This is a genomic window from Camelimonas sp. FR25, from assembly GCF_059740505.1.
In genome coordinates, this window is record NZ_JCAWFG010000095.1 from 1 (window position 1) to 57671 (window position 57671).

A 57671-nucleotide genomic window follows, 5' to 3' on the forward strand; every position below is an offset into this window, starting at 1 on the left:
GGTCATACGTTTGTCGTGGTCGCCGCGCTTCTGTGGAAGGAACATTTGTAACCATCGGCAAGTCGTTCGTCTTGCAGGCAAAAAAATCGCAATTTGACGTGGATGCGTCGCCGCTTGGCTTCAGCTTTTCGGCCCTCGCGCTCCCCCGTCCTCCTCAGCGCGCCGGTTTTATCGTCCAGTCGCTGACCAGTCTGGCAGGCTTGCACGCCAGCTCGCGCTCAATTTCCGCCAGGGGCCGCCAATGAACGGCGGGCGAAGGCGGTGAACTGATCCGCCAGCCGGTCACCGCCGCCATCCTGCCAGAGCTGCGTCAGGCGTGGGATGGTCAGGGGTGGGCTGATGATCCACGCCGCCGCTGTGCGCGGATCGTCGACGCAGATGCTGCCGTCATGCCGGCCCAGTTCGATCAGACGGATGACGCGACGGCTGAAGGCGCGCTGACGCTTGCGTACCGCCGCCATGACTTCGGGTTGCAGCGAATTCAGCTCGGTGAGCACGGCGCAGGCCCCGACCTCGGAGGTGATGCCCCGGATATAGGCGTGCATGAAGCAGGCGACCTTTTCCAGGCCGCTGGCCTCGTACGCTTCTGCTGCTTCCAGCGCCGTCTCCGCCAGCTCAAAGCCGATGTTGACGCAACACTCGAGCAGATGGTTTTTGTCGCGAAAATAATAATAGAACACCGTCTTGGAGATGCCGAGCCGAACCGCGATCTCATCAAGCGACACATTGCGGAAGCCGCGCTCATTGAAGGCCGCGCCTGCCTCGCGCAGCATCAGCCGGCGTTTCAGCGCCTGCTGTTCCTCTGAGGTCTCAAACTCGCCGTTCCAGCGTTTACGGGCCACTGCAGTCACCATTTGTCTCCCGGACATCGCCAGCTCACCGCGCCAAGGGCCAGGGCGGAAGCCCCGGCGCGGCCGCTGTCGTTATAGGGCGCCGCAGCGTCGGAGGCGCATCGCCTGTGCGCCTCGTTCCGCTCGGGCCGAACAGAGCGGGTTTGACACGGCCCACTATCGGCGGACGCCACGGGAGGCATGGGACAAGCTCATGCCCATGCGCGCCAGTCACTCCATGACGGCGACGACCTGCCCTTCCTCGACATTGTCTTCCGAAGCAACGAGGATGCGTTGCAGCACGCCGGCCTTGGGCGCCCCCACGGCGATTTCCATTTTCATCGCCTCCAGAATGATGATGGGGTCATCCTCCTGCAACTGGTCGCCAGGATTGGCGACGATCTGGAACACGCGTCCGGAAATTTCGCTTTTGACGTCAATGGCCATGTTGGTTTCCTCTCGTGGGGCTGCGGCTTGACCGCCGGTCGTTGTTGGTGTGGCGATGGGTCGGCTCGTGCGCTGGCGAAAGACCGGGTCTCCGGCGCAGCCCGCCTTGCGCATCGCATGGCTGTAATCAGGTGCGACGGCGATCTCAGAGACTCGTCGGCCAGGTGGCCAGACGATGCTGGCTGACGCCGCCAGTGGGACGGCGGGCGTAGACATCGAGCATGCCAGCGATCCAGTCGCGGGTTTCCGCTGGGCGGATCACCGCCTGGGCGGCGAAGATCCCCGCGAGTTCATAGGGCGAATTGCTTGCCACCATGTCGTTCATCAGCTCGGCATAGCCCGCGTCATCCGCCGCCGGGCGGCGGTTGTGCACGACGCTGACCGCGACCGCCGGATCGACAAACCCGACCTCTCCTGTGGTCATCACCGCCAGCGCGTCGGCGCCGGCGCCGCCCAGATTGAGATAGGCCTGGCCATAGCTCTTGCGCACCACCACGGCGACCTTCGGCACCGAAGCCAGATGCAACGCCCTGAGATTGTTCATGATCTTGCCGGCCACCACCTCATGCTCGGCCTGCAGCCCCACCAGAAAGCCGGGCGTGTCGGCCAGCAGCACGATGGGGATATTGAAGCTGTCGCAGAGCACGATGAACTCCGTCATCTTGTCACACGACTTGCCGTCGATCGCGCCGCCCTTGCGCATGGGATTGCTGGCGATGACGCCGACGCTGCGGCCGTTGATCCGCGCCAGCGCCGTCTCAAGGGTGCGACCGTAGCGGGCGCGCCACGGCGTCACCGAGCCGACATCGGCGATCAACTCCACCAGCTTGCGGCCGTCATAGACCTTGTTGCGGGCCTCCGGGATCAGCGCCGTGATCCGCGCGCCGTCATGGGCCTCAACCGGAGCGGAGGACAGCGGCGGCGGCTCATTGGCATGCGACGGCAGATAGGACAGAAAGCGCCGCAGCGCGAGGATGCAATCTGCGTCGGTGTCGCCGACATGGTCGGCGAAGCCGGTAATCTCGGCGTGCACATCGGCGCCGCCGAGTTCTTCCGCCGTCACCTCCTGGCTCAGCGCCACCGAGACAACCTTGGGGCTGGAGACCGAGAACGTGGCGCCGCGCCGAACCGATGTGAAATCCGACTGCACGGCGTACCATGTGCCCATGCCGTAACACGGGCCAAGCACCGCGCTGACCCAGGGCGTGTCGCGATCGCGATTGTTGCTGTTGAGCAAACCGATGCGACCCATGCCCGCCGCGCCCTGAATATCAGGCATGCGCGCGCCAGCGGATTCGATCAGAAAGGCGCAGGGCGCGCCCGCTTTCGAAGCGCTTTGCTTGAGGAAACCCAGCTTGCGGATATTATTCTGCGCCGATGAGGCGCCCAGCACCGTCAGATCGAACGAGGCCACGGCCACCACCCGACCATCGACCTTGCCGAAGCCGGTGACGATGCCATCGGCGGGGGTGCGTCCCGCATCCTCATCGCGCACCGATCGGGTGAACTCACCGATTTCCTGAAAGCTGCCTTCGTCACACAAAAGGGCGATGCGTTCACGGGCGTTGAGGATGCCATCCTTGCGCCGGGCCTGCAGTTTGGCTTCGCCGCCCATGGCGTGCACATGCGCCCGTCGCTGGTCGAATTCGGCGTCGAGGCTGGAGGTGGTGGTGGTCATGGCGTTTCCTTGCAAGCGGGCCAGCGCCGCGCCACGGGGCGCTGGCGCCGGGATCAGCGCCTGAGCGCGCTTCGCGATCACACGGGCGCGTTTGATCGAGCAGACGTCGCTCCCTGCGGGGAGAAGGGGAGCCTGTGCCGATCCTCAGAGTTCGGACATGCGCTAGCGCGCGGCGGTCAGGCGTTCTTTCTTGAGCACGATGCCAGCCTTTTCGCGGTCCCAGACGTCGCTGGTCACGCCCTCAGCGCGCAGCAGGTGCTTCTGTACCTTTTCCGTTGGGGTCCGGGGCAAATCACCAATGATGCGGAAGAAGCGCGGCACCATGAAATGGGCCAGCCGCGGCGTCAGGAAGGCCACCAGCTCCGGCAGATCAATCGTCTGTCCCGGCGAAGGCGCCAGCACCGCCAGCACTTCGTCCTCGCCGAACTCGCTGGGCACGGCGACCACCGCCACATCGCGCACGGCGGGATGTGCGACAATCTCCTTCTCAACCTCGAACGACGAAATGTTCTCGCCGCGGCGGCGGATGGCGTCCTTCATGCGGTCGACGAAGAAGAAATTGCCATCCTGATCACGGCGGAAGGCGTCGCCGGTATGGAACCAGCCATTGCGCCACGCCCTGGCCGTCGCTTCCGGGTTGCGATGATAGCCATGGTTGAGCGCCCACGGCATGTCGGAGCGGATGATCAGCTCGCCAATTTCGCCATGGGGGACCTCGCAATCATTGTCATCGACGACGCGCAACTCCACCCCGGCGCGCGGCCTGCCGCAGGTGCCCTTGACCGGCGGATCGACCACAAACAGCGGTGAGGAGGTTTCGGTCATGTTGAAGCTGGTCATCACCGATACGCCGAACCGCTCGGAGAACTCCTGGTACTGGTCCGACAGCGGCACCATCACCACTTTCTTCAGCCCATGGTCGCGGTCGCGCGCTGACGGCGGCTCCTTCAGCAGGAATGGCGTCATGGCGCCGAGCAGGATGGTGTGGGTGACTTCAAAGCGCCGCACCACGTCCCAGAACTCCTGGGTGCGGAAGGATTCGACCAGCGCCAGCGAACCGCCGCGCATCAGCGACGCCCAGATCGGTCCGGTTCCCCCCATGTGGAACATCGGCAGCGTCACCAGGATGCGGTCTTCCGGCAGCATGGAATTGTTCGGGATGAAGGTGGAATACACCTGCAGCGCCGAGGAGAGCACGCCCTTGGACGGGCCCGTGGTGCCAGAGGTGTAAATCACCGACAAAGTGTCCCACGGCATGATCTCGCGCTCCGGCGCAGCCAGAGCATCGCCATCGCCGTTGAGGCGCGACTGGTCATGCAGGGTCAGGCCGTCGATAACGATGGCGACGGCATCCGAAGTCACCACCACGTCGCGCAGCGCCGCCGTGTCGACGTCGGCGAGACGATCAACCAGCGCCGGATCAGCGATCATCAGCGTGGCGCTGGAATTCTCGATGACATGGGCCAGCAGCCCGCCGCGATAGCCGGTGTTGATCGGCACATAGACCGCGCCAAGATAATTGAGCGCCAGCATCACCCGCATGCAGGCGGCGCCATTGGGCAGCCACGACAGCACGAAATCGCCCTGGCGAACGCCAAGGCCCTGCAGGCCTGCAGCGCAATCGCGCACTTCCTGACTCAGACGGGCAAAGCTCCACGTCGCGCCATCCGCATAGACCACGAAGGGCGCCTCAGGGCTGGCGGCGGCATGCTTGTCGATCAGATCCCGTATCACGCAGGCGTCGCGCGACGGCATGCGCGGATCAAGCCGGGTGCTCATAGGCGTCTCCCAGGAGTTATTTTTGCATTGGCAGGGAGCGCGCGTTCACGCGCGTCAGCCTGCTGTGTCAGCCCCGGATGCGGGGGCTGAACCTGCGAGGCGTGGCGACGGCCGCGTGCCCGGCAGGTCATTGAGGCCCACGCCGAAGCGCCCCGAGCCAGCTCAGGCGGCGCGCCGGCGGCGTCTGTCAGCCGTCGACCGACACGGTTTCGAAGCGCGGACGGCCGAGCAGATTGGGCACGAAGCCCTTCACCGTCTGCTGCATCGCGGTGACATTCGGATCGAAGGCCAGCGGGATATAGACCGCCTGCTCGGCGGCGATACGCTGCACTTTTGCCAGCGCCGCCTTGCGCGCCGCCTGGTCAGCGCCGACGCGCGATTCCGCCAGAGCCGCCTCCATGCCGGGAATCTCCTGGCGGCCGCCATTATAGGGCGAGGACTTGCCGAAGATGATGTAGGGCACCATGGACGGGTCGGGCCGCGAGGTGATGGCGGCGATGAAGCTTTGCACGGCGCGCTGGAAGAAGAAGGCTGTCGAGGCCTCCGCCACGGTTGCGGTGCGCAGTTTGGTGTTGATGCCGGCCTTGCGCCACATCTCCATCAGCACCTCCTGGCGCTTGACGGCGGCCTGGTCGGCGTAGCCGATGGCGGTGAATTCGACCGTCGGATTGCCAGCCTGCTTGATCAGATATTTGGCCTTGTCCGGATCATAGGCGAGGATCTTCGCCGCCTCAGCGTCATATGGCCAATAAGATTTGGGATAGATAGTTGTCGCTGGCTCGCCGAGCCCGGCCAGCGTCGCCTTGTTGAACATCTCCCGGTCGATGGCGAGATTCATCGCCTGACGCACCGCGAGATTGTCGAAGGGCGGTTTGGAGAAATCCATATAGGCCATGTGCAGATAGAGCGACGGCGTGACGTCGACCTGCAGCTTGCCGCCCCGCTCGAGCGACGCCTTCTGGATCGGCGGCACGCTGACCACCATGTCATTCTGGCCAGCGACCACCGACCGGACGCCAGTGGCGACCTCGGTGATGACTTTTAGCTCCAGCTGGCCGGTCTTCGGCAGCGCCTTGTCCCAATAATTGGGGAAGCGCTCATAACCGACGACGACATTGTTCTCCCATTTGACGAATTTCCACGGCCCGGCGCCGACCGGATTGCGATCAATGGCGCCGCCGCCGGCCTTGATGGCGGTGGGCGAGGCCATCATGCCAGCGCGATCGGTGAGCACCAGCGGCAGCGACCGGTCCGGGCTCTTCAGCTTCAGCGTGATGGTGGTCGGCCCTTTGGTCTCGACGCTCTCCACGGAGCCGAGATCCACCTTGATGTTGGACTTCTCATCGGCGCGATAGCGGTCGAGGTTGAACTTCACCGCCTCGGCGTCCAGCGGCGTGCCATCGTGGAACGTGAGGCCAGGACGCAGTTCGAGCACCAGGGTCTTGTCGTCTGGATAAGACCAGGATTTGGCCAGGCCCGGCCGTGGCTCCAGCGTCTTTGGCTCCCACTGGATCAGCGTGTCATAGAGTGGGAACAGGAACTGGTGATCGCCGCCGCTGCGGCCGGTCGCCGGATCGAGCGTCGACGGATTGACGTTGATGGCGGCGCGCAGCACGCCATCCTTGCTCCCCTGTGCCTGCGCCGGATCAATGTTCCGGAACGTCAGCGCGAAAGCCGCCGCCGCGGCGGCGGCGCCAAGGACATCGCGACGGCGCAGGCCGTCGGCGTTAGCGGGTCTTTGCCGGTCACCTTTAACGCTCATCCTCGTCCTCCCCTGCGGCCTGGGCCGCGATCAAGCTGTTATGGTTTTTGACTGGTCACGAAGCGGCCGCTCATACCAGGATGCGAAGATGCTGACGCATCCGCATCCTGAAATCCTCAGGCGCCGCACGGGCTTAGCCAGAACCCGATGTGTCATTCTCATCGGGTTCTGGCATCAGATCGGCTGCACCCCGTGAAATTTCGGCGGCGCCGCCCTGGCGCTACGGCGCGGCGCGGTGCGGGCCAGCGCCTCAATCAGCAGCGGCCTGGTGTCACGCGAGTCGATGACGTCATCGACGCCGAAGCCCTCGGCAGCGGCCAGCGGACTGACCCGGGCGCGGAAACGGGCGATCAGCTCCGCCCGACGCTGCGCCGGGTCAGGCGCGCTGGCAATGTCCTTGTGGAACGCCACATCCACCGCGCCCTCGATCGACATGGCGCAGATCTCTGCGGTGGGCCAGGCGACGGTAAGATCGGCGCCGAAGCTGCGGCCGCCATTCATGGCGATAAAGCCGAGGCCGTAGCCCTTGCGCAGAACCACCGACAGGCGCGGCACGGTCGCGCGCCCGAGCTCATAGATGATGCGGGCGCTGCGGGCGGCGAGGCTCGAACGCTCGGCGGGCGTGCCGACGTGGAATCCGGGAATGTCGACGAAGAACACCAGCGGCAGGCCGAAGGCGTCGCAGATCGAGATAAAGCGCGCCATCTTCTCGCAGGCGGCGCTGTCGAGCGTGCCGGCAAAATGCAGCGGCTGGTTGGCGATGACGCCGACGGGCCGGCCATTGAGGCGGGCCAGGGTGGTGATGACGTTACGGGCGTAGGCAGGTTTCAGCTCAAAGCCGCTGCCCCGGTCAATGATGGCGTCCACGACCTTGCGCACGTCATAGGCGCGGCGCGAATTGGCCGGAACCATCTCCAGCAGCGCGGGTTCGCGCCGGTCAACGGGGTCATCACAGTCGACGATCGGCGCCGCCGCTTGGGCGTTGGACGGGAAATAGCTGAGATAACGCCGGATCGCCGCCAGCGCTTCCAGTTCGGTGTCAACGGCAAGGTCGGCGAGGCCGTTGCGATCGGCCTGGGCGGCGGCCCCGCCCAGCGCTTCCTTGTCGATATCCTCGCCCGTGGCCGCCTTGACCAGCGCCGGACCGGCGATGCCCATGGTCGACTGGCCACGCACCATCACCACAAAATCGGCGAGCGCGGCGAAGTTCGATGGCCCGGCGAAGCCCGGCCCCAGCATCGCCGCGCAGATCGGCGCCCAGCCAGACAGCTCCACCAATTTGCTGAATGGCGTCGAGACGCTGGCGAAATGCCGGCTGTCCAGCCCCTCCTGAATGCGGTGGCCGCCGCCATCCATCAGCGACACATAAGGCGCGCCATGATCGATGGCATACTGGATCGCCCGCGCGCCCTTCAGCCCGCCAGCCTTGCCGCTGCTGCCGCCCATAACGGTGAAATCCGAGGCGGAGACGACGACCGGGCGGCCCTCGATACGGCCGGTGCCCACAATGATCCCATCGCCCGGCGCATCCAGCGTTTCGCCATGTTCGGGCTTTGGCCGCACCAAAGCGCCCGCCTCGATAAAGCTGTCCGGATCGGTCAATGCGCTGATGCGCTCGCGGGCTGAGCGTTTGCCCAGCCGGTGCTGGCGCGCAATGGCGTCTGGCCTGCCAGCGTCGCTGGCGGCGAAACGCGCCGCTTCAATCCGCGCCAGAATGTCGGCCACCGAGGTCACGACGCCAGGACCTGCCGCAGCCGCTTGCGTGAGGCCCGCCGTCGCGCCAGACGCCGCAGCGTCAGCCGACGCCTGAGGCGCGCGCCCATTGTGTCGTGCAGCAAGCTTTTGTGCGGTGTCCGCCACGCGCCCTCTCCTGCCCCGGATACTGGCGTCAGGCCACCGCGCCGCAGACGGCGCACTGGCGCTGACCCAGTATCCACATCACACGCCTGCCGCCGCAGCGGACGCAGCATGGCGACCACTCGTGGCAAACAGCCATGGGTTGACGCAGACGGCGCCATCGGCGCGCGCCCGCGGGTTAATCGGCGTTTCCATCCCAATTCGAGCGACATTTGCGCCGCTTCGCCACGCCAGTGCCAATAAACTGACGCTGGCGTAAGTTTTATGACCCGACTGTAACAGCGGCTTTTTGCCTGTCAACGCGGCCAAGGCCTAATCGGCAAACTTTATCGCTTGCTGGCAAGCAAGTTTCTATGGACGCCGGTTGCGGCTCTGCTAGGCTGCACAAAACTCCGGCCCCGCCGCAGCTCAAGGCGCGTCGGCGCCAGCAAAAAATCTAGGGAGAAATGTCCGTGGATGCAGTCCCGTCGGATTCGCGCGCCCTGTTGGCGATGGTCGCCGCCGCCCATGAGGCGCTTGGCGACGTCGCCCGTGCGAGCCAGCTCGAACGCCACCGCAAACGGGCGCAGATGACCGCGCGTGAACGCATCGCTTATCTGTGCGAGCCTGGGTCGTTTCAGGAAATTGGCGCGCTAATCCGCCCCCGCAGCGGCCCGGACAAGGACGCCCCGGCTGACGGGGTGGTCGCGGGCACGGGCCGCATCGACGGGCGCTGGTGCGCCATCCTCTCACAGGATTTCAGCGTGTTTGGCGGCTCGATCAGCGAGCTCGGCAGCGCCAAGACCAGCCGCCTCGCCCATCTGGCCTCGACGCGCGGCATCCCGCTGGTGATGCTGCTGGATGGCGGCGGCCATCGCATTCAGGGCGGCCAGAATTCCCGCCACTTCGCCAAGGCTGGCCCGTTCTTTCATGATCTGGCGCGGATGTCGGGCTGGATTCCGATGGTCGCGGGCATGATGGGCGCGGGCTTCGCTGGCCCGACCAATTATGCCGGCATGGCTGATTTCGTCGTGATGGTGCGCGGCCAGTCGACCATGGGGCTGGCCGGCCCGGCGCTGGTCAAGGCCGGCACCGGTGAGGACGCCTCCATCCAGGAGCTTGGCGGGGCGGAGGCCCAGGTCGACCGCAATGGCCTCGCTCATCTCGGCGTCGACAGCGAAGCTGAGGCGCTCGACGCTATCCGGCGTTATCTCAGTTTTCTGCCGCAAAATGCCCGCGCCCCGGCGGCCATCCTGCCCTGCGATGACCCGGTTGAGCGCATGGCCGATGAGCTGCTCGATATCGTCCCCGCCAACACCCGGCGCGCCTATGACGTGCGCAAGGTCATCAATCTGGTCGCAGATCGCGACAGCTTCTTCGAGATCAAGCCGACGTTCGCCCGCAACATCGTCATCGGCTTCGCCCGGCTCGCTGGCCGCCCGGTCGGCTTCATCGCCAACCAGCCGCAGAAGCTGGGCGGCATGCTCACCTCTGACGCCTGCGACAAGGCGGCCCATTTCATCGCCGTCTGCGACGCCTTCGGCTTGCCGCTGATCTATCTCATCGATGTGCCCGGCTTCTCCATTGGCTCCGCCGCCGAGCGCACGGCCCTGGGCCGGCACAGCGCCAAGCTGATCTATGAGCTTGGCCACGCCACGGTGCCGCGCATCTCCGTGGTGCTGCGCAAGGGCTATGGCCTTGGCTATTTCGCCATGTGCGGCGGTCGCAGCTTCGACTCTGACGCCAGCCTCGCCTGGCCCACCGCCGAGATCTGCGCCATGTCGATCGAGGGATCGGTCGATGTCGCCTATCGCAAGGATTATGAGAGCCATCCCGAGCCGCACAAGCGCCGCCAGGAGCTGATCGACGCCATGCGCGCCGACATCAGCGTGCTCGAGGCGGCTGGCGGCTTTGGCGTCGATGACGTGATCGACCCGCGCCGCACCCGGGCCGAGCTGATCACCGTGCTCGATCAGGCGCCGTCGCGCAGAGACAATCAATTGCCGCCGAAGTTCAGATCCGTCGCGCCGATCTAAGCGCGTGCACCTGCATGCGCCGCGCCGACCCCAGGTCGGGGCGGCGTCCCACCGGCTGGTGCCGTGACATTGCCCCCTCAATGATCGGGCACCGCCGCCGAGGCCGCCATGTCCCGGCCTGGCCATTGGCCTTGCCGCATGGGGGCCCGATCCGATGGAGCGGGGTGCGCGAGAGGCGCATCCCGCTCTGGCGCAACTCGCCGCGTTACGTCCACAGCCCCTGGAGATGGCCATGAGCGCAATCACAGCTGTTCAGCCAGCCGACCCACGCATTCCTGCCGCTGACCGCTGCATCCTGCGCGACGCCGTTGAGAAATTCGCCCGCCAGCAGCCGCACAAGGTGTTCGCCCGCTTCGCCGATGGCGGCGAATGGAGCTGGGCGCAGATGCGCGCCGAGGCGATCCGCGCCGCCAATGGCCTGCGCGCCGCCGGCGTCCGCCAGGGCGATCATGTCGTCTCCTGGCTGCCCAATGGCCGCGACGCCATGCGGGTGTGGTTTGGCCTCAACTATCTCGGCGCGGTCTATGTGCCCATCAATCTGGCCTATCGCGGCAATCTGCTCGCCCATGTCATCGCCAATTCCGACGCCAGCCTGATTGTCTGCCACGCTGATCTGCTCGGCCGCCTCGCTGACATCGACCGGGCGCGGCTGACCACCGCCGTGGTCATCGGCGGCGCGACGGATGGCGCGCCGCACGCCCACGGCCTTGATCTGCTGCCGGCATCAACCCTGACCGACGGCGCCGACGATCTGCCGGCGCTGGAGCGGCCAATCATGCCCTGGGACACCCAGTCGATCATCTACACATCCGGCACCACGGGGCCGTCAAAGGGCGTGCTGTCGAGCTATCTGCATCTGGCGTCGATGGCCGATGAGCCATGGCCGTATTTTGGCCCCGACGACCGCGGCCTGTGCAATCTGCCGCTGTTCCACGCTGGCGGCACCGCCTGCGTCTATCGCTCGGTGCTGCGTGGTGCCTCGATCGTCATCGTCGACAGCTTCAATACGGCGGCGTTCTGGGATGAAATCCACCAGCACGGCGTGACGTCAGTGACGCTGCTCGGCGTGATGGCGACCTTCATCGTCAAGCTGCCGCCCTCCCCTGATGACCGCAACCATCCCTTGCGCACGGTCACCATGGTGCCGCTGTGCGAGGACGCGGTGGCGTTTTCCGAGCGCTTCGGCGTCGACGTCTACACCACCTTCAACATGACCGAGACGTCGTGCCCGCTGGTCTCGGAGCGCAACCCGACGGCGCTGTCGAGCTGTGGCCGCCCCCGCCCCGGCGTCGATGTGCGCATTGTTGACGGCAATGATTGTGAGGTCGCCACCGGCGAGGTTGGCGAGCTGATCCTGCGCACCGATCGTCCCTGGGCGATGAACCACGGCTACTACAAAAATCCGGAAGCCACCGTCGCCGCGTGGCGGAACGGCTGGTTCCACACTGGCGACGCCTTCCGCAAGGATGAGAACGGCGATTATTTTTTCGTCGACCGGCTCAAGGACACCATCAGGCGGCGGGGCGAGAATATCTCGTCTTATGAAGTGGAGACCGAGGTCTGCGCCCATCCGGCGGTGAAGGAAGCGGCGGTTGTCGCGGTGCCATCGGAATTCGCCGAGGATGATGTGCTGGTCGCCGTCTCGGTTGCAGAGGGCGCGTCCCTCGATCCAGCGGAGCTGCTGCAATTCCTGACGCCGCGCCTCGCCCATTTCATGATCCCCCGCTACGTGCGCGTGTTGGCCGAACTGCCGCGCACCCCGACACAAAAGGTGCAGAAACACCTGCTGCGCGCCGAGGGCGTCACGCCAGACGTCTGGGATCGTGAGGCGGCGGGCATCCGCATCCGTCGTGAGAAGATCGGCGCCGGAGGCGCCTGAACGCCAGGGCGGCCGCAGGCGTCAGCAATGGTCCGGCGCCGCAAACGGTGATGCCTGGCGCGGGCGAGCGAGCATGGCGCCGCCCTGCTCAGCAGTACGCTGGCGCGGACGATACGCCAGGCGATGGCGATAATGGGAGGCAACAATGACCAGACATAATGACGACGCCCGGCTGGTCCCGGGTCTGATCCGCGCCGATGGCGAGATTTCGCGTCGCGGCCTGCTCGGCCTCGCCGGCATGCTGGGCCTCGGTGCAGGCCTTGCCAGCCTTGGCGCTCCGGCGCGCGCCCAAAGCGGCGATCCGCTGCGCATCGGCTGGGTGCGGCCTACCACCGGCCGGCTGGTCACCAGCTTTGCGCCGCTTTACGCCGGCGGCGTCATAGCCGTCGATGAGATCAACGCCGCCGGCGGCATTCTCGGCCGCCAGATCGTCCGCGACGAGCATGATGATGAAGCGCTGCCGTCTAAGGAGCCAGGCGTCATTCTCAAGCTGGGCGCCCAGGGCGTGAACATCGTCGCCGGCCCCACCGGCTCGTCCCAGGCGCTGGCCTCGGCCGCCGCCACCACGCCGCGCAAGATCATCCAGACGACCTATGCGCTGCTATCCGACATGGGCGACGGCAAGAAATATCCCTACCATTACCAGTTCATCCTGAACTCGGACCAGCAGGCCGAAGCCTGCGTCGCCCACCTTGTCGACAAGCTCGGCATCAAGAAAATCGGCATCCTGCAGGAGAGCACCGCCTATGGCGAAAGCATCACCCCTGCCTCCGTCGCGCAGCTGAAGAAGCGTGGCCTCGCCCCCACCGATATCCAGGTCTTCCCGATCACCGCGCCTGACCTGAACATCTATCTGCAGGCGCTGCGCAAATCCGGCGCCGAAGCGGTGCTGATGTGGATGTCGACGCTGCCCAATTCGGCGATGGCCTTCAACACGCTGCACAGCATGAAATGGTATCCGCCGATGACCGGCCATACCTCGCTATTCCTCGAATCCCTGCTCGGACTCGCCCCGCCAGAAGCCATGAAAAACGCTTATGGCACCTGGTACAAGAACCTGACCTGGTCAGGCAATGAAGAGCCAGGCGAGCGCCAAAAAGCCTATGCCCGCAAGATCATGGCCAGCCCGGAAGCCAAGGGCTCCGAAGTCAACGCCGCCGGCGCGCCTTATTACGACTATCTGCATCTGCTGAAGCAGGTCATCGAAGAGCAGAAGAGCTTCGAAAGCGACAGGATCAAGGCCGGTATGGACCAGGTGCGCGGCTACAAGGGCATGCTCGGCACCATCAACTTCACCCCGGACAACCATCGCGGCATCGGCGTCGAAGAACTGGCCATGGCCTCCATTGTCTCGGCGCGAGACCCCAGGGCCATGGGCATCTTCCGCGAACGCGCCCCCGGCTGATCTGCGACGACCTGCAGCCCGGCGACCCCTTCTTCGCCGGGACAAAATCAGGAGCATGCAACAGGTCAATTTCACTGACATACAAGGCGGCCGCGCGGATGAGGCGCGCGGTTGGAGCCAATGCGCGAAGCATGACCCCGCTGAGGCTTGACCAGAAGCCATTGGGTCTTGCTGATCAGGTTCACCTATGACCAACGATGACGTCTTACAGACTTTCCAGCCAGTTACATAGTAATGACCGTCGCCCTCTGGATTTGACCGGGGAGTACGGGAGCTGACAGAGCCGCGCCAGGATATTTGCCAAAGTCAAGTCGACTCACTTGATCACAGCCGCTCCCGGACACCGCCGCCCGCCGCCACAATGGACCTGCTGCGCCCCTGCCGCTGGCGCTGTCCGAGAATTGGCGCCTGGCATGATCTGACCACCGCCCTCCTGCGTAATGATTCTCGTCTCATCGTCACGCGGGAGTATCCAGACATGGCCTGCCTCGTTCGTTCTTCACAACATGGCGCGACGCTCCGGCGGCATCCTTGCGTCAGACATGGCGGCATGGGGCTATTGCTTGCCGCAATGCTTGTCACATCACCCGCCCTGGCCGCAGATGCAACGCTGAGCGGCGCCGAAATCCGGGCGCTGATCACCGGCCGCACTGTCGCGCTGCAGACCCCCGTGGGCCAAATTCCCCTGCGCTATGAGGCGTCAGGCGCAGTCAGCGGCGATCTCGGCGGCGTGTCCGCTGTCGCCCGGCTGTTTGCCCCCCGCGAGACCGGCAAATGGTGGATCAGCGGCGACGCCATGTGCCAGCAATGGCCGAGCTGGTATGACGGCAAGCGTTTCTGCTTCCGCATAGAGAAGCAGGCTGGCGACCGGATACGCTGGCTCAGGGACGATGGCGAAGTGGGTCTGGCGGTGATCCGTTAGGCGATGCGCCCAACCGTGCTGATGCCAGATACGACCAGCACAGCTCACCCGGCTCTGGTCGAGCGCGTGCGACCACTGCGTATCTCCGGTCGCGCAGGCGTCAGCATCGTCGCAGCCCCGTATGCGTAACGCCGCAGCACGAAGCGCCCGCGCCGCCGTTCTATGCGCCAGGGCGTCAGCGCAACGACAGGGGTGGGCTCCTGATTGGAGCGACACGCCAGCAGGCGCGCGGCCAGGCGCCCGAACAACGACTGCCCGACCCAACAACTGCCTGAGGCGCCAGCACCTGAGGCCCGCGCCCCAACGTCATCAACACCCATGGAGAGCTGAATGTCGCAGCAACCATCGGCTTCCGCGCCGTCGTCCACCGGCAGCGTCCCGCTGGTCTGGATCACGGGCGCCAGCTCAGGCATCGGCGCGGCGCTGGCCCGGCGCATGGTGGAGCTTGACTGGCGCGTGGCGCTGAGCGCCCGCTCAGGCGACGCGCTGGCGCAACTTGCGGCGCAGCTTGGGACGGCGGCGCAGGCGCTACCGCTTGATGTCACCGATCGCGCGCAACTGGCCGACGCCTGGCGCCGCGTCTGCGCCGACGGGAACGTGCCCGACCTGGTGGTGCTGAACGCCGGCGCCTGGCTCGCCGATACGGCGCAAAACATTCAGCCGCAGGAGGTGCAGCGACTGATCGAGGTCAATCTGCTCGGCGTCGTCAACGCCATGGCGCTGGTCGCTCCCGCCATGATGCAGCGTGGCGCAGGCCAGATTGTCGTGGTCGCATCAGTCGCGGGCTATGGCGGGCTGCCAGGCGCCGCCGGCTATTGCGCCAGCAAGGCGGCCTTGCAAGCGTGGTGCGAGGCGATGCAACCGGAGCTCGCCGCCGCCGGCGTGTCACTGATGGTGGCCAATCCCGGTTTCGTCGATACGCCGATGACCAGCGTCAACGACTTTCCCATGCCCTTCATGATAACGCCGGAGGCCGCCGCCGCAGCGATCCTGAAGGGGCTCGACAGGCGCGCGCCCTCCTTCGCCTTTCCGCTGCCAATGGCGATCGGCGTGAGGCTGTTGTCGATCCTGCCGGCCCGGCTGCGGCTCGCCATCAAGAGACGGATGCTGCGGCGGGCGTCAGCCTGAAATGCCCGACATCAATGCGCCCCTCGCGAAAACCTGCGGCGCAGTAATGGAAGTAAAACCGCCACATGCGGTAGAATTTGTCGTCAAAGCCCAGCGGCCTGATCTGGTCCCAATTGCGGCAAAAGCGCTTGTCCCACTCCAGCAAGGTGCGCTCATAGTCACCGCCGAACCAGAACGGCGTGTCCATCTGCAGCCCCGCCTCGAGCGCCGCCGCTTCAAGCCGCGTGGGCGACGGCAGCATGCCGCCTGGGAAAATATAGGTCTGGATGAAGTCCGCCGCGCGCCGGTAGTTGTCAAACCACGGCTCGCCGATGGTGATCACCTGCAGCATCGCCGCGCCATCTGGCCTGAGCAGCGAGCGCACCTTGTCGAAGTACACTGGCCAGTTTGACTCACCGACCGCCTCGAACATTTCAATCGACACGATGCGGTCGAAGGCCCCGGTCGCCGCGCGATAGTCCTCAAGCCGCACCTCGATTTGACTGCTGAGGCCAGCCCCCGCGACCCTGGCGCGCGCCATCTCGGCCTGAGCCTCCGAGATCGTCAGGCACACCAGCCTGCAACCGGTCTCTTTGGCGGCGAACAGCGCAAACCCACCCCAGCCACAGCCAATCTCGAGCACTGTATGGTGCGCTTCGACGCCAAGCTCCCGCACAATGCGCCGGTACTTCGCCTCCTGAGCCGCGGCAAGCCCTGTATCCGGCCCGGCGAACAGCGCCGCAGAATAGGTCATGGTTTTATCGAGCCAGTGGCCGTAGAACGCATTGCCCAGATCATAGTGGAAGGCGATGTTCCGCCGGCTGCCGCGCCTGGTGTTGGCGTTAAGGCGATGTCTGAGATTGGCCAGAGCCTGCACCGCGCGCGGCGCCGTAAGCGCGGCGTCGAGCGCCGCCTCATTGGCTGCGCCAAAGTCCAGCACCGCGCCAAGATCCGGGCTGTCCCACAGACCGTCGCGCCAGGCTGTGGCGAGGCCCAGCAGTCCGCCGCCCGCAAGGCGGCTGAAAAAGCGCCAGGACCGGATATGCATCTGCGCCTGGGCCCCGGGCAGCGGCCCATTGGCGGACACCGTCGCTCCGTCTGGCAGTCGCATGATCACGCCGCCATGCTGAACGCCGCGCAGCCAGCGCCTGACGAGCCAGGCGGCGATCCGCCCGTGAATGCGGGGGCTGCCGTTCAGGGCGTCTCCGCGACCGGTCATGTCTGTCATGGTCATGGGTTTGGATTTCCAGTGCTGGTGCGGCGTGCGGCGGCGGTACGCGCGACAACGCCACGACCCTCCGCGTCAGTAGCTGCATTGCATACGGCAGCTGCATTGCATACGGCGCAAGCTGCGTGGCGGATCACTGGCGCAGCAACCAATCTGTCGCCGTGTCGCTGTAGGCGCTGCATGACCACCCAGCCGCGCCGGCCCTGGCGCCGCGGTCGCGCGAAATTGCCCGCGCCACGTGATCCACTGTGGGGCGCCGCGCGTAAGTTCTGTACACAACTGGGCAGGCGGGCGCGCTCTGACAGGGAGGACGCAACCCGCCTGGCCAGACCGCAGCCCCCCTTCCTGCCCCGTGGCCGTCCTCGCCCTGGACCGGGCGGTCGCAGCGCTGCAAACATCGCATGTGTACATCATAGACGAGCGCGGCGACATTAGCGTATTTAGCCGCGCATGTTAAACAATGACGCGCTTCACAGGACATACATCCGGAGTTAAGCATGAGCTTCCCCTTACGCATGCCCGACGTCATGACGTTTTCAATCGCATGGGCCGCCACAGCTGCGGTGTTTCTGCTGCTCGACTATCTCTGGCTCTCCAACATGACGGCGACGCTGTATCGGCCACGTATCGGCGCACATTTGGCGCCAGATCCGCGCCTCGGCGTGGCGGCGGCATTTTACGTCCTCTATGCAGCAGGCGCCGTGTGGTTCGCAGTGGCCCCTGGCCTCTCAACGGGGTCCTATGTGGTGACGCTGGTGAATGGCGCGCTCCTCGGCGGCATGGCCTATGGCGCCTACAACGCTACCAACCTCGCGACGCTCAGGGAGTGGTCAGATCTGGTCGCCGTCATCGACACCAGTTGGGGCATGTTGCTCACCGCCATTTCCAGCTGCGCCGGCCTGTTCATCACCCGCCTGGTCCAGGGCGCATCGTGATCATGCGACTGGGGAGCATCCCCCAGACGGCGGCAATGGCCCAGCGCACGCTGCAAGGCCAGCTGCGGAATCCTCGCGCCATCACATCAAGACGGAGGCGGCGCCCAGGGCCCGCGCCTCCCGCCTCGCTGATCTGAGCCCTGCCTTCTGGACCCCGTCCTGTCACTTGCCTGTGCTTGCGCACAGCCGCTCGACGCTCTGCGGGGCGGCGCCACGCCCGCGCCACTCGTCACATTGTCCCATTTTCATCGGCTTGCCGTTCCAGATCGCCGCCGCCACCCCGGGCCGTGGCCAGGTGGAACGCTCCACTATTGGCTGAGCGTGAGGGCGGGCCAAGTCATCGCGCCAGATTTTGCTTGCGCATCGATGCTGCGACGCAGATTAGGACCCGCCCAAAGCCATCAGCGCGCATGGAAAGGCGCATGAATACTGATCGCCATGCGCCAGTATTGAGCCCTGCCGCCAGGACGTCTAGACCAGTCGCCATCCACCGGGCCGCGGCAGCCTGCGGTCGCGCCTCTGGCGCATGTCCATCCGACGGGCGCGTTTCCAAAGGTGGCGTGGCGTCTATCGCGCCATCCCACGACCATATGGATCGAGCGCGCACCGTGAGTCAGGGAAATCACTGGTGATAAAACGCGTCCTCAGTCTCACACTCTTTTCCGCCCTCGCCGCCAGCCACACCGCAGTCAGCGCCCCATCCCGTGTCGCTGACGCCATCTACTTCGGCGGCGATATCGTCACGGTGGACGATGCAAGACCAAAAGCTGAGGCGCTGGCGGTGAAGGATGGCAAGATCCTTGCGGTCGGCCCGCTGCAGGAGGTGACGGCCAGGGCCAAAGGCGAGGCGACGCGGCTGGTCGACCTGAAGGGCAAGGCGCTGTTGCCAGGCTACATCGACCCACACAGCCATTTCATCAATGGCCTCGCCATGGAGGACCAGGCCAATGTCACGGCGCCGCCCGTCGGCGACGCCTCAAATGCGGCGGACATTGTGCGCAACCTCAAGGCCTTCGCCGCGCGCAAGGGCAAGAAGCCAGGCGAGCTGATCATTGGCTATGGCTATGACGATAACATGCTGCCGCCCGATCATCCCCTGACCCGCGACGATCTCGACCCGGCGTTTCCGGATAATCCGGTGATCGTCATCCATGTCTCGACCCATGGCGCCGTGCTGAACAGCGCGGCGCTGAAGCAGTTCAACATCACCGCCGCAACCCCTACTCCCGCCGGCGGCGTGATCGCCCGCAAACCAGGCAGCAACGAGCCGACGGGGCTGCTGATGGAGACAGCGTGGCTGCCGTTGCATGAGCAATTGCCGGCGCCGACGCGCGATCAGGAGGCGGCGCAGATCAAATACGCCCAGGCGCTCTATGCGCGCGCGGGCGTGACCACGGCGCAGGAAGGCGCGTCCATGGCGCCGCATGTGGAGCTGCTGCAGCGCGCCGCAAGGGCTGGCGGCCTCTACATTGACCTGATCTCCTATCCATTCGTCGGCGACCTTGAGGCTGTGCTCCGGAACAATCCGCCGGAGCGTTTCGGCGCCTATGAAAACCGCTTCAAGCTGGGCGGCTGCAAGATTCTCGCCGATGGCTCGCCCCAGGGCCGCACGGCGGCGTTCACCACCCCTTACCTGACTGGCGGTCCCGGCGGCGAGAAGGACTGGCGCGGCGAACTGACTTTCCCGCAGGAGACCCTCAACGCCATGTTCAGGGCCTGCTATGACCGTGGGCTTCAGGTCACCGCCCATGCCAATGGCGACGCGGGCATCGACGCGGTGCTGCGGGCGCATGAGGCCGCTGCGCCGGACAGCCTCGACAGGGATCGCCGCACCGTGGTCATCCACTCCCAGTTCGTGCGCAAGGACCAGCTGGAGAAGTTCGTCGCCTACCGGATGAACCCGTCGTTCTTCACCGAGCACACGTTTTTCTTCGGCGACGCCCATGTGAAGAACCGCGGCCTTGCCCAGGCCTCGTTCATCAGCCCGATGCGGGCGGCCATCGACCTCGGTCTCAGGCCAACCAATCACACCGATTTCAGTGTGGTCCCCATGGACCAGATGATGGTGATGTGGACCGCCGTCAATCGCCCGATGCGCAATGGCGAGACCCTCGGCCCCGACCAGCGCGTCACGCCGCTTGAGGCGCTGAAGGCGATCACCATCAACGCCGCTCGGCAATATTTCGAAGATGACCGCAAGGGCTCGCTCACCCCAGGCAAACAGGCCGACCTCGTCATCCTCGACCGCAACCCGCTGACCGTTCCACCCCAGCAGATCAAGGACATCAGGGTGCTGGAGACCATCAAGGACGGCCACACTGTTTATGCGGCGCAGTGAGCGACAGGTTTAGTGGCGAAGCGTGCGCTGCATCGGGCGGCGCACGACGTCTGGCCGCGGATCGCCTGCCTGCAGGCCCTGGCGACCCGACGTCAGATTAGCCAGACGCCTGCAACGCCTCATCGGCGATCACCTGCTCTTCATCCGTCGCCATGACCAGCGCGGTGATGCGACTGTCGGAAGCGCTTATCGCCCAGACGTTGGCGGCGTTGGCGGCTGGGTCGAGGCGGAGGCCGAGCCAGGACAGGCGGGCTGCGATCATGGCGCGGATTTCCGGCTGGTGCTCGCCGATGCCGGCGGTGAAGATGACGCCGTCGATGCCGCCCAGGGTGGCGGCTATGCGCATGGCCTCGCCGGCGATGCGCAAGGCGAACAGCTCCAGCGCCTCGCGCGCCTCTGGACGGTCGCTGGCCAGCAGAGCGCGGCTGTCGGCGCTGACGCCCGAAACGCCGAGCAGTCCGGCCTGGTTGTACAGCAGATCTGCGAGGGCATCGGCGCTTTTGCCCTGATGCTGCAACAGATGCAGCAGCACGCCCGGATCGAGGGCGCCGCAGCGCGTCGCCATAGGCACGCCGTCCAGCGTTGAAAAGCCCATGCTGACGTCGCGGCTAAGGCCGCCATGAAGGCCGCACAGGCTGACGCCCGAGCCCATATGCGCCACGATAACCCGGCCCGCCGCCAGCGCCGGCGCCTGGCGCGCCAGCTCTGAAGCGATGTATTGGTATGACAGACCGTGGAAGCCATAGCGCTTGATCCCTGCGTCATGCAGGGCGCGCGGCAGGGCGAAGCGCCGCGTCAACGCCGCATTGCTGCGGTGGAAGGCGGTGTCGAACGACGCGGTCTGGCGCAGCTCCGGTCGCATGCGGCTGATGGCGTCGATGAGACGCAAGGCCTGGGGCTGGTGCAGGGGGGCGAATGGGGCCAGCGCCTCCATGGCGTCCCGCGTCTCTGGCGTGATCAGCACCGGGCCGCTGAACCGGTCGCCGCCATGCACCACCCGGTGGCCAACCGCTTCGATGGCGTCCAGATCGAAATGCCAGGCGAGCCGCGCGAAGGCCTCCGCCAGCACCGCATCGAGGCCCGCGTCCGGGCTGGCCTCCAGTTGTACGTCAAACCGGTCAGGCCCCTCGGTCAGCTCAAATCTGAGCGGCGCGACGCGAAAATCGATCATGCCTTTGCCGATCCGCCTCGCGGTTGCGCCCTCGCGCGCGAAAAGCCCGATTTTGACCGTCGAAGATCCCGCATTGAAGGTAATGAGCAGCCGCTGTTGCTCCATGCCACATTCTCCCAGTGACGCCACGCGGCGCCCTGCTGGCGCCCCGCCAGCTGCGTCGACCCTCTGGGCAAACCGCCGCACATCACAAGATGCTGACGTCGCGTCGCCCAGCACAACACCGCAGGCGTCATGACCCAGCCTGGCCGTGCACATGCTCCCTGCAGCCAGCGCCAGCTGCGCCCGCACAGCTTGCCTCACCCATTGTTACGCAAGGTGGATCGCCCGTGTTGCTGGTTATTCGCTTGGCGATCCGCCTCACGATTTGCGCCGGAGCAGCCATGTTCGTGCCGCATGGACAAGTCAGCGCTTGTTGGCGCACGATCACACACGGCCCGCGCTGCGCCAAGGGCAGACCAGCGCAGCGGTGGCGATCCATGGCAGGGAAATGAACAGAATGACCACCACCACCCGGCGATGGATTGGCGCGGCGCTTGTGGCCCTGGCCATTGGCGGCGGCTATCTGGCCTATACGCGCCTCGGCGCCAGCGGTCTGCCAGACGGGTTCGCCAGCGGCAATGGCCGCCTTGAGGCCGTGGAGATCGACATTTCCGCCAAGTCGCCTGGCCGCATCCGGACAATTCTGGTTGATGAGGGCGATTTCGTTGAACAGGGCCAGGTGCTGGCGCAGATGGACACCGATCTGCTGGAGAGCCGGCGCAAGCAGGCCGAGGCCGAATTGCAGCGCGCCAGCATCGCTGTTGAGACCGCGCGCAATGTGGTGAAGCAGCGCGAGGCCGAGCGTGAAGCCGCCGAAGCAGTGATCGCCCAGCGAGAGGCCCAGCTGGATGCGGCGGAGCGCAAGCTGGCGCGCTCGGAACATTTGGTCAAAACCAACGCCGCCAGCCAGCAGACCCTCGACGACGACCGCGCAGCCGAGCGTGGCGCCCGCGCCGCGCTCGGCGCCGCAAAGGCGCAACTGGCGGCGACAGGCGCGGCCATTGGCGCGGCCCAGGCCCAGGTCATTGACGCTGGCGCGGCCGTGGAGGCGGCGCGGGCCGCCATCGCCGCCATCGTCACCGAGATCAATGACAGCACCCTGCGCTCGCCACGCCCTGGCCGCATCCAGTACCGCGTCGCCCAGCCTGGCGAAGTGGTGGCCGCTGGCGGCCGGGTGCTGAATCTGGTCGATGTCGGCGACGTCTTTATGAGCTTCTTCCTGCCCACCGCCCAGGCCGGACGGGTGGCGCTGGGCGCCGATGTCCGCATCGTGCTCGACGCCGCTCCGCAATATGTCGTGCCGGCGAAGGTCAGTTTTGTCTCCGATGTAGCGCAATTCACGCCGAAGACTGTCGAAACGACCCAGGAGCGTGAAAAGCTGATGTTCCGGGTCAAGGCCCGCATTGCGCCAGAACTGCTGAGGCAGCACATACGTCAGGTCAAGACCGGCCTTCCGGGCATGGCCTACGTTCAACTTGACCCTGCGGCGCCATGGCCGGCGCGGCTCGCGCAGACGGTCAAGTGATCATGGCGGCCGGTGGCCCCATGGACCCTGTCGTGCGCCTTACGGGCGTCAGCCTGAGCTATGGCGCGACGCGCGCCCTTGATGACATCTCGCTGGCGCTCCCGGCTGGCTGCATGATCGGCGTCATCGGCCCTGACGGCGTCGGCAAATCCAGCCTGCTGTCACTGATCTCCGGCGCGCGGGCGATCCAGCACGGCGTGGTCGAGGCGCTGGGCGGCGACATGGCCGATCGCAGCCATCGCGAGGCGGTGTGCCCGGACATCGCCTTCATGCCGCAAGGTCTGGGCAAGAACCTTTATCCCACCCTGTCGGTTTACGAGAACATAGACTTCTTCGGACGGCTGTTCGGCCATGATCGCGCCGAACGCGCCCGACGCATCGCCCAATTGTTACAGCGCACCGGCATGAGCCGCTTCGCCGACCGGCCGGCAGGCAAGCTCTCCGGCGGAATGAAGCAGAAGACCTCACTGTGTTGCTCGCTGATCCACGATCCGGCGCTGCTGATCCTCGACGAGCCGACCACCGGCGTCGACCCTCTGTCGCGGCGGCAGTTCTGGGAGCTGATTGACGACATCCGGGCCGAACGCCCCGGCATGAGCGTCATTGTCTCCACGGCTTACATGGAAGAGGCCCAGGGCTTCGACTGGCTGGTGGCCATGAACGACGGCAAGGCGCTGGCCGCCGGCCCGCCGCAGGAGTTGCTGCAGCGCACGGGCGCCGCCTCGCTCGACGCGGCGTTCATCGCCCTGCTGCCACCGGATCAGCGCAACGATCACCATGACGTCGTGATCCCGCCGCGGCGCACGCCTGCCGGCGACGAAATCGCCATTGAAGCGCAGAATGTGTCGGTGCGCTTCGGCGATTTCACCGCCGTCGATCAGGTCAGCTTCCGCATCCCGCGCGGCGAAATTTTCGGTTTCATTGGCTCCAATGGCTGCGGCAAGAGCACCACCATGAAAGTGCTGACTGGCCTGTTGCCAGCCAGTGACGGCGTGGCGCGGCTATTCAGCGCCGACGTCGACCCCAATGACATCGCGGTGCGGCGGCGCGTCGGCTATATGAGCCAGTCATTCTCGCTGTATATGGAACTCACCGTCCGGCAGAATTTGCAGCTCCATGGCGAGCTCTTCGCCATGGACGCAGCGGACATCCCGGCCCGCATCACCGCGCTGGCCCAACGTTTCGGTCTCGACGCCGTACTCGACAGCCTGCCCGACGCCCTGCCGCTTGGCGTACGCCAACGGCTGTCGCTGGCGGTCGCCGTCATCCACCGCCCGGAAATCCTGATCCTCGACGAGCCCACATCCGGCGTCGATCCTGTGGCGCGCGACGCCTTCTGGCAGCTCCTCGCGGACCTGTCGCGCAATGACAATGTCACGATCTTTGTCTCCACCCATTTCATGAATGAGGCGGCGCTGTGCGATCGCATCGCGCTCATGCATGCGGGCAAGGTGCTAGTCACCGACACGCCCGCCGGCGTCACCCGTCGCTGGCAGGCGGCGACGCTGGAAGACGCCTTTGTCGCCTGCCTTCAGGAAGCGATCGACGCCAGCGACGCCGGCGCAGCGCCAGCCGTGGCGGCGGCGGCGCCTCCTGCCCAACGTGCCGACAGCCCGGCTGACGCCGCCAGCGACGCCGGCCCGCCGCGCCGCCGCCTGTTCGATCCACGCCGCATGCTGGCCTATTCCGGACGCGAGGCGCTGGAGCTGCGGCGCGACCCCATCCGCGCCACGCTCACCATTCTGGGCAGCGTGCTGCTGATGTTCGTGATCGGCTATGGCGTCAACATGGACGTGCAGAACCTGCGCTTCGCCGTTCTCGACCGGGACGACACCAGCCTCAGTCGCGACTATGTCCAGCAACTGGCCGGATCGCGCTATTTCGAGCAGCGTCCGCCGCTCATGGGCCATGATGATCTCGACCGGCGCATGCGGGCAGGTGAGATCAGCCTCGCCATTGAGATCCCGCCTGGCTTTGCCCGGGACGTGGCGCGCGGCCGCCCGGTCGCGGTCGCAGCCTGGATCGACGGCGCCATGCCCTCGCGCGCCGAGACCATTCAGGGCTATGTCCAGGGCATGCACGCTGGCTGGCTGGCGCAAAAATCGCGGCATGTGCTGGGCGAGGCGGCGACACGCGGCGCTTTCGATATCGCTATCCGCTATCGCTACAATCCGGCGGTCGAAAGCCTCACCGCCATGGCTCCGGCGGTGATCCCCCTGCTGCTGCTGATGATCCCGGCCATGCTGGCGGCGCTGAGCGTGGTGCGGGAGAAAGAGCTGGGCTCGATCATCAATTTTTATGTGACGCCGGTGACGCGGCTGGAATTCCTGCTGGGCAAACAGCTGCCTTACGTGGCGCTGGCCTTCGTCAATTTCCTGATGCTCACCGCCTTCGCCATTTTCATCTTCCGCGTGCCATTCACCGGCAGTTTCGTGGCCTTTGCGCTTGCGGCGCTGGTTTATGTCACGGTCACCACCAGCCTTGGCCTCGTCATCTCCAGCTTCCTGCGCAGCCAGATCGCGGCGATCTTCGCAACGGCCCTGCTCACCCTGATCCCGGCGGTGCAGTTTTCGGGGATTATCGACCCGGTCTCGTCCCTACAAGGCACCGGCCGGCTGATCGGCGAGCTCTATCCCTCGACCTATTTCGTCACCATCGCTCGCGGCGCCTTCTCCAAGGCGCTGGATTTTGCGGCGCTGGCCCCCTCGATCCTGCCCATGCTGATCATGGCGCCGCTGCTGACGCTTGCCGGCGTCCTGCTGCTACGCAAGCAGGAGAGCTGAGATGAACCTCGCCAATGTCGCCCGGCTCGGCGTGAAGGAACTACGCGGGCTGCTGCGCGATCCGATGCTGCTGCTCCTGATCGTCTACGCCTTCACTGTCGCGGTCTACACCGCGTCGAAAGCCATGCCGGAGACGCTGAACAAGGCGCCAGTCGCCGTCGTCGACGAGGACATGTCGCCGCTATCGCTCCGCCTCGGCAGCGCTTTCTATCCACCCTATTTCATTGCGCCGAAGTTCATCACCGCCCAGGAGATGGACCGGCGCATGGACGCCGGGCTCGACACCTTCGCCATTGGCATACCGCCAAATTTCCAGCGAGATCTGCTGGCCGGGCGCTCCCCGACCATCCAGCTCAATGTCGACGCCACCCGCATCGCCCAGGCCTTCAGCGGCGCCGGCTATATCCAGGCCATCCTCAGCAAGGAGATCGGCGCCTTCCTCAACCGGACGGGACAAAGCGTCCAGGCGCCTGTCAACATGACGGTCCGCGCCCGATTCAATCAGGAACTCAACAAGGGCTGGTTCGGCTCCATCACCAACATCATCTCCTCCGTGACCATGCTGTCGATCATCCTCACCGGCGCCGCGCTGATCCGCGAGCGTGAGCATGGCACGATTGAACACCTGCTGGTGATGCCGGTGACGCCGGCGGAGATCATGACCAGCAAGATCTGGTCGATGGGTCTCGTGGTCTGGCTGGCCACCGGCGTGGCGCTGGTTGGTGTGGTGCAAGGCGCGCTCGGCGTGCCGATTGAAGGATCGCGGCCGCTCTTCATGGCCGGCGTGGCGCTGATGCTGTTCGCCACCACCAGCCTCGGCGTGTTTCTTGCGACCATCGCTGGCTCGATGCCGCAATTCGGCATGCTGCTGATGCTGGTGCTGATGCCGCTGCAATTGCTGTCGGGCGGCATGACCCCGCGCGAAAGCATGCCGGAATTTGTCCAGTTCATCATGCTGGCGGCGCCCAACACCCATTTCATCATCATGTCGCAGGCCATCCTGTTTCGTGGCGCGGGACTGTCTGTGGTGTGGCCGCAGGTGCTGGCGCTGCTGGGCATCGGCGCCGTGCTGTTCTGGCTGGCGCTACGGCAGTTTCGCCGCTTCCTGAGATAACCCCGGCCCTGCCAAGGCCGCCGGCATTCGCGCAAGATCAGTGGAGGCACACATGAGCACCTCGTCCCGCAGCGCCAGCGTTCAGCCGTTGACCGGGGAGCAGCTGTCGCTGATCGACCGCTACTGGCGCGCCGCCAATTATCTGTCGGTGGGTCAGATCTATCTGATGGACAACCCATTGCTGCGCCAGCCCCTGCAGCCAGAGCACGTCAAGCCACGCCTGCTCGGGCACTGGGGCACGACGCCGGGGCTGAATTTCATCTATGCCCACCTCAACCGCATCATCCGCGCGCGCGACGCCAATGTGATCTACATTTGCGGCCCCGGCCACGGCGGCCCCGGCATGGTCGCCAACAGCTGGCTGGAGGGCAGCTATTCCGAAATCTATCCGGAGATCGCGCAGAACAGCGCCGGCATGCAGCGACTGTTCCGGCAGTTCTCCTTTCCTGGCGGCATCCCCAGCCATGCGGCGCCGGAGACGCCTGGGTCGATCCATGAGGGCGGCGAGCTGGGCTACGCCCTCGCGCACGCTTTTGGCGCGGCGTTTGACAATCCGGACCTGACCGTCGCCTGCGTCATCGGCGATGGCGAAGCCGAAACCGGCCCCCTCGCCGCCGCCTGGCATTCCAATAAATTCCTCAATCCGGCGCGTGACGGCGCCGTGCTGCCGATCCTGCATCTCAACGGCTACAAGATCGCCAATCCTACCATTCTGGCGCGGCTCAGCGATGAGGATCTCGATAGCCTGTTCCGTGGCTATGGCTACCAGCCGCTGTTCGTCGCCGGCAGCGACCCCGCTGACATGCACCAGCAGATGGCGGCGACGCTGGATGAGGCGTTCACCCGCATCGCCAGCATCAAGGCTGCGGCCAGCCCACACGCCGCCGAGCGGCCCCGCTGGCCGATGATCATCCTGCGCAGCCCCAAGGGCTGGACCGGCCCCAGGTTTGTCGACGGTTTGCAGGTGGAGAACAGCTGGCGTTCCCACCAGGTGCCGGTCGCCAATTGCCGGCAGGACGCCGGTCACCGCCAAATTCTCGACGCCTGGTTGCGCAGCTATGACCCGGAGGATCTGTTCGACAGTACTGGCGCCCTGCGCGCCGAATTGCAGGCCCTCGCTCCCACGGGCACCCGCCGCATGGGCGCCAATCCCCACGCCAATGGCGGCCAGCTCCGCACCCCGCTGCTGGCGCCCGACATTCGCCCATATGCCGTTACGGTTGATGCGCCCGGTGCGGTGCAGGCCGAAGCGACGCGCGTGCTCGGCGGCTGGCTACGCGATGTGCTGCGGCGCAACGCGACGGCGGCGAATTTCCGCATTTTCGGGCCGGATGAAACCGCCTCAAACCGCCTGTCCGCCGTGTTTGAGGCGACAGACCGGGTGTGGATGGCGGAGACCCTGGCCAGCGATGACCATCTGTCAGCTGACGGAAGGGTGATGGAGGTGTTGAGCGAGCACCTGTGCCAGGGCTGGCTGGAGGGCTATCTGCTCACCGGCCGCCATGGCTTCTTCTCCTGTTATGAGGCGTTCATTCACATCGTCGACTCGATGTTCAACCAGCACGCCAAATGGTTGAAAAGCGCGCGCGAACTGCCATGGCGGGCGCCCATCGCCTCGCTCAACTATCTGCTGACCTCCCACGTCTGGCGACAGGACCACAATGGCTTCTCCCACCAGGACCCGGGCTTCGTCGACGTGGTGGCCAACAAGGGCGCCGATATCGTCCGCATGTACTTTCCGCCGGACGCCAACACCCTGCTTTGGGCAGCGGCTCACTGCCTGCAGACGTGGGATCGGGTCAATGTCATTGTCGCCGGCAAGCAGCCGGCGCCGCAATGGCTCGGCATGGATGAGGCCATCGCCCATTGCGAGGCCGGGCTTGGCGTCTGGGAGTGGGCGGGAACCGAGGATGGCCTGGCGCCGGACCTCGTCATGGCTTGCGCCGGCGACGTGCCGACCATGGAAACCCTGGCGGCGGTGATGCTTTTGCGCGAGGCGCTGCCGCAATTGCGCATCCGCGTGGTCAATGTCGTCGACCTGATGAGCCTGCAATCACCGCAGCAGCATCCCCACGGGGTGAGCGACGCGGTGTTCGACGCCCTGTTCAGCAACGACAGGCCGGTGATCTTCGCCTGGCACGGTTATCCGTCGCTGATCCACCGGCTGATCTACAAGCGCAGCAATTACGCCAATGTCCACGTCCATGGCTTCATTGAGGAAGGCACGACGACCACGCCGTTCGACATGGCGGTGATGAACCGCATCGACCGCTTCCATCTCGCCATCAACGCCATTAACCGCCTGCCGCTACGCGGCGACGCCGGCGCCCGGGCGATCGCCCACTTCTCATCCCGCCTCGCCGCCCACCACGTTTATGTGCGTGAACACGGCGAGGACATGCCGGAGATCCGCAACTGGCGCTGGCGGAGCGCCAGCGAGCCATCAGGGGCGTGAGGTCGCCAGAACCTATGGGCTCAGGCGTTGCGCAGCCGGTCACGACGGATGCGGATGCCCGCGGCTTCCCGATCCCAGGCGTCCGGGGTGACGCCCTGGTCGCGGATCAGGTGTTTTTGCACCTTGGACGTCGGCGTCTTGGGCAGCTCATCAAGGATACGGACGTAGCGCGGGACCATGAAATGCGCCATGCGCGGCTGCAGGAAGGCGAGTAATTCAGCCGGCTCGAGCGTTGCGCCGGGCGCCAGTGAGATGGCGACGAGCACCTCGTCCTCCGAGATTTCGCTCTTCACCGCCACCGCCGCCGCTTCCCGCACCGCTGGATGGGCGATCACCTCAGCCTCCACCTCGAACGAGGAAATGTTTTCGCCGCGCCGGCGGATGGCGTCCTTGATGCGGTCAACGAAGAAATAATTGCCCTCCTCGTCGCAACGGAAGCCATCGCCGGTATGGAACCAGCCGTTACGCCACGCCGCCGCCGTCGCCTCCGGGTTCTTGTAATAGCCATGGTTCATCGCCCAGGGCCGGTCGGTGCGCACGATCAGCTCGCCGACGGTCCCTCGCGGAACCTCGCAATCATTGGCGTCGACGATCCGGCAGTCCACCCCTGGGCGCGGCCGGCCACATGAGCCCATCAAGGTCGGGTTCAGTTCTGACACCAAAGGGCAGGACACCTCGGTCATATTGAAGACGGTGATGACGTCGACCTCAAAGCGTTTGCCAAACGCGACTGAGTCGGCGTCAAATGGCAGGGCGGTGACCCAGCGCAGACTGCTGGCGTAGCCAGCCGGCGGATCTGGCTGCTTCATCAGGAAGCCGCCCATAACGCCGAGCAGGATGGCGGCGGTGGTACGGGTGCGGTGCACGACCTCCCAGAACCGGTCCGTCGAAAAGCCCTCGACCAGCGTGATCGAGCCGCCGTGTCCGAGCATGAAATAGACTGGAATCGTGCCGCCGGCATGGAACAGCGGCAAATTCACCAGATGGCGGTCGTCGCGCGAGGCCAGGGGAAAGCCTTCGCGGAAGGTCATGAGCTGCATATAGGATTGCAGCACGCCTTTGGACGGTCCAGTCGTGCCCGAGGTGTAAATGATGCAGCTGGCGTCCCAGGGCTGGATCGGGGCGTCAGGCTCGGGCGCCGCGTCGCTGTCGCCCTCCAGCACGCTAAAGGGATGCAGGGTCAGCCCTGCGACCGTGGCGCCCATGTCGTGCAGCACCACCACATCCCTGAGCTGCGACAGGTCGACGCCATCCAGCCGATGCGCCAGATCACCGTGGACCACGCCGAGACTGGCGTCGGAGACACGCAGGACATGCTCCAGCACGCCGCCCCGGTAAGCGGTGTTGAATGGCACATAGACTGCGCCGAGATAGTTGATGGCGAACCAGGTCACCAGGCATTCCGGGCCGTTCGGCAGCCAGACCATGACATGGGCGCCGCGCCTTACGCCCAGATCCGCGAGGCCCTTGGCCGCCACGCGCACCCGCCGTCGCAGCTCGGCATAGCTCCACGCAGAACCGTCTTCGAAAACCACGAAGGTCGCGTCGCCCCTCTCGGCGGCGCGAGCGTCCAGCAGGTCGCGCAGAACGCATTCCTCGGGCGGCAGCACGCCATGCTCACCATATCTGTACGCTTCCATCAGCGTTTCTCCCCCGCGTCGCACGCTTTTGGCAGCGCGCTGACGCCTGACCTGCTTCATCAGCGATGTGTTGGCGCCCCGGCAGCGTCATGCCAGGCCGCGACGTTGTCGACGCATCCGCGACTATGCGGCTCAAGCGCCGCCCGGGCCTCACGCGAACCCGATCTGTCAGGCTCACCGGTTTATGACGTCAGATCGGCGGGATCGTCCTGAACCGTGGCGGCGCATGATTGTCACGCCGCGCTGGCGTCCGCTCCAGCACCTCGATGATACGGGCGCGGGTGTGGCGTGGGTCAATCACATCGTCGATGCCAAAGCCGCGCGCCGCCTCCAGCGGCGACACCCGCGCCCGCATGGCATCGATGAGCTGCTGACGCCGGGCGGCAGGGTCGGCGGCGGCCTCATAATCCTTGCGATAGGCGACATCGACCGAGCCTTCGATCGACATGGCGCAAATCTCCGCCGTCGGCCAGGCTACGGCCAGATCAGCGTCGAAACTCCGCCCGCCGGCCATGGCGACATAGCCAAGACCATAACCCTTGCGCAGCACCACGGAGATGCGCGGCACAGTCGCCGCGCCGAGCTCTGCGATCAGCTTGGCGCTGCGGCGGCCCAATGTCGAGCGCTCGGCGTCAGAGCCAATGGAGAAGCCTGGAACATCGATCAGATAAATCAGCGGCAGGCCGAAGGCGTCGCAGATGGCGATAAAACGCGCCGCCTTCTCACAGGCCGGCGCATCGAGCATGCCGCCAAACACCATGGCCTGATTGGCGATGAAGCCGACTGGCCTGCCAGCCAAGCGGCCGAAAGCGGTGACCACATTGCGGGCAAAGGCTGGTTTGAATTCGGTGACGCTGTCCGCATCGGCTATGCGGCTGATGACCTCCCGCACGTCATAGCCCTGCCGGCTATTGGCCGGAACCAGCCCGGCGAGCGGCTCCGCCCGCGCCTGCTCCTCGGCGTCGGACAGCATTGGCGGCGCAACAGGCAGCGGCGCCCTCGCATTGCCTGGCATGTAGGACAGGTGGCGGCGCAAGGCGGCGATCGCCTCCTGTTCCGTAGCGACCGCCAGATCAGCCAGGCCGTAACGATCCACCTGCGCCTCGGCCCCGCCCAGCGCCTCGATCGAGATGTCCTCACCCGTGCCGGCTTTCACCAGCGCCGGACCGGACAGGCCCATGGACGACTTGCCGCGCACCATCACCACAAAATCGGCGAGGCCGGTGTAATTGGTGTTGGCGGCGAAGCCCGCGCCCAGCACCGCCGCCACAACCGGGACCCAGCCACACAGGCGGGTGAGATCGTGGAACGACGAGGCCCCCGCGGCATAGTCCCGGGAGTTCTGACCATCCTGGATGCGGTGACCGCCGCCATCCATCAGCATGACCAGCGGCACGCCGCCCTTGAGGGCCCGCGCGATGGTGAGGTCCATCTTGTCGATGCCGAGATGCCCGGCGCTGCCGCCAAACACGCTGAAGTCCTGCGACACCACCATCACCGGGCGACCATCGACACGGGCGGAGCCCGCGACAATGCCTTCGGCTGGCGCTGCGTCCTCCAGCCCTTCGCAGGCGATCAGGCCGCCAATTTCGACAAAGCTGCCCGGATCGACAAGCAGAGCGATGCGCTCGCGCGCCGTCAGCGCGCCGCGCTTGCGCAACCGCGCCACGGCCTGCGGGCGCGCCTCATCCATCAGCCTGGCGCGGGCCGCCTCGATATCATCGCGCAAAGCCAAAGATTGCGGATCGGACAGCAAGGGCTGCGCCACTGCGGCGTCGGCGCGATCGCCCGGCGTGATGGTGAGCACCACATCATCCGTGCGCAGCACATCGCCTGGCCGCGCCAGAATCCGCGCCACGGTCCCGGACCCCGGCGCCGTCAGCGCGTGCTCCATTTTCATCGCCTCGACAATGGCGACGGTCTGGCCTGCGGCGACGTCGTCGCCCTCCCCGACCGTGACCGAGACAAGCCGACCGCGCATCGGCGCGCGCAGCGCCAGACCATCCGCCGCATCCGCCGCATCCAACCGCTCTGGCCAATCGCCCAAACCGTCCGTCACCGGCCCGCCCCGACCATGGCGCTGGGCTCCGAGCAGGGCCGGCGCAGGCAATGAGGCGGCGGCGGCCACCAGCTCTGCCGCCTTGCGCTCGACGAAATGGGTGTCGGCCCGGCCAGCCAGAAAATCCGGATGATCGAGGATGGCGCGCAGCGCCGGAATGGTGGTGGCGACGCCTTCAACGCTGAATTCCGCCAGCGCCCGCCGCGCCCGCGACAAAACCGGGGCAAAGTCGAGGGATGGCGCATGCACCACCAGCTTGGCCAGTAGCGAGTCAAAGCCTGGATGGATCTCATAGCCTGCGTATCCCAGGCTCTCGATGCGCACGCCCGCCCCGGTTGGCGGCGCATAGGCGCGCAACACGCCGCCGGACGGTGACGAGCCGCCGCGCCCGTCCAGCGTCTCCATATTGACGCGGAGCTGGATGGCGTGCCCCCGCGGCGCGGCGGGCTCATGCAGGCCCAGCTCCGCCAGCGAAGCGCCGCCGGCAAGCGCCAGCTGGGTCTGCACCAGATCGATGCCGGTGACCTCCTCGGTCACCGTATGCTCAACCTGCAGGCGCGGGTTCATTTCGATGAACACGAAACGACCGGTCGCGACGCCCGCGTCGTCAATTTCCACCAGAAACTCAACCGTTCCGATGGCGTCATAGGCTGCGGCGCGGGCGAGCCGCACGGCTGTGGCGCACAATTCGTCGCGAAGCCCAGGCTCCAGCCAGGGCGAAGGCGCCAGCTCCACCAGTTTCTGGTGACGGCGCTGCACCGAACACTCGCGCTCCCACAGATGGCTGACCGCGCCATGGCGATCCGCCACGATTTGCACTTCGATGTGTCGCGCCCGACCAATCAGCTCTTCGGCATAGACCTCGCCGCGACCGAAGGCGGCGGTCGCCTCAGAAACGCACCGCTCATAAGCCTCGGCAAGGTCGCCTGGATCGGTGACGGCGCGCATGCCGCGCCCGCCGCCGCCCGCCAGCGCCTTGATCATCACCCCGCGTCCATCAAGCGAAGCCATAAAGGCCGCGATCTCCGCCAGGGATGCGGCGCCATCGGTGCTGCGCGCCACGGGCACATGGTGCGCGCGCGCCAACGCCAGGGCCGCAGCCTTGTCGCCGAACAGAGCGATCGCCGAAGGCGATGGACCGACAAAAGTCAGACCCGCGTCGGCGCACTGACGGGCAAAATCTGCGTTCTCGCTCAGGAAACCATAGCCAGGATGGATGGCGTCGCAGCCCGTGTGACGGGCGATGGCGATGATCGCCGCGCCGTCCAGATAGGCGCCCACGCCCTCGCCCGGGAGGCGCGCCGTCTCATCCGCGCGGAACATGTGCAGCGTCGTGGCGTCATCCTCCGGCGCGACGGCGACGCTGACCAGTCCAGCCTCGGCGCAGGCGCGCGCGATGCGGATAGCGATTTCGCCGCGATTGGCGATCAGAACCTTATGCAATTGAGGTCTCCACCGGCCCCGCCGCCAGCGGATCCCGGTTACAGCTGTCACGACGAGGCCAGGCCCAGGCGCCGCCAGGGGCCGGTCGGAGCTTCAGGGGCTGGCAGGGCGGACGGGACGACGCGCGGCGCCCTGACCATCCGCATCAGCGGGCGAGGCGCGGGCACTCGCTTTCAGATGCCGGCCTGAAGGCCTGGTCTGCGGGGATCACCGCGACGATCTTCGCGAAATCGTCAGCGTGTTTGCTGTCTTCGGGTGATTTGATCACGGCGTAATACATGTCGCGCATCATCCTGCCGTCGGCGCGGATCTTGCCGTTACTGGTGAAGGCGTCCTCTACGATCATCTCATTGATCACCGGAATGACCTTGCCGGTCTGCGTCGTGCCGGCCTTGTCGACGGCCTTGAGATAATGGTTGACGGCAGAATACACCGACGCCTGGGTATTGGTGGGAACCTTGCCGTGGATCTTCTTGAACCGTTCCGCAAATTTGCGGCTACCTTCATCCCGGTCCCAGTAGTAATCGACTGTCATGGGCAAGCCCTTGGCCACATCCTGCCCGAGCCCCTGAATGTCTGTGGTGGTCAGGAAGATGGTGGCGATCTTCTGGTTGAGGCCGAATTCGCGCGCCTGCTTGATGATGTTCTGCAGATCGCGGCCGCCGGTCGCCAGGCCAATGACATCGGCTCCAGACGACTGGGCCTTGAGCAGGGCTGAGGCGAAATCATTTGTGCCCAGGGCGTAGCGGACCGACCCCACCACCTCGCCGCCATTCGCCTTCACGACCGCCGCCGAATCCAGCTCAATATTGTGGCCTGCAGCGTAGTCGAGGGTGATGAAGAACCACTTTTTGGCTTTCGGGCCCTCCTGCTGCATCACGCCAGACACGACGGCCTTCGACAGGGAATAGCTGTCATAGCCCCATGTGTAGCCATGCGGCGAACAGGACTTGCCGTTGAGGTCGCGATTGTTGGCGCCGGAGACAAACACCAGCCGGTCTTTCTCCGCCGCCAGCAGCTGGATCGGCAGCGCCATGCCGGAATTCAGCACGTCAAACACTGCGTCGACGCCATCCACGTCATACCAGCGGCGCACGGTGGCGAGCCCGATGTCAGCCTTGTTCTGATGGTCGGCCGAGAGCAGCCTGACCGGCTTGCCGAGCGCCTTGCCGCCATGATCCTCGATCGCCAGCCTTGCGGCGACCACCGATCCTTCGCCGCCGAATTCGGCATAAATCGAATTCTTGTCGGTCAGCACGCCGATGACCACTTCGTCCGTAGCGCTGAACGCCGCGCCCGTCCACAAGGTCGCCGCAGCCAGCGCAGCGATAACCCCACCCAGCACAGCGCCGGTGTTGATACCCATGACCCGTTCCCCCCATTGTGGCTGGCGCGCGGCAAGCCAGTGCGCCATTAATTATTAACTCAATTGATATCATCATATGCTTTGAATAATTACAAGCGCGCTATAGTGAGAGTGCGGCGCCTTGCCGATCGCCGGTGGGCGGGGAAGGTTCGCCACAATTTTCCGGTGCGCGCGCTGGCAGCCTACGGCTGACGGCACGGCGCGCCTAACGTTACAGGATCGAGGCGATATGGGCCGCCAACAGCCGGACACCCCACTGTCCGGGACCAATGCGCCACCCCCCGTTCAGCAGGACGGGACCGTCGCCAAAAAACGGGGACCGGGCCGGCCGCCACGCGCCGACCACGTTGATTCATCGCGCGAAAAGCTGCTTGATGCGGCGATCGAGCTGTTCGCCGACTGGGGTTATGAGCCAGTCAGCACAGGCGCGGTCGCCCGGGCGGCGGGCCTGACCCAATCCATGGTCCACTATCATTTTGGCGCCAAGGAGCAGCTCTGGCGCGAGGCCATTGCGCGGCTGATGCGCCGCCGTGGCCGGTTTTTCCCTGTCGGCCGGCTTGAGCTGAACGATGTGACGCCGCTGGACCGCCTGCGCATATTGGTGCGGCGGCTGGTGGAGGCCAACGCCGCCGAACCGCATTATATCCGCATCATCACCCATGAAGCGATGGCGCGATCCAGTCGCTTCGACTGGTTGATGGAGACCTATGTGCGCCCTGGCATACAGCCCTTTGACGCGGCGATCAGCGCCGCCATGGATGCCGGCCTGATCCGGCGCATGCCGGTGCACGATGTGTCCAACCTCATCACCTCCGCCGCCTCGATGCCCTTCAGTATCGCCGCCGTCACCGACGCCATGTACGGCCACAACGCCTGCGATCCCGCCCGCGTGAGCGCCTATTGCGATACGGTGCTGGAGATCGTCATGCGCGGCGTCATGAACCCGGCGTCTCAGCCCTAGCGAGACGGCCCTCCCCCGGATCGGCCATCGCCGAACCAGCGCCCGCCCATTCTGGGCGTTCGCGCATCAGCACAGCCTCGTCCAGACGCAAGCACCACAGCGCGCACGCAGACGGCGGCGCCTGATTACTGCTCCAGCGCTGCTTGAAGAACTGACTGTATCGATTGTCCGTCCTGCGCATATCGCAGCGCCCTGAACAAGGCTGAAACGATTGTGATCTTCTGTCGTCTGAAAATGACGTAGCGTAATACAACGCACTCCGTCGACTGAAGCGCCGCTGACCTGGTGAGCGCAACTGGCGGCGGCGCGACAGCGGGTTGCCAGGGAGGGCTGCATGGCGAGAATGAACTGCAATGGCATGTGTGTCGGCATGAATCAGCTTGCATCAGTCCAACTGTCTCGATTTCCCAGCGTCACAGCATGGCGCTTCTGTGTTAGCCCGGCGAACCTTGTTGCATTGGCGCTCGCGGTCAGCATTGCCCCTGTGCTGGAACCGAGCACGGCGCGAGCGGCGGATGATGATTTCCAGCTGCACTATTCCGTCCAGAGGACCGATGTCGCGAGGCTGAACCCGGAGCAATGCGCCAACATCGTCGCGACCAGGGCGCGAGCCGCTGGCCTTAGAACCCAGAGTGAACGCCACGCTGGCAAGCTCGCGTTGGTGAGTGGCGGCCCCCGCATCTGGCGGCTGGTCTTTCATGGTTTACTGCATCGCCGATGGGTCGCGCCTGGTCTATCTGAGCCAGAGCATCGCCTATCGTCCCGACGAGAACATGGCTGGCCAGTTCGTTCATGACATCGACGCCGCGCTGCAAGCTGCAGCCGCAAAATAACCCTGCGCGCAGCGCTGCCTCCCCGTCCCGGTGTTCCCGGCCACTGCCTCCCGTCGGCGACGCAAGACGCCGCGCCATTTGAGCCAGCGCCTGCCCGCAACGGGGTAGCCAGGCCGCGCGATCACCCCTGCTTTGAGCGTCCACAAGCCTTCTGCGCAGGACAGGCAATCATCTGATACCAGGATGCGAAGATGCTGACGCATCCGCATCCTGACATGCTCAGGCGCCGCACGGGCTTAACCAGAAACCGATGAGTCATACGCATCGGGTTCTGGTATGAAGCCTCGGCGCTCAATCCCGCCGACGCCGGGTGAAGCAGGTGGTTGCGCGTAGACCAGCAGGGTCCCTTCGCACGGAAGGACGCGTTGATGCTCACCCCAGCATGTCCCAGCCGCTCAAAATGCTGGTGTCACCCGACTTCCAACAGACGTCCGGGATAGTATGGTCAACAGGACATTTGCCGGCTCATAATCTCCAGTCCGGGCCTGGACCGTGAGGCGGTTCAGATAGCCGCCAGGGTTTGTAATGACGTCATGCCGTTCCAGGATGTGAGCAATGGTGGTTGAGGCGCTCTCGGGTCCCATGACCTGGCTAGCCAGACTCCAGGCGGCCTTGCCTATGCCCAGCATACGGCTTGCCAGTTCGGCCGCCTGATGCAGATCCCGCCAGGTGCCAACACGTTGGCCTCGGGAGAAAGCGATAATCTGCGGGCACGCCCTGAGCACCATATCCAGTGGGGGGGGCGGGACCCGCGGCGCATCGTCAGTCGCTACGGTTTCAAGACCAGCTTTCAAAAATCCGGAATCTGAATCTATTTCAATATGGGATTCTGGGTTTTGACTCTCTTTGTGGCGCTCATATTGACGCTCACTGGCGCCCATATGTGCGGAATCTGTCTTGATGTTCAGTGCTTTAAGCACATCTGAGCGCAGTTGTTCCATGGCGACCAGCGCGGATTTAAGCACACTGATGTCTGCAGTGCGTGGGACAGAGCAAATGATGGCGTCGCAGGCGGCCTGAAGGACAGGCCAATCTCCCGCCTCGCCGTCGCTTATCGCCGCGGCGATGAGCTTGCGAACGTCACGACGGCACAGGCTGAAGGCTTCCCGGGCGTTGCGCGTCTCGGCTGCCTGGGCGCGGACCTTCTCGGCCATGCCGCCGAACTCTGCCGCCCGATAACGCAGCGGGGTCAGGTCGAAGCCGAACGCATGTTCGATGTCCCCTGCTCCATTTCGGCGTGCGTAACGCTTGCCGTTTGGGCTGTCGTTACGGCAGATCACGCCCGCCGCAACGAGGGCAGCGATGGCGCGCCGCAACGTTGCGCCGGCGATGCCATTGGCGCGGGCCGTCAATTGGCTGTTGGACGGGAAGACGATGACCGCCTGCGCTCCAAGGTCCACATCAGGATGGAAGCTGAGCAAAGCGTTGAGCACCGCCAGCGCACGGTCGCGCAGACCCAGCATGTTGCGCGCGGCGCAAACATCGCGAAACACCTGCCACTTATTGACTGTGGCTGGCTGGCTGTCCTCGGGACGGACATGAACGCGTCGGCTTCTCAATTGGGCAAGATCAGGCGTTCGCCGTCCATGCGGCGTTAGTCCATATGCACACTGCATCGTTTTCACCTTCGACAAGGCAAAAGGGTTCAGCCACCGAAAACGATGCTCTTGACAGGAGTCATTGGAAGTGTGATTCTCAAGCTGCTACACGAGAGAAGGGCTTCCAGCGGCAACGTTTGGGGGCCTTTTTCTTTTGCGGCCTATCCTCCGTCAGAGTTCAGAAAATCGTCGTAAAGCTGGTCGAGACGCCCGGCGAGATAATCGCCGAAACGCCCGGCGTCGGCTTTACGCAGCGATAGCGCCCAGCTGCGGTCGCCAGGGCGAATGCTTGCAACCACTTTTCCGCCATGCGCAGGCTTCCATTCCCGCGGTTCGGCCGCCTCACTGGCTGACTGGGACAAGGCGGCCATGGCGCGCTCGAAACGCTGGTTTGACCCAAGGGCCGCCCATTCCGCTGTTGCAATCAGCTTGCGCAATGCGCCCAGGCGCGCGCCAGACCAGGCGGCGGCGAAAGCCTGCCATTTGCGGCGACCGATCCCGGGCGCGCTGCCGATTGCGGCAATGACGTCCTCTGGCGCAGCAGCGGCCACTGACAGCAGCTTTGAGAGCTCGGTCTTGTCGGTCGATAGCGCCGACATGATCACCCGACGGGAGAACCCGCGCTGTTCGAGCCGATGGGCGAACAGCGCGCGTTCGATATAGGACAGGTTCTGGCGATCATTATTCTCGACGCCCTGGGCGATCACCAGCTGTTCGTCATCGAACGCCCGCACAATAGCCCGCACCTTGCGCCCAAGCACCCGCGCCGCCTGCAGGCGGCGATGGCCGTAGGCAACCTGATATCGGGCCGCATCTTCGGGATGTGGTCGCACAAGGATCGGTACTTCCTGTCCGTTGTCACGGATTGAAACCAGGAAGGGATCGTCTTCGGCGAAGACGATATCGTCCAGACGGTCGCGGACGAAGGAAGGGTCGATGAGACCTGGCTCGATTTCCTGGATGTGATGGCCGGCGCTCAATGCCTCCTGCAGGGCCTTGGCTTCCGTCTCCATACGGTTGAGGCTGAGCGCCATGGTGCGCACGGGCCCGGCGGTTGCCCGGGGCGCAGCCTCCGGCGTAAAGTTGGCCGCGGCCAACTCCTCGGAGGATTGTTTGAAGATGCCTTCAAGCGCCTTGCGACGTGAGCTCATTTACGCCCCCACACGCGATAGATTGATCCCAGGATTTCGGCATTGACCGCGTTGATCGATTCAAGCGCGCGATCATAAGTCGATTTCCGCACCTGCCCGCGCTCAATCTCATACAGCGTCTGCTTCGATAGTCCGGCGTCGGAGATGGCCGTGGACTTGAGCACGGTCGCTGTCAGCACGTCGTCAGCGAACAGGTTTCGCAGCAGCGCGACGATCTGCGATTGCGGGCCATCAAAGGGCTCATGACGGGTGACGCAATATCTGATCCAGTCGTGCGATAGCGTCCCGCCGGCCTCGCGAACCACTGCCAGCAAATCCGAAGTCATCAGCAGGAACTGCGACATGGAGGCGACATCCACCATCTGGGGGTGGATGGTGATCAACATGGAGGTGGCGGCGCAGACAGCGCCGAGCGTGAGATAGCCAAGCTGGGGCGGGCAGTCGATAACAACGATATCGTAGTCGGCCTCCACCTCGGCTATGGCGACGCCGACCCGCTCGAAGAACGCTGCGCCTGGCGCCGTGCGCCCGCGCATCAGCGCGCGCGGCGTCTCATGCTCAAATTCCATGAGCTCGAGATTGCCCGGAACAAGATCGAGCCCTGAAAAATAAGTTTGCCGGATAATATCCCTGAGTGGACGGCGCTGTTCGTCATAACGAATTGCCCCATAGAGCGTCTCGCCATCCTGCACGTCAAACTCTGGTTGCACCCCAAGCATGGACGACAGGGACGCCTGCGGATCCAGGTCGATGGCGAGCACGCGCAGGCCCTGCAGCGCAAGGTATTGCGCCAGATACAGCGTCGTTGTGGTTTTGGCCGAGCCGCCCTTGAAATTGGTGACGGCGATGGTCTGCAGCTTTTCACCCGGCCCGCGTCGTGGCAAATAGTTGCCGGCATCGCGCGGCTTTGCCTCAGCGAGGAACTGCCGCAGCTCATTGATCTGTTCGAGCCGGTACGACCGGCGGCCCGTGCTGGACAGATCCGGCGCGGGACCCTTGCCGTCGAGCGACAGCTGCCGCAGATAGCCGTCGGACACGCCAATCAGCTGGGCGGCTTCGCCTGAGGTAAAGGTGCGCAGGGATTTCTGTGATTGCGGCGGGAACAGATGTTCGGATAGCAGTTTGAGTTGGCGCGACAGTTGGCGCGCCTGCTGCTCAATGCGGACATCTGTTGTCTTGACGGCTGCTTCTGGCAAAACACATGTTCCCTGCAAAACGGTTTTATTCAGCATACGGATTTTGGACCGACTGCCTTAAAAAACCGTATCCAACATGCCCCGATTCGTTGCTGCAGGAAAGCGAGTTGGCCGCGGCCAACTTTCCAACTCTGGGGCACGCTCGTCCCTGCCCCTATATCGACGACAGAGGGCGAGCCACGGCGAGCGGAAAGGGCTCAGGTCGTGGACAAATAGTGTGCCTGGTCGGGGCGCTTCCAGTTGATGCGTCTTGCTGTTGCAGCAAGACGCAAACGGCCGAAACCCTGGAGCGCAATGAGGGCCAGTGGCCAGGCGATGTCGCGACAGGCGCCTGAACCCAAGCCTTTGGGAAGGAGAACGTCCGTCCCGCGACAGCAGCGGGTTGCTGCAATCCGGGCGAAGCATGCGTGTGGCAGGCGCCATCACTCTGAGTGGCCCGCGCCCCCGCGCGAGGTCGAATGCTATGCGCCGGACGCGTCACCTTACTGGATGTGAGCCTCGGCATGCGCTTGCCCGAGGCTGCGTTCGCTTGCGGGCGCAAAGCCTGTCTCTTGTGCACCTGCTGTACGCGATCGGCGCGGCGGCTGTTGCTCGCTTGTCGATCGCAGTGCACGCCGGGCGGCGAGGGTGCGCGAGTTCTGGACGTCGCGGGGCAGCGGCGCCGCAGGTTTCGCGCAGGCAGCAGGACCCACATTGCAGCGCGCGCCGCACGACAGCAGACAGCCTCCCCGCTGCCGCCGGGAAGTACAGCCAGCCGTCGTATGATCTGCTCTAGCGGGTGATGGCCTGCCAGGCAGCCCCGTTGCCCCTCGTGACTTTCCAGCCCCGCGACGCCCAGACATGGAATGATGGGAAACCGGCAGATCGGGACCTTGTGCTTGATGCCGCGGCCCGGAACGCTGCCGTCACTCCTCCCACGGCAATGCGTTGGTCGGCGCTGGCGCCAGCGGGGCATGGCTACCCGGTCCTCCCGGACCCAGCAGGTGCGCCGCCACTCACCAGCGTGCCTCGGGCTTGTGCGCGCCCTTATTCAAGAGTCGGGGGGGTGCAGGCAGCCGCCGTGCGTCGAGCGTCCCGCGCAACTGACGCATTGCACAAGATTGCCAGCAGGGGGGCAGTTTAACCTCTGCGCTCCAGACGCGGGCCTGGCCCGAACAGCCGACGCCCCGCATTCCGCTGGCACAGACGTATGCGATCCGCGAAGGTCACCGACGCCATTACCAGGCGGCCTGATGCTGAAGCTGAAGTCCGTGACTACGGAATCGGCTTCTGGCGACGGACCAGCAGTGATTTGCCCGCAATCATCGTCCCGGTTGCAGGTGCGACGACCAGCTAAACAGAAGGTGAGGGGGCAACAACCAATTGAAGTGGAGACAATGCGCCTCGCGATAGAAGGCCCCGCAAACGGATGACAACCATACCGTTACGATGGCCCTGCCACGGCGCCGGCCGCAGCGTGGCGCCAACTGGATGAGGCGGATCGTCGATACGGCCACCAAGTTCGCATACGCCGCGACTAGTCCGCCTGCGCTGGCGGGACGGCATGATCTCCAAGAATTGTAAGGGGGGCAGAATCAGGCAGTGGCCTGGCATGCAGCTGTCGCCCAGAATGCTAATGACCCGGGGGCCGCTGGTTGCTGCATCAAGGACCAGGTGTAGCCAGACCGTTGGGGCACATAAATTTGCGCATGATTGTTTCCAAAGGAAACTAATCCGGATCCACACCGCGGGAAAGGGCCGGCAAAGACCTGAACGACGGCTTCGCATAGGATGCCTCAGTCGCCATACCCCCGTCCTGGTCAGCCCTGTCGCCCCGCCGCCCTAATGACGGGCGCTCCTCGTCGTGAACGGGGGCCACACGTGCGTGTGTCCGCCCAGGGCATGCCATCCAGGCTGGACATGATGGCGAAAGCAGCCGGGTCGCACAGGAGGTTAAACGCGTCAGGTTCCGGGTAACGGGCGCCCTCTGTGCGTTCGCTGGCGCACCAGTACATCACCGAAGCGAGGCGAGAGACAGGTTACGAAACGCGCGCCCAAGGGCATGGTCGGGCGCTGTTCGTGTCGGACCAGCGCAGGTGGTCGACATATGGGTATGGGTGGTCACGTACCGACACGTGGTCGTCGCGGCGCATGGACGGACGTTGTCCCGTCCCGCCGCGGGGAGGGCGGCCGGCGCCCCGTGGTGTGTCCTCAGAACAACATGGCCAGCAGCGTGAAGCAATATTTACTGAACGTTAACACATAATAATAATCGCCGCCATTTTGCAACACTACGCTGAATAGCGTAAGTAAAAAAAGCCAACTCACTTGGCGCTCGTTCGCAGAACATCTTATATAGAGGCGGTGGGTTGGCGTATTGCATCGCTGTACGTCTGGCGCCCCGAGTAAATTCTGTACCTTGTAGGGATGAGAGGGGGCAGCTATGCGTTCCAGGCGATTACCGGCTCAGGTGGCGTATGGGGCAACTGCGCTGGCGGCGGCGACGCTATTGTGGAGCCCGTCAGGTTCAGCAGACTACAATGTCATTATTGCAACGGATTCAGGTCCAGTCACGTTGCCAACTGTGTCCGCCAATCCCACGATTTCAGCCCACGTCCTTTCAGGTGTGACGGTCTCCACCGGCATAGGCGCGGAACGGGCGGCAATTTTTGGCCCGCGCGAGGCCACCAAGCCGTTCGAATTGCTCAATGATGGGATTCTGCACTTTGTCGCAGGATCACAAGCATCAGTAACAGGCGTGGCGGTGAATTTCGGGGGCGTCGCCGGATCTTCTTTTCAAAACAATGGAACTGTTCAGTCGGATTTCAATAATTCGCTGTTGATTGGCTTTGAAGCCGGGGGCGCGCACTTTTCGAATTCTGAGACCGGCGTGCTCTCTGGAGCGCAAGCCGCAGTTTATTGCGCGCACGGCTGCCAAGTGGTCAATCGTGGTCAGATATCCGGCGCGGGGTTTCTCACCCCATCGCCACCAGGCCAGCCTCTCGCATTTGGCACAGGTCCGCTTGGTGTTATTTTGACTGGGGTGAAAAACCCGCCTGGCTCTAGCGTCACCACCACGACGATCGAAAATTTTTCCACCATCATCGCGACAGATCCGCGGGGCAATGCGATCGCTCTTGACGGTACAATCGCTGCGGGTTCCTCACCCGATCTGGCGCCGCCATTCGTGGTGACGAACAGGGCTGGCGGCCAAATTCAGGCAGGCCTCGATGCAGGGACAGCAATCTGGCTGTTTCCCGGGACGCGCGCTGAAAATCAGTCGGGAAATTATGTGATCAATAACGAGGCCGACGCAATTATTCATGGGTTTAAAGCAATCGTCGGCGGAGTGAATGTCGCGTCACTTGTTGTCGATAACGCTGGCAGTATTACTTCGCTGGGGGATAATGCGGGCATTTCCCTTGCGAGCGCGATTGGCGGACGGCTGGTTGTCACAAATCAGTCCACCGGCGCTGTCTTAGGTGCAGCAGGCGTAGTCCAGGACAGCGGCCTGCTGCGGGTCATGAATTCTGGCCTGATCGCGGGGACCGGCGGTAGGCCAGGCGTGCAAGCCACTAACGCCTGGCTCGAAATGACCAATAGCGCTACTGGCACAATTTCCGGCGCGGTAGGCATAAGCAGCAGTATTCCGGTAGGTCCCGTCGTTAACGGTGAAAAAAATGACATGCATATTACAAATGCAGGGTCTATCGTCGGAACGCATGGTCTTGCCATTTCTCTCGATGATCCACTCGTGCAGGACAATCCCACGCGCAAGTTGCGGATTGTCAATGCAGCGACGGGCGTTATGAGGGGCATCGGCGGCATTGCGGCGACCCGATATGTTCTCTCCCTTGACAATGCCGGGCTGATCGAAGGCGGGGCCGGGACGGGCGTCAGCCTGAAGAACGGCACAGGCGTGACCGTGAACAACAGCGGCGTGATGTCAGGAGCCATCGGTCTGGAAATACAGGATGGGGCGACATCAGTCGTCGAGAATACGGGGCGGATTGAAGGGACGTCCGGGCTTGCAGTTGGCTTCGCTGGTAATGATCTGACGCTCCTCCTTGGCACAGGCTCTGATCTGGTGGGCGACGCGACGGCGACGGGCGCCGGCAATGCGGTGGTTTTGCAAGGAACGGCGGCGGAAGACTCCGCGTTTAGCGGCTTCGCCACACTATCGATGGATGGGGAGGCCTGGCGGCTGTCCGGTAACAGCACATTCCTCGAATCCGCCAGCTTCAACAGCGGCGCCCTGGAACTGGCGGGCTCGGTCACCGCGCCAGTGGCCACGATCGCCGCGGGCGCAACCCTGTTTGGCGGCGGCGTGCTGGCGGCGGACGTCAATAATGCAGGCGTGATCAAGCCCGGACCACTTGCCGACGGCACGGGGCCGTTTGGCGCATTCACCATTCGCGGCAACTATGTCGGGGCTGGGGGGACGCTGCGACTGAACACCGTGTTGGGTGGCGACGCATCGCCAACAGATAGCCTGATCCTGGCAGGGGGCGCGGCGACCGGGACGACAATGGTGTCGGTGAGCAATGCTGGCGGCGTTGGCGCAGCCTCTGTCAATGGCATTCGTGTGATTGAAACCCGCGACGGCGCCACAACGGATCCGGGCGCGTTTACCCTGTCCGGGCAGTTGCGCGCGGGTCTCTTCTCTTACCGTTTGGCACGCGGCGGCGCATCATCTGCACAAGACTGGTTCCTCATCTCGTCGCTGACCAATCCGGACGTCAAGCCCATCGAACCTATCCAGCCCATCGAGCCGAACCAGCCGGACCAGCCGGTTGTGCCTGGCGGCGGCGGAGGTTCACCCGGCTTCCCGCCCGTATTTCCCGCCATACCCGCCAATCAACTGTTGGGAATGCCGCAACCTATCCTCGAGGCCGAAGTCTCAGTATATTCAGCCATCCAGCCTCTGACCCGGATGATGGGTAAGGCATTTGTGGGCACCTTCAATGAGCGGGCGGGAGACGTGGCGGCGCTAGGCGCCGGTCCTGATGCAGCAATCGCGCACAGTGGCAGGGCGTCGGCGGGAGCGGCCTGGGGAAGAATTATCGGTCAGCATTACAATAATACCTCTCTGTCGCTGGCGAGTCCCCGCGCCAGGGGCGATCTGGCAGCATTACAGGTCGGGCTTGACCTCTTTCGGGGCGACCTGTTTGGCCGCGGGGCGTTCGACAGTATGGGCGTCTATTTCGCAGCAGGGCGCACCCGTCCAGAGATCAGGGGGCTCGTGACCAACCCGGCGTTGCAGTATGATCTGGCGCGGACTGGCCGCGTCGTGATGGACGCGTACTCCGGGGGCGCATACTGGACCCATGTCACGCGGTGGGGGCTCTATGTCGACGCGGTGGCGCAGTTGACGCGCTACCAGACGCAGGCTGAGACGCAGATCGGGCTGCTTAAAAATCGGGGCCATGGGGTCATCGCCTCGCTGGAGGCCGGATACCCAATCGCCTTGCCGATTGGCGCCGACGTTGTCATCGAGCCCCAGGGACAATTCATCTGGCAGCACGTCGCCATGGCTGACAGCGCTGATCGCCATTCGATCATCGATCCTGGCAAGTCCACCGGCGCAAGCGGTCGGGTTGGCGTGCGCGGCCGCTGGACGCTTCGGGATGATATGGGGCGTAGCTACCAGACCTATGTAAGGATTAACCTCTGGCAGGAAAGCGGCGGGCGATCAATGATCAGCTATAACCACAGCCAGTTCGCGGCGGTCGTCGATCGCGGCAGACGTCTCGAGCTCAGCGGCGGCGCCATCGTCAAGATGAATGACGCCCTGTCTATGTTCGCCAACGCTGGATGGACCCGGCATATTCAGACGCGACACCGTCAGACCAGGCGAGAAATCAGCGGTACGGTTGGGCTACGCTACAATTGGTGATGTTGAGCTTGATAAGGCTGGGTATGTGACTGGCACGGTCATCGAGCACTCGCCTGGAAGGGCTGGTATGGGAGCACAGCAAATCCGGCGTCGGGCGTATTGCCGGCTATTTGTGGACCCCGGCCTACACCACGTTGCTGTTAGGCGACGGGACAGCGCAGCCAGCCGGCTCGCGCCATGCCGTCGCCCAATCACTCACGCCAGATCACGCACGTTGGGTTCGCGGCTCCAGTGCCGCCGGACGCCGACAGTCGCCAGTTGCTCGAGTGGGACCACACCCTCGTCAGTCTCGACATGGGCGTGGTCGAGCAGGATCTGGGTTCCCTTACAATGGGCGATGGTTTTACAATGGGCGTAGGCGTCCATGAACCATTGCACCGCTGCGCCATCCCGGGTCATGGCTTTGGCGGCCTCGGGCATAACAACTGAGGCCACAGCGTCGAACAGCACCGAAGGTGAGCCGGCGAGCTGACCGTCGGCGCTCAGCTCGCCGCCCTTCACGGCGATGGGCCCGACCTTGGGGGCCACGAGGAAGGGTGTGCCGCCGGCCTGGCTGATCTCGCCCTGCAGGCGCTCGATCATGGCCTTGTCCGAGCCCTCGGCGAACAGGATCGCCACCTTACGTCCCTTGAAGGTGTCTTTGGCGTTTTTCTGGATCGACAGGGCGTCTGACGGCTTCATTTCGACCGGCGCGCGCGCCGCCGGCGCCTTGTCTGGCAGCGGCATGGCAAGGCCCTGGGCGACGCGCTTCGCCAGATCCTCGTCGATATTGCGCAGGCGCGCCACAACCCGCTGCCGCACATGGGTCAGAGACACCTTGGATAGTTCAAAGACGATGGCTGAGACGATGTGCGCCTGCTCGTTCGCCGTCTGCGAACGGTAGAACAGGCGCGCCTGGCTGTAATGGTCGGCGAACAGCTCGGCGCGGATGCGCAGCTTCTCATTTGGGTTATTGCGCTCGGCATTGGCCGTAAAGCTGGTGAAGCCGGTTTCAGGGCAGGCGCGGGGGCCGCCGTCCTCGCCCGCTTCTGCGAGGCTGTTTGGCTCATAATTGGCGCGGCCCGTGGGGATGAGGGTCTGCATCAGGCCGTCGCGCTGGAAATTGTGGAACGGGCATTTCGGCGCATTGATCGGGATCTGATGGAAGTTCGTCGTGCCAAGTCGCGACTTCTGGGTGTCCAGATAAGAGAACAGCCGGCCCTGCAGCAGCGGGTCATTGCTGAAATCAATGCCTGGAATAATATTTGACGGCAGAAACGCCGCCTGCTCGGTCTCGGCGAAGAAATTGTCGACATTACGGTTCAGCGTCATGCGACCGATGATCTGGACCGGCACATCCTCTTCCGGGGTCAATTTGGTCGCGTCCAGCACGTCATAAGGCTGTTTTTCCGCGAAGGCTTCATCGAACACCTGGATGCCAAGGTCCCATTGCGGGTAATCGCCCGCTGCAATCGCCTCATACAGGTCGCGGCGATGGAAATCGGGATCGGCGCCTGCGATCTTCACCGCTTCGTCCCAGGTCGTCGATTGCAGGCCGAGCACCGGCTTCCAGTGGAACTTGACGAAGCGGCCCTCGCCCTTGGCGTTGACCATGCGGAACGTATGGACGCCGAAGCCTTCCATCATGCGATAGGAGCGCGGGATCGCCCGGTCTGACATCGCCCACATGATCATGTGCATGGTTTCCGGCATCAGGCTGACAAAATCCCAGAAGGTGTCATGCGCCGACGCCGCCTGCGGATAACCGCGGTCGGCCTCCATTTTGACACTGTGCACCAGATCCGGAAACTTCATCGCGTCCTGGATAAAGAACACCGGGATATTATTGCCGACCAGATCCCAATTGCCCGCGTCCGTATACAGTTTCACTGCAAAGCCACGGACATCGCGCGGCGTATCGACCGAGCCTGCGCCGCCGGCGACGGTTGAGAAGCGCACGAACACCGGACATTGCGCGCCAACCTTCTGGAATAGCGTCGCTTTCGTTAATTCAGGAATGGCTTTGGTGCATTCGAACACCCCATGGGCGCCGCTGCCACGCGCATGAACAATCCGTTCGGGGATACGCTCGTGGTCAAAGTGAAAAATCTTCTCCCGCAGGATGAAATCTTCCAGCAGTGTCGGGCCGCGCGCGCCGGCCTTCAGCGAATTCTGGTTGTCAGCAATGCGATGGCCAAAATTGTCGGTGAGATGGGATACGCCGTCCTTGTGGTCGCCGTCATGGGCGATGTGCTGCTGGGTTTCGCCGCCGTGGCCGTGATCCTCAACGATGCCCGGGCGACCGGCGCCTGGGGCGATGGCGTGCAGGCTGTTGGTGGCGGCGGGCGTGGCGGTCGTAGCGTCAGGCGTCTTCTTCGGCACTGTGCGTCTCCCCATCAGTCGACGGGCCGCCGTGGCGACCAGATTGGAACTGCTCTGATGAAACGTTCAGTGGGCGAGGGGTGTTCCGGTCAACTTAACGGGAGCAGGCTGCCTGCGACGGTGAGGCGAGATCGATCGATCTCGCTTCACCGGGCCCGCGCAACGCCAGTTCAGCAATCTGGGGTGGGGTCGAATAATGGATAGCAGAGGTCATCGTGCGCAGCAGTGGCCCGCCCGGCGAGGAGCCAGGCGTTCCGGCCCAGTCGGCTGCCGGGCGTTTCGGGCGGCGACGCAGCGTTCGACGGCGCGAGACGCGCTGGAGTGATCGCCTCGGGCGCAACCAGCAGCCGGAGTTGCGGCTGAAACGCCAGGCCGCAGTAAAGATCGCAGAGCGCCCGCGCCCGCTGCGCCAGCTTCCCCTCAGGCGACAGCGCCGCAAACAGCCGTGCCGACACTGGCCCAATCTGCAGCTCAAAGCCGCCTGCGGCGCTCCACAACCGGGCGCCAATCATGGCGTCGCGGCCCAATCTGGCGTGACGTCCGACGCCCGGTTCGCCCAGTCGCGTCTGTTCGTCCACGGGTACGGGCAGCCAGCGCCCGCACAAGGGGCTGAGGCGCACGGGGGCGCCGAGCGCAGCGGTTAGCAGCGCCCCCAGCCCGCTGGCGCTGCGCATCTGTCCAGCCAGCAGCGCCGCAAATGGCATGATGGCGGCGTCTGGCAGTGACAGCCGGTTCTGCCGCCCGGGCGCTGAAAGCCCACACAGGCCGCTGAGCAATCGCGTAAAGGCGTCGGGTTCGCCGCGCTGCGCCCGCTCGGGCGCGAGCGCAACGGCGCCCACCACGCAGGCGCGATAGAACAGATGCGTCGGGCGGTGCTGGAAGATGTCGATGAACGCCTTCAGTCCCAGGTTTTTGTGCAGCAACTCGCTGCGGATCAGCGCCCCATAGCTGTAAGGCAACACCCCCGCCGCGCCAGTCAGGCTGAAGCCGCTGACCTCTAGCCGCAGCACGCCCGCCGCTTCGTCGCGCGCGACCTGACTGATGGCGGCGGCCTGCAGACGCATGGAGGTATCGCAGACAAACCGCGCCTTCACCCCGTGACCGCCGCGCGCTTCGCCAGATGCAAGCATGCCGCAGGCCTCAAGCATGCCGCAGGCCTCGAGCAGGCGCACGCTTTGGGCGAAATCGACCAGGCCGACGCCAGAGCATGATCCGGGCGCGGAAAGGCGCATGGCTGGTCTGTCTGGTTGTCTGGGGGGCATTGCTGCGCCTGATATCCATGGGGCGTTTGCGTCTGCGCCAAATTGCGCGGCAGCTCAGAGCAGCTCGACGTCGCCCGAACGCGCCGGGCAGACGTAGCTGCGCCCGTCGCTGGTTTCGACAGTCAGCCGGATAAAGGCGTTGATCGCCCCATGCAGGCCGAAGAACTGGTCGAGGGCCATGGTGAACAGCCATGCGTTGCTGCCGCTGAGGGCGCTGGCGTCGAGCCGCACTGTAACATCCACGCCATGGCAGATGCTGGCGGCGCCAGGCTCCGCAGCCCTGCCGCCGGTGACGCGGCGCACGGCGCGCCTTGAGCTCACGTCGGTGATGGCGTCGATCAGGCGATTGCTGGCGGCGGAGCGACAGGGATCATGCAGGCGCAGCATGGCGCGCAGCGCCTCGGCGGCCTTGTCGCCGGTAAGCGACAGGAAATTCAGCGACAGCCGCGACAGCAGCTCCCAGCGATGGCTGGTTGGGTCTGGCGCGCGGCGCCATGGCGTTGGCGCCGTCACCGCCTGCGCCACGGCGATGGCGCCGGCCTCGCCGACCAGGGAGAAGCGTGGCCGCCCGTCGCCAAACGGCAGCAGCGTTGGCAAATCCCGATTGGCGCACAGCGTGTCCGCGCTGATGCACAGCCCGGTCTCGGCTCGGTCAGCGTCGCCATTTCTGCCGACCCACGTCGCAACGTCCGCGCCTGCCTGCTGGCTGGAGAAGCTCAGACAGATGTCGTCGCCGTCGGGGCCGGGCCTGCGCCGGGCGTGCCAGGCCATGGCGTCGCCGTTCTCGCCGTGAAATAGCCTGGGCAGCGTGGCGGAGACGCCGGCGCTATTGCTGGCGTGGACCGCGCGCACCGTGTGAATCTCCAGCGGGCTCTCGCTCCGGGCGTCGGCAATGAGCACATGTTCGAGGCGGTTTGGATCGAGGGCGAGGGCGTCGGTGCGGCGGCGAAACAGATTGATCACCGGCGTACAGCCGAGCCTGAACCAGCTGGGACGCAGCGTCCGTTCAAGCGCCGGGGCGCGCCGCCGCAGCCAGATGGTGACGTGAAGGGCGCGCTGCGCCGGAGCGAGCGCCTCCGGCGGGATCAGCAGATCGAAAAAGCGGTGCTTGTCCGGAAAAGCGAAGAATTCGCGCATCACTTGGCCGCCGCGCCGCATCGGCGGAACTTCCGGCGACACCATTTCGTCCGCCGAAAATCCGACCGGCGCCAGCGCCCGGGCCGGGGGCAGCGACAACGGTAGCGCCGTAACATCAGGCGAAAAGCGCACGGTGACGGCGTCGTGCAGCATGCGTTCGAGCAACAGGCTGGCCTCGGCGCCGCCGACAAATATCCGCAGCCGCCGCAGGGCAAGGGCGCCCATGCGCCCGGCGTCAGCGGCCGCGCGCAGCGTCAGCCGCAACGCAGCTACGGCGCCGGGCGGCGCTTCGGCCGCGTCGGAAAATGGCGCTGGCTGCAAGGAGGCCTCAGCCAGTTCAAGCGGCCACACCGTGACCGGCCAGCAGGTGCGCATGCGGCACACCCGTCGCTCCAGCGGCTCGCTGTCGAGTTCACTGTGCCGCGGCACGGTGTGCGGCCCGGTCATGCCGGGAAAGGGCGCGAAACGGGCGATCAACAGCGATGGCAATGGCGCAAGGCAGCCTGGCTCCACCATGTCGAGCACGACGTCGACGATATCCTGAAAGGCATCATCCAGCCGCCGCGCCGTACGGGCGTTGAGAAACGCCACCGCCTGGATCAGCCGCTCCACATGCGGGTCATCGGCGGCGCCGTCGCCCATGCGCAGTCGCCCCGCCAGCTCGGGATGGGCGGCGGCGAACTCAGCGCCGAGGGTTCGCAGGCCCGCCAGCTCCTCATTGTAATAGGGCAGCAGTCTGTCGTTCATGGCTGGCGCCCCAGTCGCACTGCGTGCGACAGCGGATCAATGGCTGCCTGAAAGCGCAGCCAGCCCTCCGTCGCTTCCGCTTCGATGCAGACGGCCAGGGTCCGGTCATCGGCGCCGGCCTGCGGCGCCAGAGTCACGCGGACGTGGCGCAAGCGCGGCTCCCAGCGCGTGATGGCGCGGGCGATCGCCTGCAGCGCCCGCTCCCGCGCCTGAGGCGAGGCCATATCGACGCTGTTCAGATCCGGCGCGCCGAAGTTGACGAGGCTCGCCGACAGATGCGGCAGGCCCGACGCCAGGTCAGCGGCTGTCGTTTCGTTGAGCAGCAGCTCAAGGTCCTGGCGCAGCGCCTCGATGGCGCCGGGCGGCGCCTGTCCCGGCCCACGCAGCCGGTCGAGCAGGCTTGCGGCGCGTGCGCCCTCGGCAGGCTTCATCGCGGCGCCCCCAGCACTGGGCCGCTGCCGGCGGCCGGTGCGGCGGCCAACATCACGGGGCTGCTGCGGCCTGGCTCAGGCAGCAGGCCAAGGCTGGTGACCAAACGGAACGCGGCGTTGATCTGGTCGAGCTGCACATGGGGCCGCAGGTGAATCACGCATCCGAAGGCGCCGTTGCGCCAGCTGCACGGGCGCACTGTCACGCGAGCCTCTCGCAAGGGAAAGCGGGCCTTCATCTCCGGTGAGGCAGCGTCGTCGCCGATGCAATAGCCGTCGAGCCAGCGCTGCAACGCCTCCTGGCAGGCGGACGCCGTGGAAAAGGCGCCGATACGATCGCGCACGATCACCTTGAGGTAATGGGCGAAGCGCGACACGCACAGCACATAGCCCAGCATAGCGGAGATGCGGGCGTTGACCGCGCTGATGGTCGCGCCGTCGGGGATCGCCTGCACGGTTGGCGCTGCGCGCATCACAAAGCGCGAGGTCCCGCGCCGGCGGTTCAGCGTCAGCAGGCCTTCGCGCCACAGAGCGTTCTCAAGCGCTGGCGGCATGGCCAGTTCGCAGCCTGGCTGGGCGACGACGCCTGGCGCATCAAGCGGCGAGGCGAGGGTGGGCGGCAGGGGGGGCGCTGTCGCAGCCCCATCCTGATCGTTTGCGTCGTCGCGACAGATGTCGGCGAACCAGCCATGGCGGTCGAAACAGCCCATGATCCGCGCGCCGATGGCGTAGACCGGCGTCGCCCAGCACAGATCCTCATGCCGCAGAGCGTCGCCATCCTCGCGAAAATGGAAGCCAGGCCGACAATTGGCCGGGGTATGGGGCGCCCGCGCCAGCACCCGGGGCATGGCGAGACACAGGAAGCGCGCATCGTCCTGGCGCCGCAGGCTGGCGAAACGCGCGTCGGCGACCAGTTGCGCTGGCGGCGAGCCCTGTCGCAGCCGGTCGAGGCCGGCGAACTGGTCGAGGCCGAACAGCCCAGGTCCTGCGGCGGCGATCACCGGCGCAAACGCTGCGGCGCCGAGGCTGGCCAGGGCGGAGAGAATGGCGATGTCGCAGCCAGGTCCTGGCGGCGACATCGGGACCTCATAATCCGCCAACAACAGCCCAAAGGGGGCGCCGCCTGGCATGCCGAAGCCGCCGTCATGGACGAGGCGGAACAGCTGCGCGCCTTCCAGATCGCCGCTGCGGGCAAAATCGGCGCCCAGTTCGTCCCAGCCCAGCGACAGCACCTGCACCGCGCAACCCTTTGGGCGGGCGGCGCACAGACCGGCGAGGCCGCGCCACGAGGCTTCCAGCCGGCGGAAGCGTGGGTGGCGCAAAATGGCGCTCAGCTGAATGGTGAGCACAGCGTCAATGCGGGCCATGTCGGCGGCGATGCGCCCGGCCACAGCGGCGGCGGTGAGCGGGGCGCGTAGGTCTTCTTGACCAAACCGCGCCCGCAACCACGCGCCCATCCGCGCCCCGGCGGCGCTGGCCGGGGACCGTTCTGGGGCAAGGTCGGCGGCCCGCGCCATGGCGTCGAGCGCCGCCAGAATGGCGGCAGGGTCATTGCCCGTGGCGCGGCGCAGTTCTGGCCCCGAATACTGGTGCGACATGGCGGAACTGCTGGCGTTGTGCGGCTGCGACGGCCAGCACGCCGCTGTTGCAGCAGCGCCTGGCGGTCTGGTCGATGAGGGCGTGGATCGGCGCGCGCCCCTGGCGGGCTCACCCGGAGGACGGAATCCGCGCCACCAGCCGCATCGACGTCGACAGCTCCTCCAGTTGCAGCCAGGGCCGGAGCCAGGCGATGGCGTTATAGGCGCCTGGCTCCGGGGATTTCGCGGATCTCGACGCGCGCCTCGGCCAGCGGATAGCGCGCCTTCATCTCTTGCCCGACTTCGGGATTGCCATTGACGTAGGTGATGATCCAGCGGTTGAGCCACGCCTCGCAATCGCCGGGCTCCATGAAGGAGCCGATCTTGTCGCGGGCCATGATCTTGAGGAAGTGCGCGAAGCGGCTGGTGGCGAGGATATAGGGCAGCCGCGCCGAAATGGCCGCGTTGGCCGAGGCCTCCGGACGGTCGTAGCGCCGCGGCTTCTGGGTGGTCTGCGCGCCAAAGAACACGGCGTAATCCGCGCCGCGATAGTGGCACAGCGGCAAAAAGCCGAGGCGGGACAGCTCAAGCTCGCGCCGGTCGGTGACCGGAACCTCGGTGGGGCACTGCTGGTCCACATCGCCATCGTCCGAGGTAAAGACATGCGAGGGCAGGTTTTCGACCTTGCCGCCGCCCTCGGCGCCGCGAATGGCGGTGCACCAGCCCGAGGCGGCGAAGGCCGCCGTCAGCCGGGCGCCCATGACGTAGGCCGAGTTCATCCAGCAATAATCGTCATGGTCCATCGCCCGGGGGCGCCATCGACAACCGGCGCCTCTTCATAAGCGAAACGCTCCACAGGAGTGGTCGCGGCGCCATACGGCAGGCGCGCCAGGGTGCGCGGCAGGGTCAGCGACACGAAGCGGCTGTCGTCGCTGTCGCGAAACTGCCGCCAGCCAACATATTCAATGGTGTCGAAGATGCGGGATAGATCGCGCGGCCGCGACAGCTCACGATAATCGTCAAAGCCAAACATGCGCGGCGAGGCGGCGGCGATGAACGGCGCGAAGGCGGCGGCGGCCACCTGCGACATCTGGCGCAGCAACTCGACATCCTGCGGCGCGCTGGTGAACTCATAGTCGCCGATCAGTACGCTGAAGGGTTCGCCGCCAGCGCTGCCAAATTCGCGCTCATAGATCTTCTTGAAGATGTCGCTCTGGTCGAACTCCGGGGCGCGTGACAGATTACGCTGCAATTCGCGCTGGGTGCAGTTCAGCATGCGGATCTTGAGACTGTTGCCAGTCTCGGAATTCATCACCAGATGATGCAGGCCGCGCCACGCGCCCTCGAGCCGCTGGAACCTGGCGTCATGCATGATGGCGTTGAGCTGCGCAGAAATGCGCGCGTCAATCGCCGTGATGGCGGCGTTGAGCGTATGGGTCAGATTGCGGGAGAACGTCAGCTGGCCTTTCAGGGCCTCGCGGGTGAGGGTGCGCGCCAGAGCGATAGCCCGCGCCCGCTCGGTCTGCCGTGTGGCGATCACCAGCTGGTCGAGCAGATTGGGGCCTGACGGCGCCTCAGCCAGGGCGGCTGGCGCGGCGACGCCCGGGGTGGTCAGCGGCTTCATGGTCTGGTCGTCCATGACTCAGGCCTCCTTGTCGGCAGCGCCCCCGGCGGGGCCGGTCATGGCGGAAGAATTGGCCTCAGCCCTGGCGTCGTCCTGTTGCGCGGCGACTTCTGGCGCGTCGCTCGCCTCGATCAGCGCGCTGACCTCGCGCAGATCCGCCTCATGGGTCAGCAAATGCTCAAGCAGCGCCTCAAGCTCTTCCGAGCGGTCCGCCTTCGACAGCAGGTCGCGCAATTCGTCGCGCGCCTGCAGCAACCGGCGCAGGGGCTCAATGCGTTGCACCAGCGAGACCGGCTCGAAATCTTCCAGCTTCTCGAAGCCAAGCCGCAGCGGCATGGTTGAGCCGTCGTCTGCGAGGCAATTCTCGACGTTGAGCTCAAGCCCCGGCGTCATCCGCGCCAGCACCTGGTCGAAATTGTCACGATCGATCTGGATGAATTTGCGCTCGCCCAGCGGGCGCAGCGGCGCGATGGGGTCGCCCGAGAAATCGCCCAGAACGCCCACCACGAACGGCAGCTCCTTGCGGACCACCGCGCCTTCGGTCTCGACGTCATAGGTGATGTGCACGCGTGGTTTGCGGGCCTTGCCAAGCTTGTCGTGTATCCCGGACATGATTTGCTACCCTTTCGCGAAATAAATGAGATAAAAATTATTTTGCTATTGCTTGCGACGCGTATTCATTGGTGATGAATGACATATTGGGTGCTTTCTATATGAAGTCGTCGCGCGTGGTTCTGGGCTTGTATCGACCGGCGCGATGCTGGCTGCGGCGCAGATCTACGCGAGCGGCCGGATACCAGCAGCGATCAGAAAATATCTGCGGCTGTCCGGGTCGGGGATCAGTTCATCAAGCAACTCCTCCAGCGACAGGTGTGAGCGACGGAGCGCTTCCTCCAGCGTGCAGGCCAGGGGTGAGTGCGGCTCGTGGGTGCGAAACCAGCTGGCGACGAGACCAAGCAGCCGCTGTGCCTCGGCGCGGCTGGTCGGTCCGTGGGCTGATGCAATGCCGACGCTTGCAGCTGCGGGCTCGGGCGTCTGAGTCGGCCTGGCGTCGCAGCAGGCGGCGGCGTCCAGCGCCGCTGGCAGCCGTTCACCGGCGATCAGCGTCACCGCGTCCTGCATGTCGTGCAGCAACGCCAAC

General features: G+C 65.1%; 38 protein-coding genes and 1 pseudogene (1 of these 39 running past the window's edge). 16 read left to right on the plus strand and 23 right to left on the minus strand.

Annotated elements, in window-relative coordinates:
- Positions 1-245, plus strand: a 245-nt coding sequence (locus AC6A67_RS13675; protein WP_498037108.1) for a hypothetical protein, incomplete at its 5' end; no start/stop codon positions are given.
- On the opposite strand, the gene AC6A67_RS13680 is transcribed toward AC6A67_RS13675, so the two are convergent.
- From AC6A67_RS13680 to AC6A67_RS13705, 6 genes are all read right to left on the minus strand, one after another.
- Positions 219-854, minus strand: a complete 636-nt coding sequence (locus AC6A67_RS13680) for a TetR/AcrR family transcriptional regulator (protein ID WP_498037109.1) — start codon at positions 852-854, stop codon at positions 219-221. The two genes, AC6A67_RS13675 and AC6A67_RS13680, sit on opposite strands and share 27 nt — an antisense overlap.
- 207 nt (positions 855-1061) lie before the next feature.
- On the minus strand, positions 1062-1277 hold the full coding sequence (locus AC6A67_RS13685; protein WP_498037110.1) for an acyl-CoA carboxylase biotin carboxyl carrier protein subunit: 216 nt from the start codon (positions 1275-1277) through the stop codon (positions 1062-1064).
- Between the two features lie 145 nt (positions 1278-1422).
- Positions 1423-2955, minus strand: coding sequence for an acyl-CoA carboxylase subunit beta (locus tag AC6A67_RS13690; RefSeq protein ID WP_498037111.1), 1533 nt, complete (start codon positions 2953-2955; stop codon positions 1423-1425).
- Positions 2956-3117: 162 nt separating this feature from the next.
- The gene (locus tag AC6A67_RS13695; RefSeq protein ID WP_498037112.1) at positions 3118-4734 is read right to left on the minus strand and encodes an AMP-binding protein; all 1617 of its coding nucleotides are present in this window, start codon (positions 4732-4734) and stop codon (positions 3118-3120) included.
- Between the two features lie 187 nt (positions 4735-4921).
- Positions 4922-6496 carry an ABC transporter substrate-binding protein gene (locus tag AC6A67_RS13700; protein ID WP_498037113.1) on the minus strand — a complete coding sequence of 525 codons (1575 nt, stop codon included), beginning with the start codon at positions 6494-6496 and terminating at the stop codon, positions 4922-4924.
- Positions 6497-6670: 174 nt separating this feature from the next.
- Positions 6671-8356, minus strand: coding sequence for an acyl-CoA carboxylase subunit beta (locus AC6A67_RS13705; RefSeq protein WP_498037114.1), 1686 nt, complete (start codon positions 8354-8356; stop codon positions 6671-6673).
- A gap of 449 nt (positions 8357-8805) precedes the next feature.
- Here AC6A67_RS13705 and AC6A67_RS13710 point away from each other — a divergent pair, with 449 nt between their 5' ends.
- The 5 genes from AC6A67_RS13710 (at position 8806) to AC6A67_RS13730 (ending at position 15702) form a co-directional block, all read left to right on the plus strand.
- The gene (locus AC6A67_RS13710; RefSeq protein WP_498037115.1) at positions 8806-10368 is read left to right on the plus strand and encodes an acyl-CoA carboxylase subunit beta; all 1563 of its coding nucleotides are present in this window, start codon (positions 8806-8808) and stop codon (positions 10366-10368) included.
- 232 nt (positions 10369-10600) lie between these two features.
- Complete coding sequence (locus AC6A67_RS13715) at positions 10601-12247, plus strand: AMP-binding protein (RefSeq protein WP_498037116.1); 1647 nt, start codon at positions 10601-10603, stop codon at positions 12245-12247.
- Between the two features lie 145 nt (positions 12248-12392).
- Positions 12393-13652 carry an ABC transporter substrate-binding protein gene (locus AC6A67_RS13720; protein WP_498037117.1) on the plus strand — a complete coding sequence of 420 codons (1260 nt, stop codon included), beginning with the start codon at positions 12393-12395 and terminating at the stop codon, positions 13650-13652.
- Positions 13653-14223: 571 nt separating this feature from the next.
- Positions 14224-14574, plus strand: coding sequence for a hypothetical protein (locus tag AC6A67_RS13725; RefSeq protein ID WP_498037118.1), 351 nt, complete (start codon positions 14224-14226; stop codon positions 14572-14574).
- Between the two features lie 330 nt (positions 14575-14904).
- A complete protein-coding gene (locus AC6A67_RS13730; RefSeq protein WP_498037119.1) occupies positions 14905-15702 on the plus strand; it encodes an SDR family NAD(P)-dependent oxidoreductase in 798 nt (265 codons plus the stop codon).
- On the opposite strand, the gene AC6A67_RS13735 is transcribed toward AC6A67_RS13730, so the two are convergent.
- Positions 15668-16915, minus strand: a complete 1248-nt coding sequence (locus tag AC6A67_RS13735) for a class I SAM-dependent methyltransferase (RefSeq protein WP_498037120.1) — start codon at positions 16913-16915, stop codon at positions 15668-15670. The two genes, AC6A67_RS13730 and AC6A67_RS13735, sit on opposite strands and share 35 nt — an antisense overlap.
- A gap of 491 nt (positions 16916-17406) precedes the next feature.
- Between AC6A67_RS13735 and AC6A67_RS13740 the strand changes: the two genes are divergently transcribed.
- Complete coding sequence (locus tag AC6A67_RS13740) at positions 17407-17844, plus strand: DUF2177 family protein (protein ID WP_498037121.1); 438 nt, start codon at positions 17407-17409, stop codon at positions 17842-17844.
- 628 nt (positions 17845-18472) lie between these two features.
- Entirely contained in the window at positions 18473-20182 is a 1710-nt protein-coding gene (locus AC6A67_RS13745; RefSeq protein ID WP_498037122.1) for an amidohydrolase, read from the plus strand.
- 97 nt (positions 20183-20279) lie between these two features.
- Here the strand turns inward: AC6A67_RS13745 and AC6A67_RS13750 are convergent, their stop codons facing one another.
- A complete protein-coding gene (locus AC6A67_RS13750) occupies positions 20280-21458 on the minus strand; it encodes an acetate/propionate family kinase (RefSeq protein WP_498037123.1) in 1179 nt (392 codons plus the stop codon).
- A 394-nt stretch (positions 21459-21852) separates the two neighbouring features.
- On the opposite strand from AC6A67_RS13750, the gene AC6A67_RS13755 reads away from it, so the two are divergent.
- The 4 genes from AC6A67_RS13755 to AC6A67_RS13770 are packed head-to-tail and all read left to right on the plus strand — an operon-like array spanning position 21853 to position 29272.
- Complete coding sequence (locus tag AC6A67_RS13755; RefSeq protein WP_498037124.1) at positions 21853-22920, plus strand: HlyD family secretion protein; 1068 nt, start codon at positions 21853-21855, stop codon at positions 22918-22920.
- A 20-nt stretch (positions 22921-22940) separates the two neighbouring features.
- The gene (gene rbbA, locus AC6A67_RS13760; RefSeq protein ID WP_498037125.1) at positions 22941-25703 is read left to right on the plus strand and encodes a ribosome-associated ATPase/putative transporter RbbA; all 2763 of its coding nucleotides are present in this window, start codon (positions 22941-22943) and stop codon (positions 25701-25703) included.
- 1 nt (position 25704) lies between these two features.
- On the plus strand, positions 25705-26817 hold the full coding sequence (locus AC6A67_RS13765) for an ABC transporter permease (RefSeq protein ID WP_498037126.1): 1113 nt from the start codon (positions 25705-25707) through the stop codon (positions 26815-26817).
- Positions 26818-26869: 52 nt separating this feature from the next.
- On the plus strand, positions 26870-29272 hold the full coding sequence (locus tag AC6A67_RS13770) for a phosphoketolase family protein (RefSeq protein WP_498037127.1): 2403 nt from the start codon (positions 26870-26872) through the stop codon (positions 29270-29272).
- Positions 29273-29292: 20 nt separating this feature from the next.
- On the opposite strand, the gene AC6A67_RS13775 is transcribed toward AC6A67_RS13770, so the two are convergent.
- The 3 genes from AC6A67_RS13775 to AC6A67_RS13785 all read right to left on the minus strand — a co-directional run bounded on the left by AC6A67_RS13775 (position 29293) and on the right by AC6A67_RS13785 (position 35780).
- Positions 29293-30912 (minus strand): AMP-binding protein, encoded by a 1620-nt coding sequence (locus AC6A67_RS13775; RefSeq protein WP_498037128.1) that lies wholly within the window; start codon positions 30910-30912, stop codon positions 29293-29295.
- Positions 30913-31102: 190 nt separating this feature from the next.
- On the minus strand, positions 31103-34414 hold the full coding sequence (locus AC6A67_RS13780; protein WP_498037129.1) for a carboxyl transferase domain-containing protein: 3312 nt from the start codon (positions 34412-34414) through the stop codon (positions 31103-31105).
- 145 nt (positions 34415-34559) lie between these two features.
- The gene (locus AC6A67_RS13785) at positions 34560-35780 is read right to left on the minus strand and encodes an ABC transporter substrate-binding protein (protein WP_498037130.1); all 1221 of its coding nucleotides are present in this window, start codon (positions 35778-35780) and stop codon (positions 34560-34562) included.
- Positions 35781-36009: 229 nt separating this feature from the next.
- Here AC6A67_RS13785 and AC6A67_RS13790 point away from each other — a divergent pair, with 229 nt between their 5' ends.
- From AC6A67_RS13790 to AC6A67_RS13800, 3 genes and pseudogenes are all read left to right on the plus strand, one after another.
- Positions 36010-36741, plus strand: a complete 732-nt coding sequence (locus tag AC6A67_RS13790; RefSeq protein WP_498037131.1) for a TetR/AcrR family transcriptional regulator — start codon at positions 36010-36012, stop codon at positions 36739-36741.
- A 370-nt stretch (positions 36742-37111) separates the two neighbouring features.
- Positions 37112-37399, plus strand: a pseudogene (locus AC6A67_RS13795) (DUF6180 family protein); the annotation flags it as partial.
- 7 nt (positions 37400-37406) lie between these two features.
- A complete protein-coding gene (locus tag AC6A67_RS13800) occupies positions 37407-37574 on the plus strand; it encodes a DUF6180 family protein (protein WP_498037132.1) in 168 nt (55 codons plus the stop codon).
- A gap of 395 nt (positions 37575-37969) precedes the next feature.
- Here AC6A67_RS13800 and repC read toward each other — a convergent pair whose 3' ends face one another.
- The 3 genes from repC to repA form a co-directional block, all read right to left on the minus strand.
- The gene (gene repC, locus AC6A67_RS13805; RefSeq protein WP_498037133.1) at positions 37970-39190 is read right to left on the minus strand and encodes a plasmid replication protein RepC; all 1221 of its coding nucleotides are present in this window, start codon (positions 39188-39190) and stop codon (positions 37970-37972) included.
- Positions 39191-39333: 143 nt separating this feature from the next.
- Positions 39334-40323, minus strand: a complete 990-nt coding sequence (gene repB / locus AC6A67_RS13810; protein WP_498037134.1) for a plasmid partitioning protein RepB — start codon at positions 40321-40323, stop codon at positions 39334-39336.
- Positions 40320-41519, minus strand: a complete 1200-nt coding sequence (repA, locus tag AC6A67_RS13815) for a plasmid partitioning protein RepA (protein ID WP_498037135.1) — start codon at positions 41517-41519, stop codon at positions 40320-40322. The genes repB and repA overlap by 4 nt, the downstream gene beginning before the upstream one ends.
- Before the next feature lie 2488 nt (positions 41520-44007).
- Between repA and AC6A67_RS13820 the strand changes: the two genes are divergently transcribed.
- A complete protein-coding gene (locus AC6A67_RS13820; protein WP_498037136.1) occupies positions 44008-47394 on the plus strand; it encodes an autotransporter family protein in 3387 nt (1128 codons plus the stop codon).
- Between the two features lie 195 nt (positions 47395-47589).
- Here the strand turns inward: AC6A67_RS13820 and AC6A67_RS13825 are convergent, their stop codons facing one another.
- The 9 genes from AC6A67_RS13825 to tssA form a co-directional block, all read right to left on the minus strand.
- On the minus strand, positions 47590-49770 hold the full coding sequence (locus tag AC6A67_RS13825; protein ID WP_498037137.1) for a catalase: 2181 nt from the start codon (positions 49768-49770) through the stop codon (positions 47590-47592).
- Positions 49771-49925: 155 nt separating this feature from the next.
- Entirely contained in the window at positions 49926-50987 is a 1062-nt protein-coding gene (gene tssG, locus AC6A67_RS13830; RefSeq protein ID WP_498037138.1) for a type VI secretion system baseplate subunit TssG, read from the minus strand.
- An 84-nt stretch (positions 50988-51071) separates the two neighbouring features.
- A complete protein-coding gene (tssF, locus tag AC6A67_RS13835) occupies positions 51072-52901 on the minus strand; it encodes a type VI secretion system baseplate subunit TssF (protein ID WP_498037139.1) in 1830 nt (609 codons plus the stop codon).
- A complete protein-coding gene (tssE, locus tag AC6A67_RS13840; RefSeq protein ID WP_498037140.1) occupies positions 52898-53332 on the minus strand; it encodes a type VI secretion system baseplate subunit TssE in 435 nt (144 codons plus the stop codon). The genes tssF and tssE overlap by 4 nt, the downstream gene beginning before the upstream one ends.
- A complete protein-coding gene (gene tssC / locus AC6A67_RS13845) occupies positions 53329-54927 on the minus strand; it encodes a type VI secretion system contractile sheath large subunit (RefSeq protein ID WP_498037141.1) in 1599 nt (532 codons plus the stop codon). The genes tssE and tssC (AC6A67_RS13845) overlap by 4 nt, the downstream gene beginning before the upstream one ends.
- A gap of 197 nt (positions 54928-55124) precedes the next feature.
- The gene (tssC, locus tag AC6A67_RS13850; RefSeq protein ID WP_498037142.1) at positions 55125-55709 is read right to left on the minus strand and encodes a type VI secretion system contractile sheath large subunit; all 585 of its coding nucleotides are present in this window, start codon (positions 55707-55709) and stop codon (positions 55125-55127) included.
- A complete protein-coding gene (tssC, locus tag AC6A67_RS13855) occupies positions 55682-56545 on the minus strand; it encodes a type VI secretion system contractile sheath large subunit (RefSeq protein ID WP_498037143.1) in 864 nt (287 codons plus the stop codon). Before tssC (AC6A67_RS13855) ends, tssC (AC6A67_RS13850) begins: the two co-directional genes overlap by 28 nt.
- 3 nt (positions 56546-56548) lie before the next feature.
- Positions 56549-57142: a type VI secretion system contractile sheath small subunit gene (gene tssB / locus AC6A67_RS13860; protein WP_498037144.1), complete on the minus strand. Its 594-nt coding sequence runs from the start codon at positions 57140-57142 to the stop codon at positions 56549-56551.
- A gap of 165 nt (positions 57143-57307) precedes the next feature.
- On the minus strand, positions 57308-57671 hold the 3' portion of the coding sequence (gene tssA / locus AC6A67_RS13865) for a type VI secretion system protein TssA (protein ID WP_498037145.1). Its footprint extends 746 nt past the window's final position; 364 of the gene's 1110 nt are visible here — the last part of the coding sequence; its start codon lies off the right edge, out of view; the stop codon is at positions 57308-57310.

What these genes read in the sequence shown, in the direction of transcription:
- AC6A67_RS13740 (WP_498037121.1), top strand. Translation starts at nt 17,407, where the DNA reads ATGAGCTTCCCCTTACGCATGCCCGACGTCATGACGTTTTCAATCGCA.
- AC6A67_RS13790 (WP_498037131.1), top strand. Translation starts at nt 36,010, where the DNA reads ATGGGCCGCCAACAGCCGGACACCCCACTGTCCGGGACCAATGCGCCA.
- tssC (WP_498037141.1), bottom strand. Translation starts at nt 54,927, where the DNA reads ATGTCGCACCAGTATTCGGGGCCAGAACTGCGCCGCGCCACGGGCAAT.
- tssG (WP_498037138.1), bottom strand. Translation starts at nt 50,987, where the DNA reads ATGCGCCTTTCCGCGCCCGGATCATGCTCTGGCGTCGGCCTGGTCGAT.
- tssE (WP_498037140.1), bottom strand. Translation starts at nt 53,332, where the DNA reads ATGAAGCCTGCCGAGGGCGCACGCGCCGCAAGCCTGCTCGACCGGCTG.
- AC6A67_RS13695 (WP_498037112.1), bottom strand. Translation starts at nt 4,734, where the DNA reads ATGAGCACCCGGCTTGATCCGCGCATGCCGTCGCGCGACGCCTGCGTG.
- AC6A67_RS13715 (WP_498037116.1), top strand. Translation starts at nt 10,601, where the DNA reads ATGAGCGCAATCACAGCTGTTCAGCCAGCCGACCCACGCATTCCTGCC.
- rbbA (WP_498037125.1), top strand. Translation starts at nt 22,941, where the DNA reads ATGGACCCTGTCGTGCGCCTTACGGGCGTCAGCCTGAGCTATGGCGCG.
- AC6A67_RS13680 (WP_498037109.1), bottom strand. Translation starts at nt 854, where the DNA reads ATGGTGACTGCAGTGGCCCGTAAACGCTGGAACGGCGAGTTTGAGACC.
- AC6A67_RS13720 (WP_498037117.1), top strand. Translation starts at nt 12,393, where the DNA reads ATGACCAGACATAATGACGACGCCCGGCTGGTCCCGGGTCTGATCCGC.
- AC6A67_RS13725 (WP_498037118.1), top strand. Translation starts at nt 14,224, where the DNA reads ATGCTTGTCACATCACCCGCCCTGGCCGCAGATGCAACGCTGAGCGGC.
- tssC (WP_498037143.1), bottom strand. Translation starts at nt 56,545, where the DNA reads ATGGACGACCAGACCATGAAGCCGCTGACCACCCCGGGCGTCGCCGCG.
- tssB (WP_498037144.1), bottom strand. Translation starts at nt 57,142, where the DNA reads ATGTCCGGGATACACGACAAGCTTGGCAAGGCCCGCAAACCACGCGTG.
- AC6A67_RS13770 (WP_498037127.1), top strand. Translation starts at nt 26,870, where the DNA reads ATGAGCACCTCGTCCCGCAGCGCCAGCGTTCAGCCGTTGACCGGGGAG.
- AC6A67_RS13750 (WP_498037123.1), bottom strand. Translation starts at nt 21,458, where the DNA reads ATGGAGCAACAGCGGCTGCTCATTACCTTCAATGCGGGATCTTCGACG.
- AC6A67_RS13765 (WP_498037126.1), top strand. Translation starts at nt 25,705, where the DNA reads ATGAACCTCGCCAATGTCGCCCGGCTCGGCGTGAAGGAACTACGCGGG.
- AC6A67_RS13775 (WP_498037128.1), bottom strand. Translation starts at nt 30,912, where the DNA reads ATGGAAGCGTACAGATATGGTGAGCATGGCGTGCTGCCGCCCGAGGAA.
- AC6A67_RS13690 (WP_498037111.1), bottom strand. Translation starts at nt 2,955, where the DNA reads ATGACCACCACCACCTCCAGCCTCGACGCCGAATTCGACCAGCGACGG.
- AC6A67_RS13825 (WP_498037137.1), bottom strand. Translation starts at nt 49,770, where the DNA reads ATGGGGAGACGCACAGTGCCGAAGAAGACGCCTGACGCTACGACCGCC.
- repB (WP_498037134.1), bottom strand. Translation starts at nt 40,323, where the DNA reads ATGAGCTCACGTCGCAAGGCGCTTGAAGGCATCTTCAAACAATCCTCC.
- AC6A67_RS13685 (WP_498037110.1), bottom strand. Translation starts at nt 1,277, where the DNA reads ATGGCCATTGACGTCAAAAGCGAAATTTCCGGACGCGTGTTCCAGATC.
- AC6A67_RS13700 (WP_498037113.1), bottom strand. Translation starts at nt 6,496, where the DNA reads ATGAGCGTTAAAGGTGACCGGCAAAGACCCGCTAACGCCGACGGCCTG.
- tssC (WP_498037142.1), bottom strand. Translation starts at nt 55,709, where the DNA reads ATGGACCATGACGATTATTGCTGGATGAACTCGGCCTACGTCATGGGC.
- AC6A67_RS13755 (WP_498037124.1), top strand. Translation starts at nt 21,853, where the DNA reads ATGACCACCACCACCCGGCGATGGATTGGCGCGGCGCTTGTGGCCCTG.
- AC6A67_RS13735 (WP_498037120.1), bottom strand. Translation starts at nt 16,915, where the DNA reads ATGACCATGACAGACATGACCGGTCGCGGAGACGCCCTGAACGGCAGC.
- AC6A67_RS13785 (WP_498037130.1), bottom strand. Translation starts at nt 35,780, where the DNA reads ATGGGTATCAACACCGGCGCTGTGCTGGGTGGGGTTATCGCTGCGCTG.
- AC6A67_RS13730 (WP_498037119.1), top strand. Translation starts at nt 14,905, where the DNA reads ATGTCGCAGCAACCATCGGCTTCCGCGCCGTCGTCCACCGGCAGCGTC.
- repC (WP_498037133.1), bottom strand. Translation starts at nt 39,190, where the DNA reads ATGCAGTGTGCATATGGACTAACGCCGCATGGACGGCGAACGCCTGAT.
- tssF (WP_498037139.1), bottom strand. Translation starts at nt 52,901, where the DNA reads ATGAACGACAGACTGCTGCCCTATTACAATGAGGAGCTGGCGGGCCTG.